This is a genomic window from Dyadobacter sp. LHD-138 (genome assembly GCF_030929615.1).
Classification (GTDB): domain Bacteria; phylum Bacteroidota; class Bacteroidia; order Cytophagales; family Spirosomataceae; genus Dyadobacter.
In genome coordinates this window covers 173,015-226,125 of the sequence record NZ_JAVFVU010000012.1, presented here as the reverse complement: position 1 = coordinate 226,125, position 53,111 = coordinate 173,015, and the positions used below count along the sequence as shown (strand labels likewise).

Genomic DNA, 53,111 nt, shown 5'->3' with positions numbered 1-53,111 from the left:
AACAGCTTGCACAACTTTTTCTGATTCTCTTTTGCTTCCAATATGACATTGATTATACACTCACAAAGAGCTTGTTGATTAATACCAACAGACAATCTTGTTGGTGACTATTGGCCTGGACGGTGCGACGATTCGCTTCACCTGTTTCCATCCCGAAGTCACAAATTAACCAACAGAAAATCTTGTTGGTGACTATTGGCCTGGTGTTCACCTCTTCCCATCCCGAACAGAGAAGTTAAGCCCAGAACCGCCGATGATACTTGGGTCAAACCTGGTAAAGTAGGTAGTCGCCACAATACCATTGCAATGCAAAAGCCACTCTGAATAAGGGTGGCTTTTTGCGTTTAGGAGGGGCATATTTTTATACAGCAAGGATAGCAATACTCGTTCCGCCAATGTGTTTGATGTTTTTAAATCTTGAGTCGGATTTGTACAGTTCGTTTAATGCCGTCCACACACCTTCCCAGTTGGTATAGTCATGCCAGATTATCAATCCGCCGGGACGCATTATCGAAAGTATTTTTTGACTGTCGTTTAACACGTATTCATATGCATGTGACCCATCAATGAAAGCGAGATCGATTGAGTTTTTATACGCATCGAAAGAATAAGTCGCTGAGTCACCAAAAACCTGCTGAATTTTATTGGCCATCGGGTGCCCGATAAATCGCTCTCCGGAAATATCTTTTTTTACATATCTCACTTCTCCTTCCTCTATTTCCATTGCCGTAGCGCCCAATCCGTCGCTAGGCAGGTCCAGCGTTGTAATTTGTGCACTAGAATGCGTATTCAATGCCATATTCAGGGTTGTTCTGCCCTGAAAGGTGCCGATCTCAAATATTTTATCGGGATTAAGCTTCCTAACCAGGTTACTAATTACTTTGAGTTCAAATTCGGTGGTATGGCCAAATCCACATTCATAAACACCTTCGTATTGGGCTTTGTCATCGCCGAAAAGTTCAAAGACATCTGTTTTGGGAATAATGAAGGGGTCTATGGGGGTAATTTCCTGCGGGTTATTTTGAGCTTGATAATGATTGTAAAGCGACAAAAGATTGTCCCTACGCTTTTCGTTTAACATTCCCAACGTTAAGGTGTGACCGACTCTTTTGAAGACGCCGAAATATAACCGAAGGTTATTCGCAAAATTTCCCATGCTAATAAAAAGGTTGATGTTATTTTGGAGAAAAATACAATGTTTTTATCAATTACATAGCCTTTAGTACACTAATGTGCAAAATTTAATGAAATTCACTAAACGGTTATACCTGTTAGTCGGGTGGGGACCGTCATATTAAGAAGCTTAAACTACGATTCCTGGGAAATTAAACAGTGGAGAAGAGAGTTTGTGAAATGAATCCGGTTTTCGCTGAAATTTTATTTCACAGGCCCCTGAAGATAAACTTCGGCCCATTTTAAATCTTCCGGTGTAGTGATCTTTATATTTTCGTAAGATCCTTCAATCAGATGAATGGGATAACCTTCGAATTCCAGTACGCTGGCACAATCCGTAAAAACAGGCTGATAGGCATGATCAAAAGCCTTCCGCATCCAGTCTAACCTGAAAGTCTGCGGCGTTTGGATAAGACGGAATAGAGAGCGGTCCAGTGCTACGTTACCGTTTTTATCAGCGCGCCTGAGCGAATCTTTTAAAGGAACACTTACCACGGCTGCGCCAAATTCAGCCGCTTTGCGGAAACTGTTGCTGATAATTTCCTTAGCTATCACGGGGCGCACACCATCATGGACTGCCACAAGTCCTGCATCGGGCTGGATCGTGTCCAGGCCGTTTTTTACCGAGTTAAAACGTGTTTCTCCACCAGCAACGAGCTGATAGGATACACAGAAATGATGTTGTTTACATAATTCGTCCCAAAAGCTGAACTGATTCTGCGGAAGTACAAGGATAATATGCAGCGAAGAAGAATAGTTCCGGAATGCAAGGAGTGTATGCATTAACACGGGAAGACCGTTTACAGACAGGAATTGCTTGGGGATATCACTTTTCATACGGCTTCCGCTTCCGCCAGCTACAATGATCGCATATTCCTGCATAATAAAAGTGGTTAGTGTATTCAAAAAAATGTCATTTATCAACACCGGCGCATTGAGACGCCTACATGTTAATAAATGACACAAATATATTGATCAAATAATGATTAGATGATTAACATCGCATCACCATACGTGAAGAATTTATATTTTTCCTTGATTGCCATCTCGTAAGCTTTCATGACCAGGTCAAAACCTCCGAATGCACAGGCAGACATCAGCAGGATTGACTCAGGAAGCTGGAAATTGGATAACATCGCGTTTGCAATCTTGAAATCGTAGGGAGGAAACACAAATTTGTCTGTCCAGCCTTCCACTGATTTAAGGTGTCCACTTGCTGAAACGGATGACTCAATCGCTTTAAGAGACGTCGTTCCAACGGCACATACACGTTTTTTGCCGTCCAGAGCAGCATTCACGATATCTGCGCTGGATTGTGTGATACGGTAGTTTTCAGAATCCGTTTTGTGTTTTGTCAAATCTTCAACATCAACGGTACGGAATGTTCCTAAACCGACATGCAGGGTAACAGGTGCAAAGTTAATACCTTTAATTTCAAGGCGTTTCATCATTGCTTTTGTAAAATGCAAACCAGCCGTCGGTGCAGCTACTGCGCCGATATGTTCAGCGAAAATAGTTTGAAAACGCTCACGGTCAGCACTTTCCACTTTACGGCGAGAAATGATTTCAGGAGGAAGCGGAGTTTCGCCCAATTGATCGACGAGTTTCATAAACTCATCATTGTCGCCGTCATAAAGAAAACGGATCGTACGGCCGCGTGACGTGGTATTGTCAATAACTTCTGCAACAAGATCGCTGTCGCCGAAATAAAGCTTGTTACCTACCCGGATTTTACGCGCAGGGTCTACAAGAACGTCCCAAAGACGCATTTCGCGGTTAAGTTCGCGCAACAAAAAAACTTCAATTTTGGCTCCTGTTTTTTCTTTTTGACCGTATAAACGGGCTGGAAAAACTTTGGTGTCATTGATTGCCATGACATCTCCGTCTCCGAAATAATTAATCAGATCAGGAAACATTTTATGTTCTATTTCTCCGGTTGCACGGTGAACTACCATCAGGCGTGATTCGCCACGGTCGGAAGGATGAAGTGCAATCAGGCTTTGAGGGAGATCAAATTTAAATTCGGATAGCTTCATAGCTTGTTAAATCGGTGAAAGTCGATAAGTCGTGAGACAAAAATGGGGCGGTCGAAATTTTTATTTTAATATAATTAAATACTGAACTTTACGAATAAACCTTTATCTGAGCTGATCAACAACTATTTATCATACAAAAAATAAATTTTTCTGTTGATACTTAATTTATTGGTCAAGTATTCGCGTAAATTCTTAATTTTTTTATATAGCAAAAAATTAAGACCGCAAAAGTATGAATTTTTTGCTATAAATCCCAATAAAATTCTACTTTTTAATATCAACCCAGCCGGCGGCTTTTCCATTTGGAAGCAGGAACCGTTTCTCCGTCATTTTGAGCGTGTTTCACTACTTTTTTAGCCTGTAATAATCGGGCACTTATTAAAGCTGCCAATGCTTTTTCAACTGGGTTTTGTACTGTATTTAAAAGTTCAGGAAGAAAATACGCATTGACAAAATTGGTATCAAAGTGGCCTGAGGTAAAACTTTCGTGTTTCATGACGAATCTGCAAAATGACAGGGTTGTTTGCACGCCCGAAATATGAAACTCGTCAATGGCCCGGATCATTTTTCGAATGGTTTCGTCACGGTCCTGTCCGTAAGTGATCAGTTTTGCCAGCATTGGGTCATAATAGATAGGAATCGCCATTCCCTCTTCGAAGCCGTCGTCAACCCGAACCCCGTTGCCTTGCGGTCTGACGTATCTTTTTAAAGTCCCGACATCCGGTAAAAAGTTATTGGCCGGATCTTCGGCATATACCCGTACCTCAATGGCATGGCCATTGATCTGTAATTGCTCCTGGCGGATCGACAGTTGTTTTCCCTCAGCGATGTAGATCATCTGTCTGACCAGGTCCACGCCGGTGATCAGTTCGGTCACGGGATGTTCTACCTGAAGACGGGTATTCATTTCAAGAAAATAAAAGTTTTTATCTTCATCCATGATGAATTCCACAGTGCCTGCTCCATAGTAACCGCAGGAGCGCGCCACATCAACGGCACAGCGGCCCATTTCTTCGCGTATGGCGGGGGTTATGGAAATCGATGGGGCTTCTTCGATAACCTTCTGGTGGCGTCGCTGTATGGAGCATTCCCGTTCAAATAGGTGGATAATGTTTCCATGCTGATCACCCAGTACCTGAATTTCGATATGTTTGGGTGAAGTAATGTATTTTTCAATAAAAACGGCACCGTCACCAAAGGACGAAACCGCCTCACTGACTGCGCGGTCCATTTGCTCATCAAACTCAGTTTCGCTTTCCACGATCCGCATGCCTTTGCCGCCGCCGCCGGCACTGGCCTTGATCAGAATGGGATAACCGATGGCCGTTGCGATGCGTTTTGCTTCAACACGGTCGTCAATGGCGGTGGCGGTTCCGGGTACCATCGGTATGTTGTAACTGCCCGCAGCCTGTTTTGCGGCCAGTTTGCTGCCCATTACTTCGATGGATTCGGGTGATGGCCCGATAAAAATGAATCCTGCTTCTCTCACTTTTCGGGCGAAAGCGGCATTCTCAGACAAAAAACCATAACCCGGGTGTATGGCATCCACAGAAAGTTGGTGGCAAACTGCAAGAATTTTATCGGTGTTTAAATAAGATTCGGAAGAGGCCGCCGGACCGATACAAACGGCTTCGTCGGCGTAACGTACATGGGGGGCATTGCGGTCGGCTTCGCTAAATACGGCTACCGTAGCAATATTCATTTCACGTGCTGTACGCAGGATTCGGAGCGCAATTTCGCCACGGTTGGCGACCAGTATTTTTTTGATTTCGGGCATGTAATCGGATCACAATGAGGCTACAAGATATGGTAAATAAATTCAAAATATAAAAGTACTATTTTAAATATTTGGGTAACTTACAATGCCTTGAATATTAGGTTTGTATTTAATGTATTATTATTTTTTTTATTTTTGCATTTATCTAACATAATTTTCAAGTTGTTACCCAACATAAATTAGAATAAGAGAGTGGATATTTTTGAGAAACTGCACAATAACTCAGGCCCGATCGGAACACCGGCTAAAATGCTGAATAGCCATCATTATTTTTCATTTCCCATGCTGGAAGGTGATCTGGGACCCAAGATGCGGTTTATGGGGCGTGAAGTGTTGAACTGGAGCCTTAATAACTATTTAGGCCTGGCGAATCACCCGGAAGTGCGCAAAGTAGATGCAGAAGCAGCAGCGAAATGGGGATTGGCCTATCCGATGGGCGCGCGTATGATGTCTGGTAATTCAACATTACACGAGGTTTTTGAAAAAGAACTGGCTGAATTTGTTGGGAAAAAGGACGCATTTTTGCTGAATTATGGTTATCAGGGCGTTATGTCAGCGATCGAATGTATCTGCGACCACCGTGACGTGATCGTATATGACGCTGAGTCGCATGCCTGCCTTATTGACGGAATCCGGTTGCACAAAGCGAAAATGGGACAATATTACAAGTTTAACCATAACGATATGGCTAGTCTTGAGAAGAACCTGATTCGTGCTACAAAGGCTGCCAATGAAAAAGGAGGGGGTGTTTTGGTTATTACAGAAGGTGTTTTTGGAATGTCCGGTAAAGTGGGCGACCTTAAGGCCATCGTTGAATTGAAGAAAAAATACGAGTTCCGTTTATTGGTTGATGATGCGCATGGATTTGGTACCATGGGGCCAACAGGAGCGGGCGTAGGTGAAATGCTTGGCGTTCAGGGTGAGGTTGATCTTTACTTCTCTACGTTTGCAAAGTCTATGGCGGCGATTGGCGCATTTATTGCATCCGATGATCCGGACATTATCATGTACCTGAAATATAACATGCGTTCCCAAACTTACGCGAAGGCGCTTCCAATGCCTTATGTGGAAGGATGCAGGAAACGTCTGGAAATGATTAAGACCATGCCTGAGCTTCGTACCAAATTGTGGGAAAATGTTGAGGCGATGCAAAATGGTTTGAGAAGCCGCGGATTTAACATCGGTGAGACGGAATCTCCCGTGACGCCTGTTTTCCTTCACAGCGAAGGTGGTGTGCCGGAAGTAACCCGCATGGTGCGTGATTTGCGTGAGAATATGGGCGTGTTCTGCTCGATCGTTGTCTATCCGGTAGTTCCGAAAGGGCAGATCATGCTGCGCATTATTCCTACGGCTGCACATACGTTGGAGGATGTAGAATATACGCTTGAAGCATTTACAGCTTTGGCTGATAAATTGAAGAACAGAGTTTATCAGATTGAAGACGTACAGGAGGTAGCTGAGTAGCAAAATCCTTGTTCATTGTATTAAGAGGACGTTTTTTAGCGAAAATGTCCTCTTTTTTTATCGGCGGGATAAAAATATTTATTTAACGTAAATATTTGTTTATCAGGTAGTTAAATCAATGATTTGGATTAAATTGCATTATAGTATTGTTTTTTTTTGTTTTTTGGGTTGCGATAATGCTTTTAATTGCTAAATTTCGGGCAAAACATGCGTTTTTAGCGTGTTAGAGGCATTTTAACTAAAAACAAATAAAAACATGGCAAGATTTGATGAAGTGAAAGATTTGATCCTATCGCTTGAAGGCGATTTTGATAAGTTTTACAATAAAGCGAACCAGGCTGCTGGAACGCGTGTACGTAAGGGAATGCAGGAGCTGAAAACTTTGGCTCAGGATATTCGTTCTGAAGTGCAGAACAAAAAGAATGAAGCTGAATAAGTCGCGACTTAACAGTATACAAAAAAAGCCCGGCTTACACCGGGCTTTTTTGTTTTAGAATATCTCCTGATTAATCATGGTGGCAATGCCTCTGGTCACGACTTTTTTCGTGGTGGCATCCACGATCTCCGTAGAAATTTCAGCAATGTGTTTAGCGGGGTCAATGGTTTTTATGGTAAATACCGCTTTGTATTCATTATCCACAAACATAGGTCTCAGAAATTCCAGCGTCTGTTTAAGATAAATGGAGCCAAATCCTGGAAACTGGGTTCCCAGTACTTTTGTAAATACCGTAGCACCCAGCATTCCGTGAATAATCGGCCGCTTAAAACTGGTGGTTGCAGCATAATCGGCATCCAGGTGAAGCGGGTTGTTATCGCCGGTCAGCTCGGCAAACTGAATAACCTGCTCTTGCGAAAAGCGAAAAATATGATCAAACGAAGCGTTAACAACGGGTTCTATATCCATGGTAAAAAGTTAGCGTTAATTTTTTTGCAAAAATCGGTTAATTTCGTCGTTAAACAAAGCAGGCTGCCCGGAACGGGCAGCCTGCTTTGTTTACACCTATATGATTTTACTCTTCTATGTCCTCCGTTATAATAGCGATTTCTTCCGCTTGTACAACTCCTTCAGCTAATTTAGGAGCCCTTGCCTTGTTCCGCTTATCTTTGAACTTTTTAACCTGCATTTTTAATGTGTCAATCGCTAAATCCGTCGCCTCTTCAAATGTTGTACCTTGCTCTCTCACGAACATCGTTCCACCCGGGACATAAAGTTTAACCTCGAGAAGTTTTGTATGTAATTTGGCGTTATCACTCTTATCCAATCTAAGAAACACTTCACCACTTGTTATCCGATCGTAAAACGTATCGAGTTTATCCATTTTCTGTTGAATAAATGTCAACAATTTAGGGTCAGCGTCGAAGTGAATTGCTTGCATCTGCAGTCTCATAAGCACTTAAGTTTTATGGTAAAACATTACTTCCAACCGGTTTCAAAATACTTCTGGTCACAAAAAACGGTTCGCGTCTTACATCGCAATATTTAAAACCGTTTTTTCTTTCCTGATCATTTTGAAGTCTAACGGTATATTAAATAAAGGGAAAGATTATCATAATGTCAAGCGAATGTTAAGGTTTTATATAAAAACTTTTTCGGGCAATACAATTACCTGTTGAGGGTCAGGCTTCCTCCAAAAGTGTCCTGAAAGAGACATATTGCCCATTGAATTTCTGGTGGTGTCTTTCCTGCAATTCAGCCTGAAATTCGGTCTGATAGGCCATGAAATCTTCCATCGTACGGAAAATAAACTGGTTTGTATAAGTCGCACCTTCGTTCTCAATTTCGGTCAGCAAGCGCAATAATTTGCTTTCGACAGGTAATCCACTGGCCATGATGGCTGGTATATGGGTTTCCTTCATGTATTTAAGCCATTCTTTTTCCGCAGCATGGCTGATATTTACCGTGATATTAAAAAGGATCATTTTATATTTATTTCAAGTTTTAAACTTCCGCAAATATTGCGCTTTATATATTAACTGTTAAACAATTATAATTTCAGTTACAGCAAGTCTTGTGATATGCTCAATTGGAAACTACCTTTGCAGACTTACGATTCACCATAACCCGTTTTAAACATATGAACGCTCTGATACGTGCCCACTCGGGCTTACGTTATGTTGTACTTGGATTATTGATTGCCGCCGTTGCGATTGCTTATTCAAACTGGCAGAATAACAAACAAGGCGACAGCAAAGTTTATTTGTTCGCGCTTATTGCAACACATACACAATTACTGATCGGATTGGTGCTTTATACGATGAGCCCGCTGGTAAATTTCGGCGAGATCAGCAATAAAGTAATCCGGTTCTATTCTATTGAGCACGTTTTCATGATGGTGATCGCGATTGTCCTGATCACAGTAGGACGCGTTCGTTCGAAGAAGTTAAGCGGCGCGGCCAAGCACCGCACGGTATTGTACTTTTACGCAATGGCGTTAATTATTATCCTTGCAGCTATTCCGTGGCCTTTCAGAAACCTGGGAGCTGCTTGGTTCTGATTTGGCTGTTAGCCATTAGCGGTTAGCTATTGGCCTTCGGGCTTGTAGCTAACCGCTAAGAAAAAACGTATTAACTTCTCAGTGCCCGGTAAGCTAACCGCTAAAACCTAATCGCTAACAGCCAAGAATTATCCAAACAATTCGCTTGAAAGATACCGGTCTCCCCGGTCGCAGATAATAAATACGATTATCCCCGATTCCAGTTCTTTTGCCAGTTCTACCGCTGCCCAGGCAGCACCGCCACTGCTCATGCCGGCAAATACCGCCTCTTCTTTTGCAAGCCTGCGCGTCATCAGGGTAGCGTCTTCTTGCGTTACTTCGATAACTCTGTCAACACGGCTGCTGTCAAATATTTTTGGCAGATATTCCTCCGGCCATTTACGAATTCCGGGAATACTGGATCCGTCAGTCGGCTGGCAACCTACAATCTGAATATTCTGGTTTTGTTCTTTCAAATAATGAGAGACACCCATAATGGTCCCCGTCGTACCCATGGATGAAATGAAATGTGTGATTTCCTGATGGGTATCGCGGAATATTTCCGGGCCTGTGGTCCTGTAATGCGCTTTCCAGTTATCGGGATTGGCAAACTGGTTCAGCATCAGATAATCTCCGTTTTTCGCTTTATCTTCGGCATAATCACGAGAACCTTCCATCGTTTCGATCAACGTCACCTTGGCGCCAAATGCTTCCATGGTCAGTACTCTTTCGCGGGTAGAATTCTGGGGCATAACCAGCTCGATTTCTATATCGAAAAGTCTGGCGATCATCGCTAACGCAATGCCGGTATTACCGCTGGTTGCTTCGATCAGCTTGGTTCCCGGCTTAATTTCGCCGCGGTCCAGAGCGCCTTTGATCATACTGTAAGCGGCACGGTCTTTTACACTGCCGCCCGGATTATTCCCTTCGAGTTTTCCGTAGAGTTTAACGTTGGGATTGGGATTGATGCGGTTTAATTCAACTAATGGGGTATTGCCTACTAAATCAAGAAGTGCGGACATGGGCGAATTATAAAATGTGATGTGAAATTAGAATGTCATTTTACAGACAAACAACATCGTACATCATCCATACGGTTCATTACGAACCGGTGATTTAACTGAGAGAAAAAAGATGTTCTGCTAACAACCATATTTGTCTGATAGACTAAATTGATTGCAAAGATAGTGTTTTATTGATATTGAGGCGTTGTAAAGAACCCCAAAGTTGTAAGCAAATAGGTTGTGATAGACGATGAGTGCGTCCCGTCCGGCACTGTTACCAGCTCCACATCCGCGGCTCCCAGCTTTTTCATAGCGGTCACTGCATTGACGGAATTGAAATAAAAAACCAATGGATCCTTGTCTCCATGCACCAACCGGGTTGGTGTTTTAGGCTTCCAGTTATAGACATCGTTGTCTCCGATGGCTGTAATAAACCCGGCATCCGTCCCAGAATTGACAGCCGTTTTAAAGGAGTCGTTCAGAATGGTGCTGAAGCTGACATTGATGGGGTTTTCTATACCAAGTTTGTCAATTTGCGTGGCAAACGGCTCCTTGAAATAGTAGGTTTTAGGTTTGTTCAATTTGTAAATTCTGTCATAAGTAAGCATTACCCATAAGTACAGCGAGTTATAAGCAGCTACATTGCTGACGGAGCTGTTGATGACATATTTCATGAAAGCAGTTTTATCATAAGCGCCTGCACCACAGCTTGATGCTTTCAGGTTAAACTCCGAAGCCGCTTCTTCCTCGATTTTCTTTTGCAGGCACATGGTCGCATAACCGCCTTCCGAATAACCGGCAAGGTATAATTTCTCGTTCCATTTAACGGCTGTTTGCGCTTTTACCAATTCCTTGGCCGCGCGAAGCATGTCCAGCGTAGAAGACGCAAGACTGGCCCTATGTTCATAAGGGTGAGGTAAATCCTTGGAAGCTCCATAACCTATGTAATCCGGATAAACAATGATGTACCCTATGGATGCAAACAATGTTCCAAATGAGGCTGACTCAGATCCTGGCTGGAAATTGGATGGCGCCGCTGCATCGGTTGTAATGGTTCCGTGCTGCACGCTGATCATGGAAACAGGAGCATCAGAAACGGGCATAATCACCGCTCCTGATGCGGTTATTTCAGCTCCGTCCGTATTGGTGGTTTTGTATGTTATTTTATAAACTTTGACAGCATTTTTTGCATAAGCCGTCAACAATGGGCTGATAGCGGTAGCTTCTTTGGCAATCTGGTCTTTCGTAATATCTTGCAGAAAAGTGCTTTCTTTCAGATATTTATTTTCAACGGAGGGTTCCGGATCGACCAGTTCTGTGTTGTGTGTACAGGCGGTTAGGAGCAGGAAACTCCATATAAACAATGCCCAGGTATTACGGAAGAGGAGTGTAGAGATTTTTTTTTGCATATCGTTCAAGGAAACAAGCCGGAATTCTGTTTGAGATAACGAAGGCCGGCTTGTTTTTTTTATAAATATAATCTGATTTTGTGAAAATTATATTCTCCCCATGTACCAGCTTATCATCCGGGCTGAGGCATCGGGGCGTTCTACCATGCCCATATGGCCGGCTTCGGCGAGGATAAACGGATAACTTTGTTTGGGATATTCGGACAGGCTGATACAGCTTTCAAACGGAATGAGCTTATCCTGCATGCCAATGATAAAGAGGACTGGAAATGGCATGGCAGCCAGAACGGCTGTGCGGTCGGGACGGTTGCGCATGGCGTTGATCCCGGTAATTAATGCCTCGGCTGGCAATTTTCCATAGCGATCAATATGTTCCTTGATCTTGTTGGGAAAAAGTTCTTTAAAACGGTCACCGTACAAATTTGCCGCAGTGTTTTTTACGAACATTTCTGTTCCGTAATTCCGAAGCAGGTCTATGGTCTGGTCGCGTTGGTGTTTTTTTGATTCATCGTCCGCATAAGCCGTTGAATGAAATAAACCGAAGCCTTCCAGCATTTCAGGATATTTTTCAGCAAAAGCCAGTGCAATATAACCACCCATGGAATGGCCTATTAAAGTGCATTTTTCAATGACCGCATTCGAAAGGAAACGGTGCAATTCGTCCGCGTAATCTTCCACGCTCTGACAAAAGGTAAAGAGAGAAATATTAGGTCTGACGACCGTGTAATCAGCATTTAATGAGGCATCAACACTATCCCAGATCGCATCGTCAATTCCATGGCCGTGTAGCAATACCAATGTTTTCCTGTGTAGATTCATAGTAATTCACTTTCAATGGTTGAGTTTTTCTTTGGTTAAAGATACATAAACCAAAAATGAAATCTATTTTTCGGGTGAGATTGGTTGGAAATATGTTGAGAAGTAATGCGAGAAAAAGTAGGTATTTTTGAAAGTAACGATGAGAATATTACAGAAGTTGGTTGTCTTCCAGGAGTTGAATTAAAAATGCATCAGCGATATCATTTTGTGCAGATTTATCATAAATAGAAAGTAGTGTAACAGATTTGTTTACAATTTTCACATAGGTAATAATTCTTGATCCGCCTGATTTTCCTTTGTTTTTGGAAGTGATAGCCATCCTTACTTTGTAGCAGTCCTTACCCAATGGATCGCCCTGGAAAGGATTTTCTGCGAGTTCACGAATAAGAATTTGAAGATCTACAATAATCGAAGGGTATTTTTTTGCCAGCTTTTTAAACTCTCGATCGAAGTTACTAATGGTATAAATCTCGAACATTACTCCCCCAGTTCATTGAGAAGAAATTGCACTGGTCTGACGTTTATAGAACCTTCTTCGACCATTTTCATTTCTTCAAAACCTGTTTTGATGTTTTTCCAGGTTTCTTTTTGCATCTCAGTCAATCCATCCTCGCTTTTGACGGGTTCCTGGACCTGAACGAAATTCAATGAATGAACCAGTTTCATGAAAAATGCAAATTGATTTTCCGGAACATTAAGGATTACTTGTTTCATGATCTTTTGACATAAGTTTGACAGTAATGCTTACGACAAAGTAAATCTGCCTTAGACACTTATAACCGGAAAATCATTTTATTTGTTCAACTTCGCAATTTCTTCCTCTCGCAAAGCTCGTCTCAGAATTTTACCAACATTGGTTTTGGGAAGCTCGGTTCTGAACTCGATTTTTTTCGGACATTTATAGGCGGTCAGGTTTTCCTTGCAGAATGCGCGGACCGTTTCTTCGGTTAGTTCAGGATCTTTTTTTACGATAAACAATTTCACCAACTCGCCCGACTTATCATCAGGAATACCAACACAGGCAACTTCCAGCACACCGGGACATTGCGCAACCACATCTTCCAATTCATTCGGATACACATTGAATCCGGAAACCAGGATCATATCTTTTTTGCGGTCAACAATTTTGAAATAACCATCAGCATCTTCAAAACCGAGGTCGCCGGTCTTGAACCAGCGCATACCATCCTGCTCGAAAATTACCTGAGCCGTTTCGTCGGGACGGTTGAAATAACCTAACATGACCTGAGGCCCCGAAGCGCAGATTTCTCCCACCTCACTGGTGTCGGCCCAGGTACCGTTCTCGCGTAAAATGCGAAGTGCCGTACTTGGCCAGGGAATACCAATGGTCCCGATCCGGTTTTCGCCAACCAGTAAATTGGATGATAAAACGGGAGAAGTTTCCGAAAGCCCATAACCTTCCGTCGCCGGACAACCGGTTGCAGCCAGCCATCTTTCAGCCACTATTTTTTGTAAAGCCATACCGCCGGCGGAGGTAGCTTTAAGCTGGCTGAAATCCACTTCACTGAATTTAGGGTTGTTCATGAGACCATTAAACATGGTATTGACCCCTGTGAAAACGTTAATTTTATATTTTTTCAGATCCGCAATAAATGCATTCATGTCACGCGGATTGGTGATCAAAACATTCATGGCCCCGATTTTAATACCTGACAGTGCATTAACCGTTAAGGCATACACATGATATAGGGGAAGTGCCGCGACAAAAACAGGCGCTTCCATATCGGACATGATCGGTTTTAGCCAGGCACTGTTGGCCTCAACATTGGCAATGAGGTTGCGGTGGGTCAGCAAGGCACCTTTTGAAACGCCTGTGGTACCACCGGTATATTGAATAAAGGCAATGTCGGCGTTTGACACGGCCGGTTTTTCATAGGTGAGCCCGGTACCTATCGAAAGTGCCTTTTGAAAGGAAACTGCGCCAGCAATATGATAGGCAGGTACCATCTTTTTGATATACTTTACGACCGCGTTGACGATCAACTTTTTTGGGAAGCCCAGCATATCACCGATTTCCGTAATCACAACGTGTTTGATTTCGGTATTGGCCACAATTTTTTCGAGATGCGAGGCGAAATTGGCCAGTATAACAATAGCCTTCACACCCGAATCTTTAAACTGATGCTGCATTTCCCGGGGCGTATACAACGGATTTGTATTGACGATAATCAGCCCTGCACGCAAAGCACCAAACATGACAACGGGGTATTGCAGCAAATTGGGCATCTGGATGGCAATCCTGTCGCCTTTCTGCAAGCCCAGACTTTGCAGGTACGAAGCAAAATTCCTGGAAAGCTCATCCAGTGTTCCATACGTAAGCTCTTTACCCATGTTGGCATACGCAGACCGATCCTTGTATAGCCTGAAGCCGGTTTCTATCAATTCAACCAGTGATGAATAGGCTTCCGGATCAATTTCGTAAGGAACGCCCGGCGTATAATGTTTTAGCCAGGGATATGTTTCTTTGGATATGGCAATCATGGGTTCGGTCTCAAATGTGGATAAAGGTGCTTTCAGGATTTTAAGTTAAGAAATAGAGACAAATTATTATTGAATCCATCCAATTTAATTTCGGATATAAAAAATCCCTGGCAATTTTGATCGCTTGCTTTGGGTAACGGGTTTTATTTTTTTGAGATTTCCCAGCGCCAAAGCGGCCCTTCTTCGGAATCGTGGATATCGTCGGTTCGGTCGAAACCGATTTTTTCAAGAATATGACCGGAAGCGTTTTCTTCTGCCAGTGTATGTGCAACCACTTTTAACACACCACTTTGTGTAAATGCGTGTTCCACCAACGCCCGCGCAGTTTCAGTCGCCAAACCCATCGAACGATGGCTTGGTGTTATTTCATACCCGATTTCAACAGTTCCATTGGAGTCCGGTTCGCCCTTATAACCGCAGGAGCCAATCAAAATATTGCCCGGTTTATAAACAATCAGGTATACCCACCAAAGACGGAGGGGAGGATGCGCCTTCCAACGGTGGTAGGAAGGCGTAAAAGTATCACGAAATTCTGTCCATTTCTTAGGCACATTAACACCCATCACACGACCAAGCACATTGTTGCCCATACGGATCGCATCAAAAAGGGTGTCGTCACACGGAACAATATCCAAACGAGGGCTTTGAAGCATCTTAAAGTTAAATAGTCAAATCAAAAGCCCAATTTACGAAAATCACAACGAATTGTTGTCATCGAAACGATCTGTGATTGCTTTTCGTATGGCCTGATGAGGACGCATACCGGAATTTTTGGAACGTGTAACGGCCCTGTCGGAGGCGTTTGACTTTGCCCGTAAAGCCAGATTTGAAATCGTCATGTGCCCGTTTCTCCAATGTTCATATTCCTCTTCGCTCATGATGTCGCGGGTAACCTGTCCGTGGGCATAACCGTCGCCAAAGGACTGGATTCGGCTGTCGGTGAGCGTGAGTTTACGTTCTTCTTCCAGGTTTTCTATTTCTGTGCGGATGTCGGCTTCTTCCTGTTTTAATTCTTCCCAGGTTGGCAGCACGGCAAGATCATTTTCAAAAATACTTTTCTGTACAAGTTGTTGGGTAATGGTACCCTGCAAGTCTTCCAGCTGCTTCTCGATTTTTTTCTTGCGCCTTTTCAGTCTCCACAACTTTGGATCAATCTGTAACCAACGGAGCCAGAATCCCTGTAAAACCGGCAGCGCCATACCCAGCGAAATAGCACCGGCGATCGCAAACAAAACACCGCTTAATACAAAAGACAACAAGGCCCATGGACTGTTCACAAGATCCAGATTCATCTGATCTGAATTTTGTAACGCCTTTTCAATTTTGTTGGTTAGTTCCGGACTGTTGATCGGAGCTCCCGTTAAAGGATCCACCGCATTAAGCTGCAAGCTCTTCACCGACTTATTGATTGCTTCCTTTAATTTATCCGTACGGTAAGCCTCATAACGGAACCATCCCAGGACGACCAGCGTGACAATCGTGAAAATGGACAGGATCAGCTTAAAGTTTGCGTAGCGTGATTTCGCTTTCGGAGAATCACCTTTTTGATAAGGCTCCTCGATCAAACGATCATATGCCGGTTTAAGCAAAACAGATAACATCGCCAAACCGATCGCAAAAGCCCAGGCTTCGTTCGGGTTACGGATGTTTAATGCGTAGGCTACAATTTCGTGGGAAATGATCAGGTCACCCGCAATGAAAGAAATACCGGCCGCCAGGAAAATCAATCCGGCGATCAGCGAATAATAAGGTGCGGAATCTTTGCGCTTTTGTTTCAGTTCTTCGGTTTGCTCGTTAATATCCGAAACAGCGGTATCAAGTTCTTTTATTCTTTTGGCGCTATGATTCACGCCCATCACCTGATCCTGAAGCTTATCGTAAGATTGCTTGTGAAGCTGAATCGTTTCCTGCCTTTTATTTTTCAGGGTGTCCAGTTCGAATCTTTTTTGGTTGAGACGATCCATGACCCAGTCGTGACTTACATTGCTTGACAAATATGCTTCGTAAACCTGACGGTCCAATCCTTCAAGGCCACTGGTGTAGCCATGTTGATAATCACTGTTTTGGTTTGGCTGTTGCTCGTCCATAACTTATTAATGTTTTGTAAGAATGAGAATAAAATGCAAAAAAATTATTCCGCACTTTTTCTGATATCTTGTAATTGTTTGTTTGTCAATTGATTTTTCATGCGTCTCGCCAGGAAAAACTCGCTTTCGAAGAGCTTAGCCAACATATCGCGTCTTGCATAAATACGGTCGCGCTCGGTTTCCGATTGACCTTGTTCGCGGAGAATCTGCCACTTTTTGACCCGTAATGCGTCAACTTCTCCCTGAAGAACCTGTATTTCGTCTTCCCAGTTTTCGGTATTCGAAACCGATTCTGCCCGATCCCGGCGTATGCTGAACCAGGCATGTAAATCATTCCGCAGGATGGTCACGTTACTCAATAGCAGTTTTCCTGCAAAAAGGAAGAGGAAAAAGACAAACACGAAAAGCGCAATGGCCTGCCAGGCGCCCTGATGCGGTAATGCATTGGCAAAAACAAATAGAGCCGCGGCAAAAGGCAAGCCGATTTCTTCGAGCAGCGCGCGCCAGCTTACGCGTGAATCCGTATCATGAAACATGGAAATACGGCCAAATAAGCTAAACATACCCGCCAAAAATACGCCCAGGGCAATCCATGAACTTTCAGCAAATGCAGGTTTCAGGGATTCTTTGATCAGAAAGAAATTTCCTACGCACATGGCAACGGAAAGTGTCAGCCCGATCAAAGTTCGGGGCAGGTGGTGTTCGCCGTTGGATTTGGTTATAACCAGGCCTTTTAATTTATTTTCGAGTTCTTCGATCCGGTTGCTCTTTTGTCCAATAAATAGGTTCAGTTCCTGGATTCGCTCATTGTGCTGCTCAATGCTGCTCAAATGTTCAGCCGCCAGATGTGAAAAATACTTATGGATGATATCCGTTTTTTCCGTCGGATCAGATTCTGACAAGCCAAATAAAACGCCTTCATCGCGTAAGGTATCTTCGTCTTCAAGCCAGTAGGGGATGACCACTTCGGTTTTGAGCGGCAAAGCCTGATTTTGTTCAGGTTGAGGGGTATTGTTGTTAACTACCGCCAGGGCATTAACAGGTGTAAAAGAGGTGTTTTGGGGCATGGTGTCTTTGAAGCTTGCAGCAGCTTCTATCGGTGTTTCGGTTTCGTCGTCATAAAAATTATCTTCGTCATCTTTGGAAGAACGGAACCAATTGGAAATACGCTCAGTGAATTCGGCCATAGCTAGTCATGGTTTAGCCCGCAAGTATCCATCAAAACTGAGAAATTACCAATATTATTGTGATGACCGGTAATTTTGTTGAGTAAATCGCTCTTTGTTAAGACTTTGGGAACATTTGTTTTAGCGCAGTCCAGAGTTTCTTTTTCAAATCCCTGTCGGCTTCAATAACGGGTAGCGGATCCGTGAGCAGGAACCAGATGCCTTCGACTTGTTTTGGCGCATACGGCGGAAGCAGCAAATCCAGGTGAAGCTTGATCAGCGGTACACCGAAAGTGATAAAATAGTTGATCCTTTTTTCTGAAAGCACATTTCGTGCATCCGGGCCGGCCAGATAGCTAAAATTAAGAATATCGGAATTTTCAGAGGCATGTCCCACCGCTTTCAGGACATTATCCAGAAACAAGGCTTCCGAAACAAGCATTTCGCGTTGCTTAGGTTCATCAACCAAAATCAGGACTTTGTGATTTAACTTTGGGAAATCAGGAGCAGATGGTGCCGCGGTCACGGGCTGAGGAGCCGCAGGCATAACCGGTAGCTTCGCAATTTCAGGTACGGCTTGGACTACCGGTTCTTCCTTTTTTACAACAACTGTTTCAGGTATTACCGGTTTTTCCAGAACAAGTGAAAGCACTTCTCCAGGTACGTGGAAAAGGACATCGTTTTGATATAATACCTGAAAAAGTGCTGCTGAACTCATTTTTTATTTTTTGACGGGAACTACTGAATACTCCAGATACCAAGCTTCTTCTTTTGCGCGTTGATTTCAAGGTCGGCATATTCCCGGCTTGTCGAATATTTTTTGAAATGGACCGCCAGTCCTTTTTTTACCAGTTCTTTGTTAAGTACGGAGTTATTAGGCAAAATCACTTCTCCCAAAAGCCTGCCATAACGGTCAAACTCACCGGTATGTTTGATCTGAACAATTTTACGAAAACATTTTTCAGAAGTATATTGCTTAGCGACTTTGTAAAACGGCATCCCTTTTTCCGGTGTATTGATATGCAGGAAACGTATCCGTACCGCTTTTCCTTGGCGTAAACCAGCCTTTTTTCCGTCAAAAATAAATTTCATTTCGATGGTATCCCCGTCCTGGATACCGATCACTTCTGCTTTAAGCGGATTGGGTAAACTGCTGGATTTTTCTATTCCCTTATACTTGTCGGCGGAGCCTTCTTTCTGTTTCAGGGATAGCAGTCCGGGTAATAAGGCAAGGGCAATCAGATAATGAACTAGTAATCTGTATTTTGTAATTCTAAACAATGGTACGCGCATTTATTCTAATAAGTTGAGAGGATAAAGGTACGGAATACTTCATTGCCTCCCGGTGACTCTGCTTAATTTACTTCAACTTCAAATCGTACCATTGAATATCTTTCAACGGTGCACGACGGGAAACGACCTGTACCGGAGCGTAATTTTTTTCAAGATAATCCAGCACTTGTTTTTCAGTTTCTCCTAATTCCCACAAATTATGGTTTGCCTGCATCCAGCGGATTTTCTGTTTCCAGCCATCTCTGCTGAAATGATTGGCGCTAATCAGTTTTGTGGAATGGCAGCCCGTACACTGCGCTTTTACCATGAATAAATTTTCATCTACGATAAGTCCGGTTTCCGGATCAAGTTTTATAGTATCGGCAAAAGATACGGTATTGACAGGATAAGCGAGTGGCTTAACCTTGCTGTTAACGGATGATTCCTGGCGAAACGAGCTCAATAGCAGGCCAAGTCCCAGAATCATGATGAGTGCTATTCTCATTTTGTTTGCATTTAGTTTCTGAAATTGACTACGATATTTTCACGGCAATACGCTCACAGGCATTGTTCAGATAACCGCCGGGATTCCATGCAGGAATAACCATGGGCTGGGAAACGCCTTTTTCGTCTGTGGCACGTACCCAAACTTCGTAATAACCTTTTACGGGAAATTTGATCTGGGTATTCCAGTGCTGCCAAGCCAGACGGTTCACCGGGTTTTCGAGCTTGCAGTCCTGCCATGTCGATCCGAAATCGATCGAAACCTCCACTTTTTTTACGGCATGATCTCCTGCCCAGGCGTGTCCGCGCAAAGGTAAAACTTCGCCTGACGGAATAACGGCACCTGTTTTTGGAAAGGTGATCATGGATTTAACCGGCATGGATTCGATGATCCGGTAGTATTCGTCGGTTGTGGGTATTTCTGTGCCGGGCGCAACGGGGTTACGGGGCATCTTATAGCTGTGCCCTTCCATTTTGGCGCCGTCGTGTACCTTGTTACGTACGGAAATGCCGCTAAGCCATTTTCCCGATACGGAGGCCGGCCAGCCACCAATCACGAGTCTTAAAGGAAAACCGTGGAATTCGGGGATATCCTGTCCGTTCAACTGCCATGCGATCAACGTTTCATCTTCCATCGCCTTGGTAATCGGTACGCCTCTTGATATGGCTTCTTTCTTGGGGTCTCTGCTCAGGTGGATGTCTTTTCCATGATAACCGATATAGACCGCATCACTTTTTAGCCCGACATCAGCCAGGATATCCTTCAAACGAACACCTGTCCACTGTCCGCAATGAACCGCACCCTGTCCCCACTGGTTTCCCGAGGTCGGAGGGTAATAACCGGAACGCCCGTTTCCGCCGCATTCCAGCGTCAGTTGATACGTATAAGGTTTGAATTTCTTTTTTAATTCTGCCAGCGTATAGGTTTTCGGCGCTTTTACAGATTCTCCGTCGATGGTTAATGTCCAGTTTTTGGCATCAATGGTTTCGGGAATTAGGCCGTTGTTACGGATAAACATTTTGTCAACCGGGGTAATGCGGTCGTCGAGCAAATCCAGCGGTGATTCTACATTCCAGGGACGGTCGCCCTGGACAATCATATTGGTATTTTTACCTTTTAGGGCATCTTTTTCACCAAAGGCCAGTGGCATATATTTTCTAGGCAATTTGTCGGCAAAAACAATCTCAGTTCCCAACGTTGCAGCCAGAGCCGCGAGGCTGGTTTTTTTTAGAAAACCACGTCTGTCAAAATGCGATTTCATACAATCAGGTTAAGCTTAGTAGGTAATGATAACGTTCAGGTTTAAAGAAACCTTGCTTGTCAAAGCAATTAATGACCCAAACTTACTGAATTTACTCCGCATCATTGATTCCATTTAAACAAGAAAAAGGTTATCCTGTTAATGGATAACCTTTTACGCTTTTCATGAATTATAGCGAGTAACACTGACTTTGAACTTTACCTCACTTAACCGTGCATGTACATGTCCAACAGGAAGGCGTTAATCTATATTCATTCAATGCATTAATTCTTAAAGAAACAGACCTGCAATGGCTAAAACCTGCTCTTTTGTCAATGGTTCGTCAAATGCTTCTGTAATGGCTGCATCTGATTTTCCAGCTAGTCCGGTAAGATCCACACCGCCCTGTATTTTGTTATCGTCGCCTGCATACACAGCTTCGGGTGCACCTGCTTTGCCTGTAATCCATGATTTGATCTCAGGTTTGCCGGTAGCAGCACCCAATAATTTACGAACGATCGAGGCGTGTCTTGCTTCAACAGAGTGCACTTGTAATGCATATTGAAGTAGATCCGGATCTCCCATCAGGCCACCAGCTTGTCCTTTGTAGGCTCTGACGCCTGTGTCTTCCAATGCATGTGAAACGGTAAGGAAAGTATTGTAGTTGGTGAAAACGGTTGCGAAAGCACCTTTTCCGGTAAAGTCAAAAGTTGGCTTGGCAACGGCTTTGGTGCCCAAAGCGCCTTTTAAAAACGCCACGTGCTGTGTTTCGTGTTTACCTATTTGCGTAAAGATCGTTTTATCGCTGGCAGGAATAAGGCCTGCTGCGGCATTTCCTTTCTGATAGAATTCGTCTTCAAGATATTCGAGTGTCAATGCAAAGTTCAGGATGTCAATGGCACCGGCTGACTGCGCATAAGCTTTGTTAACAACGGAAGCGAAAACGGTTGGCACTGCCACGGCAGCAAGTTTACTTCCAATTCTGTTCATAAAATGACGGCGGGTAGCATGTTCCAAACGGTCCACCGCATCACCATCTATTTTTTGAAACTCATCTATTATTTTGAAAATATTCATATCGGTCAAAAGTTGAAATCTGGTGAAAAATTATTTAGGTAAATTGGCTCCGCTGATCTTTGTTTTAAGATAGGGCTGCACTGCTGCCAAAATGGTTGCCGAAGGAATTGCCTGATCCAGACCATTTGAATTGATCTGTGTATCGCTGGCAAAATCAGCAGTTTTAGGTGTGATCAGGTCACTGATCGCAGCAGCGTGACGTGCTTCTACCGAAACAATCTTTCCAGCTAATGTCAGATATGTTGCGTTTTTGATGAATTTACCTGCGCCATTGTAAGCGGCTACGCCGGTGTCTTCAAATAATTTCGCTGCACCCAGTACTTTGGCGCGGTTTGTGAAATCAATGGAAGAAAAATCAACTTCAAGTGCGGGGATAATCTGGGTTGGTGCAGCTGCGGTTAATGCTGCTTTGAAGAAATCCCTGTGGATCACCTCGTGGTCACGGATATCGGTAAGGATTGCTGTCTCGGCTGGGGTGATGCCCATGTATGGTGTTTTTACAACTTGCTCGTAAAACGCCGCTTCCAGTTGTTCCAGTGCATAAGCATAGTTCAGGATACCCACGTCGTCTTTGCCCAGGTCGACCGTCGTTGTTGGCGGTGTTACCATATCGTCGTCGTCATCCTTACATGCGCCCAGCGCGAGCGTACCAACTGCCGTTGCAACACCTGCCGAGCGTAAGAATAGCCGTCTGTTCAGAACCGATTCCTGACCTTCCTTGGTATCGGAGTCTTTTTGTGAATTTTTATTATTGATCATAGCAATTAAAGGTTACGATTTTCCTTTCGCCCGTCGAAAAGATTATTTAAAAAACCTACGACTATACCTTTGCTTTAGATCAATGTTTGAAAAAAAACTTCTGATTTATTTGCTATTAAGCATGTTCCTGTGAGGGTTTATTTGGTAACATTTATATACAAAGAAGCCCCGGGGATATCCCCGGGGCTTCTTTGTATATAAAAAACAATGTTTTTAGTAAACTATTGTTTGATGATTTTTTGCGTAACCACTGTTCCGTTTTTGCGTACCATCTGCACGACGTACAGACCAGCGGAAAGGCTTTGAACATTGATTTCAGCACTTGGCGTTGCAGAAGATTTGTAAACGGTTTTACCGCTCGCATCATAGATCTGAACGTTCTTCACCTTGCTGAAGTCAGCGGCACTGATCACCAGTTTGTCTGCAACAGGGTTTGGATAGAACGACGTTGTCAGGCCTTCAAATGTCAGCGACTCGATGCGGCTGTAGGCAAAAGTACCATCACGATCGATCATTTTCAGACGATACAGGTTTTCGCCATCCAACGGTTCTGAATCCGTGAAGTTGTAGCTTTTCAGAGACGAGCTCTCGCCGTTTGATTTTTTTGTACCAATCATACCCCACTGCTTACCATTCTGGCTGCGCTGGATCTCGAAACGGTCACTGTTGGTTTCCATCGTCGTTGCCCACTTCAAAAGAGCCGTCTGGCCTTCTTTCGCTGCGGTGAAGGAGGTTAGGGTGACGGGGAGTGGGGTCTCTATTGATGACTGGTCGTCACTAGTTGGTTGGTTTTGGGTTACTGCAGCTGGATTTGGTTGAACATTTGCAATAGCGGAAATTGGAGTTGCTATCGCGTTTGCTGTAATAGTGATTAGAGCCAGCGTTGTAGCAGGTATGGCTACATTTAATTTTTGGATACCAGTATATGTTCTGGATGGAGCGTCATATGTGATATCAAAGTAAGTTAAAATAGCTCCGGATACAGAGGATATTCCATCGGGATTACTTGGAGTTACACCAGTACTTAACAGCACGTTGAATCCCATTCTTTGGGTTATGCTTGTCCCTGGAATCGCTAAACCGGCGGTTCCGATATTAAAGGAAAAAGTAACAGGACTGCCAACAATTGCTGGGCTCGGATTAACCATTGGATTTGTTACCGCTGGATTTTGCTGGGAAAAAACCGACGTGTTAATCAAAATCAACAAGATTGATAGTATTTTAAATTTCGTTCTCATATGGATATAGATTTTGATTATTGATTTTTATAAAAAAGAATGGATTCTGAATCACTATTGTCCAAATCATTTACTTCTCCACCACTGCCTGAATCAATAAAGGCGGTAAGATTTAGTTTTCCAGATGAGGAACCTGGTGTTATTGTTCCTTCAAGTCCAAAGGATCTTAGATCAGAATCTCCAATAACAGCATTTGTTTTAAGTATATAGAATGAAGGATTGCTGTTGCCATCAAAAGTCCAAATACTATTTTGAACCGTCTTTCCACCAACTAATGTAGCCGCTGAATTCAATGTCAAATTGATAAGACTATTTTTGGCTACATAAACCGTTATAATACTTCCATTGGTACTGGTGCTGCTTACTGGAACATTGTAAACATCACCTACGAGCGTTATGTTAGTGGTTCCTGTTACGTTACCTGGGCGTACTGTTAATATTACAACCAAATCAGGAACTGGACTCACAAACAAATGCAGGGTTGCAGATGCACAAGCGGATGGCGTGCCATTATCACAAGTTGTGTAAGCGAAGTCTATCGGTCCACTAAATCCTGTCGCAGGTTCAAAGGTGAAACTTCCATCTGAAAGAAGAGTAAATGTGCCTTTTGAGTCCGTAATACTTTGAGGGGCCACAGATTGAGTGTTTCCTTCCGGATCAGTATCGTTAGTGGAAACGTTTCCGCTAGTTGCAATACCCACTGGTGTACTCAAATAATCGTCAGCAGCAGAAGTAGAGTTTGCGGCGTCTGGTTGTTTAACCGTTATATAAACCGTGGTAGTAGCACACAGTGTTGAAGGAGTCTCACAAATACTATATGTGAATGAATCTTCTCCATAGTAACCCGCAGCAGGTGTATAAACAATGTTTCCGTTTACAACCGAAACAGCACCGTGAGCCGGGGAAGTTGGAGTTGGATCACCTAATGTTCCTCCTTTATTTCCCGGGCCATCGTTAGCTTTTACATTGATTGTTACAGAGCCAGGATTCGCGGCAGCACCCTTAATTGAGGCTATATCGGTATTTGCAACAGGCGGATTATTAAGTTTAGTAGGATCTGTAACTGTGATAACCAATGGAACCGAAACACATGGCGTTTCAGGAATACAAACCGGTATTTCATAAGTGTAAACACCAACCGAAGTTCCTGTGAAAGTATAAGTTCCGTCAGGGTTTAGCACCAGCGTTCCGCCAGCAGGATTGCTTCCGCCAGCTGTTGCTGTTGGGCCATACGTTGTTCCGGCAGGTACTACGTCGTTTGTACTAACATTGCCAGGTACCGGTACATTGATTTGCGTTGCGTTGAAATCAGGATTTTTTACGGCATTGCAACTTAATGCACCTCCGCCAACAACGCTGCGTGTATCCACAAATGCTCCGAAAACATCAATCGTGTTAATCACACTCGCAAGCGATGTTGCTACGATTCTGATCTCATCAAAAGGCTTGGTGGTAATAAAACTTGGATTGATCGGCGTACCGGTTCCAATGGTAATGATGTTCAGTAATTCAAGATTGAGTAATGTTGCACCCGCTCTTGATTCCTGTAAAACACCATTGTTATAGGTTTCAATCGTGATCGAATTCAAAAGATCAACCTGAGCGATGCTGTTTACATTTCTGATCACAAAACCAGCAGCCGTTCCAGCCGGATAGGTAGAAATCGGGTCAACCACAGCAATAGCGGCAGAGGCGCCTACGTTTGCAGTCAGCGTTATTCTTGAAAAATCAGCATTGCTGGATGATATGACGTTCCATGGATCCTGAACCGCGCAACCTACGCAGGCAACACCGGATATGCCAGTACGGGGAGCGTTAATTACAACCGGGAATGAAGGTTGTGTCAGGAAGTAGCTATTGTTGCAAGCGATTGTTCCCTGGCACAATTTGTCGAAAATAGCTCCGTAAATTTTAATGTTGCCTAAATTGGCACCTGCAACCTGATCGAAGGTTATTTTTACCTCATCATAAGCAGCCGTTGCAACGAGTCCAACAATTTGACGGCTTGTTCCTGTTAGCAAAGAAGTGGAAGCACCAATGATTAATGCATTACCGGTACCGATCTGAACTAGGCTACCGTTGTTATACAGTGATATCGTGGCAGTACTTAAAACGCCCGCAGAAAGCAGCGTTGCAGTTTCAACATCAAAACCTGCAAAAGAAGTTGCCGCATAAGTATCAACCGCGTTGGCTACTGCAAAGCTTCCAGAGCTTGCTGCACCTACAGCCATAACAATTGTGGCAGCAGTGGCAGGATCGTTGTCTATCGCATAGTCGGAGTTGTTAATGGTACAAGCTACACAAGCTACGGATGTAATACCGGTGTTTTTACCGTTTACATATACCGGGAAAGCAGGATTGGTAACAGGTGTAAGCGTGTTGCAAGCAAGGTCAGTGCCAGCACAGAATCTTGTAAATACTACACCGTAAACCTCGGTCGTACCAAGCGTTATACCGACGGTTTGTTGTACGGTTAATTTAATTTCATCAAATTCCTGGGTGGCCAAAAATCCTATCACTTGTCTGCCGGAACCGCTTAGAAGGGGTGCGCTGGCATTGAGTAAACTTCCGTTACCAAATACGTCACCAGTAGCGACACCGTTAAGGTAAGTTTCAATACGCAAACCACTTAAAACGCCGACGCCGATGATGCTTGGGCTATTAATGTCAAATCCGGCAAATGTTCCGGCAGGGTAGGACTGTTCAACACTTTTCACGGCTATTGATCCACTAACGCCAAGTCCGGCTGTTAAAACAATATCTGTGTGATTTAAAGGGTCTGCATCGATAAGATTCCCTGTATTGGTTACCTGGCAGTTGACACATGCAGCACCTGTAATGCCCGTATTGGGGGTACTGATAATGACAGGGTAGCTAGGGCTTGTTAAGGCAGTAGGCGTATTACAGGTTAGTTCTGTTCCATCGCAGAAGGTTTGGAATACTGCGTTGTAAACGAGCGTAGAGCCAAGGTCTACACTCAAAGCTGTGCTAACTGTTATTTGTATCTCGTCAAATGGCAAGGTACTGACAAAACCAACTCTTTGCTTACCGGAGCCGCTCAGTAGTCCAACCGAAAGCAATCCGTTTGAGGCAGTTTTTGTTTCCTGTACGGCTCCATCAAGATATGTTGTAAGCGTTAGGTTATTAAAAACGCCTAAATTTAGCACGGTCGTATTTTCGATATCAAACCCGGCAAATGTTTTGGCTGGATAGTTGGTAACCTGATCTTTTACCGATAAAAAAGAGCTACCGATGCCTATAACAGATAAACCGGCTGAATTGGTGGTAGTCGCGTCTACCGCATTTTCGGGAGTTGTCAAAGTTCCTAAACCGGTAGTACCCGTATTCGTATTATTGACGACAGCTGGGAAAGCAGGATAGTTGAGAGCTGTTGGTGCGTTACAAACCAATGCTGGTCCGGCAGTATAAGCTCTTTGGACAGCATAAAATACCTCATAGGTTGTAACTAACGTAAGAGGGTTGGTTAGCGTAATCTCAACTTCATTGTAAGGCTTCGTTGTGTAAATACCGACTTCAGAAGCGCCTGTTATCAAACTTGAAGTTATACCAAGAATACTTGAAGCGGTGCTGGTTTCTTGAAGTGTCCCATTCAAATATGTTTTTATCGTTGTTGAATTGAGTAGTGTAACACCAACAACGGATGTGTTTTTGATCAGAAAGCCTGCAAAATTACCGGCAGAGTAAGTCTGGTCTGCATCGGCAACATTTAACGTCAACGAACCGGTTACAGCAATTGTTCCTTGAGCAGCGTTTGTCAAGTCGCTGTCAATAACTCTTGGAGCAGTGCTTGGACCAATCAAAGGCGCCCAGGAACTCAGGCCTGTTGAAGAATTCGTTTGCGTTACAGTAAAACTAGGACTTGATCCATTAACCCAAGGAGTTGAAGTTGTTGGATTTAATGGAAGGTTGGCCTGTTGGGCCAAGGTCTGCAAGCTCATAAATGAGCAAAATATGACGGCAAGGAAACAGGCGATCCACCTGTTTTTTGCTAAAAAGGATGAATTTCTAATTGAAGTCATGATTTCTATCTTAAAGTGTTGGAGGGATCTGTACCAAAAAATATTTTTGAACCGGGCCGAATTTTGCAGGTACAAGCCATTGCAAATTAGCGTGTTTCAGGTATCGGGATAGCGCCGATTTTAAGGCAGAAAGCTGCGGCGAAGAAGCAAGTAAGTGGGTCCAATACCCTATTTGCCTCCTCACGGAGAGAATAGAAATTTTCATGGATAATAAAAATTATAGTGAGAAATATTTAGTAAAATGCGTAAAACAGTAAAACCCATCCCTGGTCCCGGTGCTCAGAAGCGTCGGATTAGGGATGAAAACCTATATCGCTGGTGTATTAATTTAGTACAATCGTGCGATTATTGTGGCGGTGGAGAACAGTAGAGGTATAAGGTAGCCGGAATACTATGGACCGGTTCAAATTCAGGTCCTGTGGTACCTCTGGAAACAGAGGGAATTAGTGGTGTGTTTTTCATAAAAGCGTACTATATATGGTGAGAAATATATGTTTTGCCCTTTATTTCAATAGGTTAGGGCGAAACTGCAAAAAAAGCAAATGACCATTAAAACGAATTTAATAGCAATTACCGTTGTTTTTAGAGTGCTACGAAGTGGGAAATGACTCATATTCAGTTTCTTCGAATCGTGAAAAAATGCAAAAATGAATTAAATCAGAACTACGCAACAACTATTACTAGTATAAACATAGTAAATTTTCTATGATAAATAAAACCCAGTTGCCTTATTTGTATAGAATTATTTCAATCTATTAGAAAAACTTATTTAACGGTAGCGGTAGTAATTATACAGGATGAATGTAAATGGGTAAAATTTTTATTTTGTGAAGATTTCTATGCGGAATTTGAAGGGCAAAGCTGTGATTGCAACGACAAATAAAAAAAGGAAAGCCGTCTCGATATGCTTTCCTTTTTTACTACTAAAAAACTTTTATAACGTTGAGTAAAGGTGTTTTATAATATTTTTGTAAAAAATGATACTATTACAGCGTTTGGTGTTTTTGTTAAACGATTAATCAGTAAGTAATATTTATTCTACAATTGATATCCTAAAAACTTCGGTGTAAATATATAGATTTTTTGGAATTATATAACCAGTGTATAGAAAAAAATATAAATTAATTTCAATATACTTTTATCCTATTATCTTGAAATTCAGAATGATTGCTGACGATATATGCTTTCAATAGGCGATATTTTTTTGGTCAAAGTGTGGATAAATTCCGCAGATTAACTCCATTTATTGTTCGATCTGTATTCATAATGGGTTGATATATAGTGTTTTAATTTTTATTAAATTCATGGTGCCTTTTTTGTGACACATTTTAATTTTTATAAAAAAATAGAGTGATTATCAATAACTTAATAGTAACGAGATTATGAAAAAACTAATCATATCGGCCATAGCGTGCACGGCATTGTCGTTCGGTTCTGTCCAGGCCAGTACTATGAATCTTTTATCGATTGTAGAATTTATAGTACAAGAAAAGGTGTCTGTGAGGCCGGAGGATTTACCGCAGCCAATAAAAACAGCACTTGCGAGTGGCGTGTACGCAGGCTGGGATATTACGGAGGCGTTTTTAATTACGAAGGAGGATAAGACACAGTATTTTGAAATTTCGCTGAAAAATGGCAGCGAAACGACAAAAATTAACCTTAACAAGGACGGCAGAAAAGTAGAATAGGAGCGCATAAATGAATTAACGCCAAAAAGCCGGAGATTTCTCCGGCTTTTTGGCGTTAATTTTTGCAATTTTACATTCTGGTAAATCGTTAAGTAAAGAATATTTTTAATCACTAATTTATATTGCCCATATGGCTCATTTGCTGCTTGTTGAAGACGATACTACATTCTCCAAATTACTGAGTAACTTCCTTGGTAAACATGGACATGAAGTACAGGTTTGTTCAACAATTGCCGGTGCAAAAGAAGCTATTCGTACGAAAGCTGGCGCACCAGATGATTACGCAGTACTTATGCTGGATTATCGTCTTCCGGATGGAAATTCTCTCGATCTTTTAAAATTGTTGCGCGAAGAAGGAAATCGTACGCCTGCACTGATCATGACCAGTTTTAATGATATCAGAACGGCTGTGAACGCCATGCAAAGCGGCGCTTTTGACTATATTACAAAACCGGTCAACCCCGAGGAACTGCTGATGGTTTTGAAAGAGGCATTGAACAGAAAGACTGCTGTTTCAGTGAAAACGACAAAAAAACCGGAAAAACAATCGCTGGAATTTATAGAAGGCAATAGTAAAATATCCAAACAACTTTATGAATACGTCCGGTTGGTGGCGCCGACGGATATGTCTGTGATCATTCAGGGGGAAAGCGGAACGGGGAAAGAACACGTTGCCAAGTCCATTCACAGATTAAGCAAGCGTGGTGACGGTCCTTTTGTCGCGATTGACTGCGGTTCCTTGTCCAAAGATCTGGCTGCAAGCGAGCTTTTCGGACATAAAAAAGGTGCGTTTACAGGCGCTTTGGCAGATAAGATCGGGCAGTTTGAAGCGGCTGATGGCGGGACTTTGTTTCTGGATGAAATCGGTAACCTTGGTTATGACGTTCAGATCAAGTTGCTGCGTGCCCTGCAGGAAAGAATTGTGGTTCCCATTGGTAGTACGCAGCCTGTAAAAGTGGACGTGAGACTGATCGCGGCAACGAACGAGGATCTTTTAACGATCTCGTCAAGCGGTGATTTCAGGGAGGATTTATACCATCGTCTGAACGAATTCAAGATTCAGGTTCCGGCGCTTCGGGAAAGGGGAGAGGACCTGGGCGTTTTTATTCAGCATTTTATCGATAAGGCTAATCAGGAACTGGAGAAAAATGTTCGGGAGCTTTCGAATGAGGTGATGGATATTTTCCTGAAATACGACTGGCCGGGGAATCTTCGTGAATTGAATAACGTGATCAAACGACTGGTTTTGCTTTCAAAAGAAGAAACAGCGGATTTGAAAGCTTTACCGCAGGAAATGATCACGACCATGGAAACGGTTTCTGCCAAACCGGTCGCGGGTGGATCTGACCTGAAACTATTGCAGGAAACGCACGAAAAAGAGATGATCGAAAAGGTGTTGCAGGATGTGCGTTACAACAAAAGTAAAGCGGCGAAACTCCTCAATATCGATCGCAAAACGCTTTATTACAAAATAGAAAAGTATCAGATCGAGTAAGAAAGGATTTTTCCTTCGATGTGGTCTATCAGGGAATCTGCCTGCCATATGGCAGATTCCAATTCTTCTGCGGAAATACTGTCCGCATCTTCACGAAGTGAAATTTCAAATTTCCTGAATCTTGCCGAGAGGGCCGAGGCGCCTATTTGTCCGATTCTGCCGGATAACTTATGTACAACCTCCGGTTTATTTTCCTCATTGCGCTCAACAATATCCTGCCTTAACCGATCGAGATCATGGCGGGTATCTTTCACAAACTGTTCCAGTATTTCTTTCAAAAGCGCCTCATCGCCAAAAGTCATTTCCTGAAGAGAACTGAGATCCGGCTCGTCTGACAGAACAGGGGCTTGCAATGGTTTTTCAGCCAGCGGCAGGTTGTCGGAAGTGGATTGCAGCAGATCCATTAACTCATAGGAGTGAAAAGGTTTCATCAATATGCCGTCAAAGCCCATTCCCATTAGTTTAACCTGCTCTTCCGGCAATGCCTGTGCGGTTAAAACATAAATCTTAACGAAGGCCGGGACTGTTTTGCGCAGACGCTTGCAGAGTTCGCCTCCATTCATGCCAGGCATCCGCATATCGGTCAGCACGACGGTAACCTGGCCGTCCCATTCCGTGTTCAACACCTCTTCGGCTGAGGAGAAACTATGGTGCGGGATATTGTGTGATGCCAGGATGGACGCACACCATTTCAGGATAAAGGCATCGTCATCCACCAGCCATATCTTGCCTTTGATGTGGTATTGCTTATCCTTTAATTCGTCGGTCTGGTTTAGCGGAGCTTCTGATTTTTCAAAGTTCAGGTCCACTTTAAAAGTCGTTCCCTTGTCCAGCTCACTGGATACGGCAATGTTGCCGCCCATACCATCGATCAAGGCTTTTACGATGCTCAAACCCAGGCCGGTTCCGCCAAACCGGCGCGCAATCGATGGATCTGCCTGTTCAAACTGATTGAAAACCCGGTGCATTTGTTCGCTGGAGAGGCCAATTCCGGTATCTTTTATTTCAAATTGTACCCGCATAGCATTGCCGGTCATAACACCGTCGGTACGGAGGATAACCTCGCCGCTATCGGTAAATTTGATGGCGTTGGTTAACAGGTTGTATAAAATCTGTCTCAGGCGGAAGGGATCTCCTTTGAGATACAGATCAGAATTTAAACTGTTTTCAAGTGTTAAGGTCAATGACTTGGATGAGGCCGTTGGGCGTAGCATTTTCACAACTTCCACGAGTAACGGTGTAATCGCAAAAGTCCGTTCTTCGAAAGTGAACTGATCGGAAATAATCCGGCTGTAATCCAGCACCTCGTTGACAAGATAAAGCAAATGTTCAGAAGCCGAATGGAGCGTTTCCAGATCTTCTTTTTTGGGCATCTCATCTTTTTTCAGGGCTTCTGTATATCCGATAATGGATTGCAGCGGCGTCCGGATCTCATGGCTCATGTTTGATAAAAAACGCTGTTTGGCCATGCTGTGGTATTCGGCTTCTTCTTTTGCCTCTTCTAGTTCGTAGCGGTATTTATTGCTTTTTGTGATGTCGGTAAAAATAAAATAAGCAAGCAAAGCGGTTAGGAAGAAGAAACCGATCATGACATATTCGATCCGGTTTATACTTTTTCCAACCATATTTTGCGCCTGCAAACCATCCGTACTGACCTGGCGAACGACTTCTTCCTGAACCTCCTGCATGACACCTCTGAGCTGTCCCACGAGGGCATTACCCGCGTTTGTCAGCTCCTGCTCGCGGTTTACGAACTTATCGGTCCGCATCCGCTGGGACTTTTCAATCGCCTGTACAGCCACGCCCACTTTTTCTATGACACTGTCTTCCCGTGCGACCGAAAGCGTGTCGATGTGTGAGGTGATCTCTTCTTTCCGGACAATCTTTGGCGCTGGTACAGCTATGGGCGCTTTATTCTTTTTAGACCCAAAAACACGATTGAAAAATCCTTTCTTCTCGCCCGTCGGTACGGCTGAATCGGGTGTCTCGGTATACACGGTGGTAGTAGTGGTCCTTCTTTCCGTGGTAATGATGGTACTGTCCGGTTTTGCTCTCTTTTTGGTTGTGATCAAACCGGATATCGAATGGACTTCATCTGAAAACGCTTTGTTGTTGACCAGTTTGGAGCGGACCTGTACATAATCGCTGTAAATACTATCGCGTGCCATAAGCAGGATTTTCATCGAGTCGATCCTGCTGACCTGTAATTTGCTGTCCCGGCAGAAAAAACTCAGCGTGTCCAAAGTCGTTTGCAGCTGTGCCGACTGGTAGAAAAACTGCTGTTTAATGGAATCCTGTTTTTCGGGAGATGGCCGGGCATTCTGCAATTGATCCAACTGAAGAATATCTTTGAAAACCTTATTTACGATCCTGAGTTTTTCACTCGGTGTGGAAAGTTCTTCCAGTTTGTCCAGCATATTCTCAAACGCAACTTTACTGATCACCCACGAAGACGCCAAAGCAACAAAGGCAACCAGAAATCCCAGCAGCACTTTGCCTTTGACAGACTTTAAAATGGAACGGTTCCGTAAAGAGGACATATTGAAAAACAGTGATTATTAGATAATAACGCAATTTTGCAAAAAAAACGTTTACTTTTTGTAAAACCCGTGGCCGGTAGGCGCGAAGATTGCTGCGATAACCCCCATGTTTTACTTTTGGTAAATGTCAATTGGTGCACAAAAAAGCAGGCCACTTCCGGTATGGAAGCGGCCTGCTTTTTACTTTTCTTAATTTCTGAGCAAATTACTTTGCCAATGAATTAATCCAGGCAGCAATTTTCACTGCTTCTGCCTTAGGTACCTGTGGCATTGGAGGCATCGGTGTTGCATAATCAGGCCAGTTTTCTGGCTTTGGCGCGTAGATCAGCTCAACGATTTTTTCGTTGCTGTATTTACGTTTTGCAACATCAACATAACTTGGTCCTACTACTTTTTTATCCGTGGTATGGCAAGCCAAACATGTATTTTTAGCAAGCAATGGCTTTACTTCTTCCCATGTTGGAGCTTTTGAAGCCGCCGCCGTTTTGGAAGATGCAGGTGTTTTACCTTTTCCATCCGGAGAAACGTGCTCTTTTATCGGCGCAGTTTCAACCGCTTTAACGTTTCCTGATCTTGTCGTTTTCAGGTCTGAAACTTTCATTTTCTCGCCGTCAGGAATATTGTTCAACGTGTAATAAGCATCCGGGTGAACCAGTGACCAGTAGTTTCCAGCCGCGCGCACACCGTCCAATTGGATTTTGTGTACATAATACTGACGCATGCCTTCCAATACCACTCTTACTTTTTTACCATCTTCTGATACTTTCACACCTTTTACAGTCACGTCTTGCGTATCGATCGGAGGACTTCCGTATACAGGAAAGTGCTTGTACAGGTAGCTGCTCACTTTGTAAGAATCAAGATCTTCCGCTGATTTGCGGTCAACTGGCAAAGTAAATTCGATTTCAAAACCATCAGGCTGCGCCTTAACGGTATACATTTCAAATGGCATTTTACCATTCCAAACCAAACGCTGCAAGCCCTGGTTCGCATCACCAGCCGAACCCCATCCGCGGTTTGTTTCACCTACGAAAAGAGAACCATCTTTGTCAAAAGCCATACGCAAAACACCCGACTGGAACCCGCTGCGGAACCCAATAGAAGCACCCTGATACTCACCTTTTACTTTTTCAAGAACCACACGCATGATGTTACTCTGTCCCTGGTCACCCACGAACACCTGGCCTGTGAAAGGTCCGAAAGCGCCGTTTGTTTCGTCTTTGATCAATTCAGAAGTCGAAACACCGTGCACACCGTATGGAAGCCATACAGCCGGAAGCTGTACCATGTTATACTTTTCTTTCAACTGGTAAAGGAACTGAGGTGTTTCGTTACGCGTGTTTTCAGGTTTGATCGCACGGTCGTTAGCATTTCTTTCCTGGCGGTTATCACGCTCAGCGAAGAATTGTTTTTCTGTAAGTTTAACAGGAGAATTAGGCAATTCAGCCCATTTCAAACCCGCCGGGTGACCCATGAAACCACCTTTTTTCACAGGGAAAATTCCACCTGTACCCATCCAGTCACCCTGGTTGTCGGTATACCAAAGTTCTCCCGAGATCATGCTGATACCGGCAGGGGAGCGAACACCCGTTGCATAAGGTTCAAACTTTCCATCTGGCGTGATACGGAAAATCCATCCACGACCTGGTACGCGGCTTTCGCCTCTCCACCATTCTTCGTCACCAAAAGCAACGTTTCCACTCACGAAAAAGCTTCCGTCCGGCGCCACTTTTGGGCCGAAAGAATATTCGTGATAATGACCCGACAATGGCCAGGCATATACCGTTTCATACACATCTGCTTTGCCGTCACCGTTTTTGTCGATCAGCTTGGTAAGCTCACCACGCTGCGCGCAATACAAAACACCGTCTTTGTAGGCAAGCCCAAGGATCTCGTGAAGACCCGTTGCAAATTTTCTGAAATAAGGCGTACGGCTGGTTGGGTTATCAACGATCCACACATCTCCGCGGCGTGTTGAAATTCCCAAAGATCCGTTAGGCAAAGCCGTCAGACCACCCACTTCCAATACAATCCCTTCTGGGATCGGCGGGGTGATGATCTTGTAAAAATCTTCTTCTTTCGGCGATTCCTGAGCTTTTACCATCGGTAGAGCCGCCAAAATGATTAATGCTATCTGAGCAATTTTTTTCATTGTTATATATCAGCTTATAGCTTTAAGCGGTTGGCTTTTAGCTTTGAGTTACTTTGGATTAGAAAAGGATGGCATATTTAACTTCACCATTTTTCACCGGAACGATCAGCTCCTGTGTACCATTAACCGTTCTGATCTCTGGTTTCACTGATTTGTCTGTCAGCTGGATGAAGTATGATTTGTTGTTCACTGCGTAAAGTCCTTCCGAAACTTTTTCGATGGAAGTACCTTCTGCCAGTCTTGCCACTAGATCTTTAACAGGGTTTGTTACTTTCACTTCACGTACGAAATACTTGTTGTCAACAACCGAAACACGGTCAGCAACAGGTGATCCGAATGCGATGTAGTTGAAAGTTGGCGCGTCAGTTTCGTCTAAAGCATATCCTTTTGGACGGTAACCGCTGCCCGTTGTATCGGCTGTCCAGGCAGATTGTCCGCTTGTTTTTCCTAAGAACATTTCATTGTTTAAAAGCGTTACGCTGCCGCGTGGACGAGAAGATCCGTCACCGCGCTCGTGCCACATCGGTGTAGCATCAAGGAATTCGCCGCGCCATACCTGCAATATCGCACCTTTTTCAAGGTCATACGTGTAATGAAGGTTTGAAGGGCTTCCCACTGAAACTGCATGTACGATACGCACATTTTTTGCATCAGGTGTTTTTTTGAAATCCATGAAACTACGCATCACCGTGTTGGTAGGAGCCGTAACCAGAATCGGGTCAACACCGCCGCCTGCTGTTACTGAACTCGCTGTGTTCAAAGAAATTTCTCTGAAACCAGGGCCTGAAACCCAAAGTGCAAGACTCGGTCTCATATAACCTTCAGTTTTGCTGTTCAGTACTTCGATCGCATGTGCGCCTGCTTTTAGGGTTACTTTTCCAGTGCGGGACATGTTATTGTTTTTTGATTCTGCCGGTAAAACATCCTGGCCATCAATTTTTACATAAGCATTACCAGCTGCCTGCAACTTGAAGATATATTCACCTTCGGTTGGGGCATTGAATTTTCCGTTGTAAACGTAAGCGTAGTTATTGTTTTCTTTCAGGATCTCCCAGCTGATCGCGTTGGCCTTTCCGGTTTCAGCGACAGTCTGTTTTGAGAAATCTTCGTTTTTAGCAAAACTACCGTAAAAAGTCTTGTAAGTAAGGTCTGATAACGTTCCCGGCTTTTTGTCAAAATTATTGATCACAATGTTTTTGATAGCCAAAGAGCCATGGTCACCCTGAATACGAAGTGGTCCTGAGGCAACATCTGCGGCTGTCAGTGCGCCACGGGTTGGGCCGCTTACTTCCACGTTTTCGTGAATCAGCACACCGTTCAGGATAATTTTAAGGAATACTGCGTTTGCGATTTTCTTTCCGGCAGCGTCAAAACGGGGAGCCTGGTAAGAAATCTTGATGTTCTGCCACAAACCTGGTGCCTTGGCAACATTGAAACGCGGTGCATAACCTTCGTAGCCTTTTTCGCCTTGTGGTTTTGAATCGTCCCAACGTTCGTAAATACCACCGTTGTCGTTGTATTTGGCCGATTTTTTACCCCAGCTATCAAAAAGTTGTACTTCATAATTACCCTGAAGGTAAATGCCGGAGTTTGATTCTTTTGTCAGCATGAAATCCAGTTCAAGGTCCAGATCTCCATGTTTGAAATTCGATACTAGCTCATATTCCTGGCCGTATTTACCTTTTTCGTGAATACAGGCCAATACACCTTTTCCCGATTTGGTATTTAAAACATTTACTTTTGAAATGTCGACAGAGGCATCACCCACAATTTTCCAATTGCCGGCTTTGTTGGTGAATGCGCTGAGATCGTCCAAAGGAATAGCCTGTGCAAAAGCAGATTGCATCGCTATCACTCCCAGACCCCAGGCGATAAATGGTAAAAAGAAACGGTTTGATTTAAACATACAGTAAGTAAGCTTAATTGGTTTATAATAAAAAGAGGAACAAATTACGATATAAGAATCGGGAAAATCACATTTCTTTTGATGGGAAATCATTTTCCGATTCATTTTTTAAAGGGCTAGTATTGAAGTCTTATGAAATAATAAGGAGGTTTACTTTTTGGGTAATCTCCATTTGAAAAAAACAATATGCGCACTTTAAGAAATTAACAAATCCAACGGCCGGTACTTAACATGAACCGTCGTTGGATTTGTAAGAAAAGCTAAGTGTAAGGAATAGTTATTTCTTAGTTATAACCCTCGTTTTGTTTCAAATTCACGTTAAGGGTGATTTGTCTGCGTGGGATCGGGAAAAGTTTTTTGTATGACTCGGTTGGTTTGTGGTCCCACCAGGCTGCCGAGGTGAACTTGTCAAAACGGATCAGATCATCACGACGGAAACCTTCGAAGATAAACTCACGTCCGCGTTCAGCCAGCAATTCGTCGATGGTCAAAGTCGAAGTGGTGTACTTTTCAGTAGCCCATGCATCCGATGTGTACGCACGTTTTTTCACCTGGTTTACAAGATCAACAGCTTCCTGTGTTGCCACCTTGCCATTTTTGCGCATAAGGGCTTCCGCTTTTGCAAACATTACCCACGACAAACGGTAAACTGACCAGTCGGATCCATTGTAGTTTGGATCTTCAAGCGCACCCAGTTTGTATTTGTTAAAACGAACACCACTGTTTTCTTCACCCTGCGTCATGTCAGAAGCCAAAGTGGAAGGATCCTGTCCGGCCTGAAGCGTTTTGTTTTTACGAATGTTGTCAACAAAAACAAGCGGCTGGTTATCGTACTCATTTCCTCCTGTTGCCAGAACCGGTTTTGTCGGGTCAGCATACTGATATTGCGTTCCTTCCAGAATCCACTCTTTCTTTCTCTTATCAGCAGTTTTGAAAGTTGGATAAACACCAGGGATTACCACCACACCGTCGTTTCCGTTACGCGCACCACCGTAGATGTAACGCTGCTGGAAGTGATAGAAATCTCCCGTCCATTGCGGCTGGGCCGTCGCTTTTTTGAATTCGTAAGCAATTTGGAAAAGAATTTCCTTCGACTGGAAGTTCGCTGGTTTGTAAGTATCCGTCAGGTTGTCATCCAAAGCCGGCGCGCCATTAAGTCCGCCAGCTTCACCGTTGATCAGCTTATTAGCAGCCGCAACACAGTCATCCCAACGCGCTGTTCCCGTCCAGGTTTCTGCATTCAGATACAATTCTACCAACATGGCATAACCACCTGCCTGCGTCATACGACCGATCATTGCCTGTGAAAGCTTTGGAGCAGCGGCGATGTTGTCAAGGATTTCTTTTTCAATAAACTTGAAAACCTCTGCACGCGGCTGGGTAGGAGGGCTTACAGGATCTCCCACTTTGGTAACGGTTGGAATGTTACCAAATAAGCTCATCAGTTTCAGATAATGGAAGGCACGTAAAAGTTTCAGCTCGGAAATATAGGCTACTTTTTCCGCGTCCGTAATACCCATGGCAGCAGGTGTACGGCTTTCCAAAGCTTCGATTGGGTCGGTACAAAGACCAAGGCCCCACCACATCAGTCTCCATGCACCCCATACTGCTTCTTCATCGGGAGTCCAGCTGTGGTAGTGCAAACGTAACCACTTTCCACCATCCTGTCCGTGACGACCTTTTACCGGCCACGCCAGTTGATCCGCTGAAAGTTCGTTTAAGCGCCACCAGCCATCTTGTCCCGGTGTTGCCCATGCGTTGGCGTGGGTGTAAGGACGAAGTACAGCGGAAATAACTTCATTTTTATTGTTATAGAAATTGTCTGTTACCAGCTGATCGTATATGTTTTCGTCCAGATCGGTACAGGCAGTTGTTGCGAACAAAGGCAATGCCATTGCCGCAATTTTGAATGCTTTTTTAAAATTTATCATTTTTGTTAACATTAAAAACCAAAACTAAGACCTACTAAGAATGAACGGGTATTTGGATAAGCGCTACGGCCATCGATACCTAGGCGGCGTTGCCCGTCTTCTTCTCTTCCAAGACCTGTGTCATTTACAAAGTCAGGATCGTTACCCGTGTATTTGGTGAATGTGGCCAGGTTTGAACCTGTTGCATACACACGAAGACTACGGATGATATCACTTTTAAGATTGAAATTGTAGCTTAATGTGATCTCGTCAAGTTTTAGGAAACTTCCCGACTCCAGGTAGTAGTCAGAGTATTGGTAGGTATCATTAAGTTTTGCATTTTTTCCAAAAGCGCTGTTCAGCAAGTTGTTCGGAAGAGAAACTTTGTTACCGTAAGAAAGGTCCATGGTGTTTAAGATATCGTAATCAAAACGACCTCTCAGGAACACGCGAAGGCTCAAATTCTTATAAGTAAAGTTGTTGGTCAACGATGCGTTGAACTTAGGAATCGCGTTACCGATCACAGCAAGGTCTGATACGTTAGGATCGTTTGAATTATTGATCTGATCGAATCTTACTTTATCGCCTTTACGGTTGTAGAATAACCATTTCCCATCTTCAGTAAATCCTGCAAAACGTTTTCCGTAGAAGTTCCCCATTTTTCCACCCTGTTCGATGCGAATTGCCTGTCCTAAGTCGCCATAACCACCGATGCTTGAGGTAGATATTGCTTCAACTTTAAACACGTCGTTGGAAAGATCATCTGCTTTGTTGGTAACATAACTTCCGGTTGCATCGATGTTCCAGGTAAAGTCCTGCGTTTTTACGGCAACGCCGCTCAAAGTAAGTTCCACACCTTTGTTTGAGATAGAACCTACGTTCGTGTAAATTGTCTCACGTACAAATGGGGGCAACTGCGAAGTGTATTCGTATAACAAGTCGCTGGTAACACGTTTGAAGACATCAAGAGACCCGCTCAATCTTTTGTTCAATACTGCGAAATCGACACCAAAGTTGAATTCTTTTTTGCGTTCCCATTTAAGGTTCGGGTTCGGGTTTCTGTTCGGACCATAGGTCTGTCTCCATTCTCCGTCCGGGTTTCGGTACACTCCACCAGTTCCCAAAGTAACCAGGGAAGAATAGTTGGCAATATCCTGGTTACCCGTTACCCCAAATCCGGCTCTCAGTTTAAGACTGTTTACGAAATGGATGTTTTCCATGAACTTCTCCTTGCTCAGGTTCCAGCCAACAGAAGCCGCCGGGAAATTTCCCCACTTGTTGTTAACCCCAAAGCGTGAAGAACCTTCATGACGTAGAATCAAAGAAACCATATACTTGTCAGCGAAAGAGTAGTTAGCCCTTCCGAAGAAAGCGATCAAGGTGTTATCGCCTTTTCCGCTACCCATAGTGGCTTTTCCGGTAATAAGCTGGCTACCGGCTCCAAGGTTGTTTTCTCCGAAGATATCATTTACAAAACCATAGTTGGCTGCCTCGAAGTTTTCCTGTACGGCATATTGATAACTATAACCTCCAACCGCATTGATTGTGTGATCCGTACCAAATGTTTTGTCAAAAGAAATCGTTGGTTCAACGGTATAGTTGGTGCTCAGAAAAGTGTTTCTTCTTGCATAACCGCCATTTGGATACACATCATTTTCTTTCGAAAACTCAGAGGCAAGCGAACGGTATTGGCCATCAATATAGCTGTTGCGCTGCACGGCTCCGAAAATAGATGCCTGCAAACCAGGGAGGATTTCCAGATTTAACTTCGCGTCCGCGGAGGAAGTTTGCTGCTGGCGACGGTTGGTTTCCTGTTTCAAACGGGCGACTTCGTTGGTACTCGTTTGCTCGAAATAATAACTTCCGTCCGGATTTAAGAAGGACAGGGTCGGGTTTCTGATGAGTGAACCTTCCCAGCCTCCGCCACCCAAAAGGTTGGCTTTGTTAAAATTGGTTGCCAAATTAACCTGTGCTGTCAAACGGTCTTTCAAACCGGTTTGCATAATGCTCAAACGGCCACCATATTGCTTGCGACCATTTTCTTTGGCAATACCCTGCAAATCCTGATAGTAAAGACTGGCGCGGTAGGTAGTGCTTTTTCCACCACCCGACATGGCCAGGTTATGGTTTTGGCTAAGATTACCGTGGTTGATCAGGGCATCGTACGCATCGGTCGTGGAACCGTAATCGCTGCTTTTTGGAATGATTCCCTCAGCAATTTTGGCACGGTACTGGTCAGCGTTCATGAAGTCAGGGCGGTTACGCACATATTCCTTTCTGAAATAGGTATTGTAATCGAACTTCGCGTTGCCGGCTATACCTTTCTTGGTTGTTACCAGAATTACACCACCATTGGCACGTGTACCATAAATAGCTGCGGCTGAACCGTCTTTCAAAACACTGATCGATTCAACGTCATCCTGCTGCAAAAGGTCAAGGTTACCACCCGGGATACCGTCAATAACCACAAGCGGAGCCAAACCACCGGTAAGCGAGGTTACACCGCGCAACTGCATGGATACGCCTGAATTAGGGTTGGATCCGCTTCTGTTGATGTTCAAACCCGCAACTTTTCCCTGGATAAGGTCCATCGCGTTACGTGCGCCGGACTTGTTGAAGTTTTCTTGAGTGATATTGGAAATCGCAGAAGTAGTTCTTTCTCTTGTTTGTGTACCATACCCTACAACCACTACTTCATTCAGTAATTTTGCATTTTCAGCAAGGTCAACATCGATTACTGATTTGTTCCCTACGGTAATTTCCTGCGTGATGCTTCCTACAAAGGAGAACACCAACACATCCTGGGGGCTGCCCACCGTGATGGTGTAGTTACCCTCAATATCGGTTGTCACACCTTTTTCTGTCCCTTTGAGAACGATCGTCACACCAGGCAGGCCGGATTTGTCTTTGGCGCTTACCACTTTACCTTTTACCTCAATGTCTTCTGCCGAAGCATTGTTCGTAATCAGCGGAGTGACCAATCCTTTTCCACTTTCCGCGCGTGATGCCGGAGAGGAAAAGCACAGGGCCAGAGAAAGAGAGCTCAGACATAACATCCGGAATTTCCCGCTTCTAGGCCAGAAATGATTTGCGAATACTTTTCTTTTCATGTACTTAGATCTGTTTTTAAGAATAATTGTTAGGAGCTAAATCGATTTAGTTTTTAGTCAAGCGCATAGTGAAATCCTTTAATCTTCATGGGGTTACAAAATTTTATTGGGGAATGACTGAAAGAAGGGATTGCGTATAAGCTTAACTAATTCTTGTTTTTGTAATATTTTAAAAGTTATATTTTTTTAAATATCGCTAAATCGATTTAGCATTTTTTGGTTTTTAAATATTTAAATTTCAATAAATTGTAATAAAGTTAGAAATAGTAGGGATTTTAAGTAGAATCACTGTCTGATTCCGGGAGAGGCGTAACAAGAACTCCTGGCTCCAATTTGGGTGCCAAGTTAGACGTTATCTTAGTATGATGCAAATGTTATCTTATAAATACATATTTATAGATAGGACTTTTCAGGCATTTTTTAGTGCAGAAGACTCTCTTACAATTAGTTTTGCAGGCAAAACAATTTCGTGCACAGTGGTATCTTTTTCTTCCAGTGCATTAAGCATCAATTTGATAATGTGATTGGAAATATGGGGTACGGGCTGGGCAACAACTGTAATGGAAGGGCTGTAAAATTTGAAAAGGTCCTGATCGTCGAAAGAAATGACGGCAATATCTTTTGGGATAAGCAAATTCAGGATTTTGATAGCCTGGAGACCCCAGACGCCGATGTAGTTTGTAGAGAAGAAAACCGCGTCAATATCCCTGTTTTCGTCAAGGAAAGAGACAATTTCATTGATATTCAGGTCAGGACTTTCGTGAAAACCAAGTTTTTTAACATAGGATTTTAAACCGTGCTCCGAGACTGCTTTTTCATAACCAGCCAAACGGTCTGCCATTTGCGTCTGGTCTGAATCCAGTGTTACAAAAGCGATATTTTTGAAGCCGTTGCTAATCAGGTGATTGATGGCTTCATGGGTACTGTTCAGGTTTTCAATCACCACATGGCTGCATTTCAGCTTGGGCAGGTTTCGGTCTATCAAAACAACCGGAATACCTTCGTTGATCAGCGATTGTACCTCATTTTCGATTCCCTCCGGAGGTGTGATGATGTAGCCATCAATGGAGCGGTCGCGGAACAAACGGATCAGCTCCAGTGCCTTTTCCTTCTTGTTGCCCGTGCTGCAATAAATAATCCGGTAACCCTTGTTATGTGCTTCTTCCTCAATGAGCCTTGCGACCTGGGCAAAAAGAAGGTTGTTGGAGATATCTTCAACCATGAGACAAATGATCTTGGACTTTCCCGTCCTCAATCCCTGCGCCATCATGTTGGGTTTGAAATTTACTTCCTCGACGAATTTTAAGACCTTTTCAGTTAGCGCCGCACTGATTCTTTTTTCCTTTGCTTTCCCGTTTAAAATAAAGGATACTGTGGTTATGGAGATTCCCAATTCCCTTCCAATATCCCGAATGGAAAGCTTTTTCGTCATTTTACTGGCCGTTATTTCTGTCATGTTGTGCAGTAAAAATAAAAATTCACCAGAATACGAGATTCCAATGAACTTTTACTTCCAATATCTTTTACATAAAAAATTCAGATAGCAATATACACAATCATTTCTTAATCGCGTTATTTACCACTCTTTTCTTGTTTGGTTTGGCTCCCATGTAAAATTTAATTTGGCCTCCGTCCATTATTTCGGTATGTGTGATGTAATTGCGCGTCAAAACTTTACCGTTCAGTTCTATTTTCTGAATGTATACATTTTTGTCGGCCTGATCTTTTACATCAATTTCAAAAGTTTTGCCATTTTCAAGGTTCAGCCTGGCATTTTGTACCGCCGGACTACCGATAATATACTGGTCCGAACCGGGAGCGACCGGGTAAAAGCCAAGCGAACTGAAAATAAACCAGGCACTCATTTGTCCGAAATCATCGTTACCACCCAGGCCATCGACGGTGGGTTTGTACATGGCTTTCAAAATCATCCGGACTTTGTCTTCCGTTTTCCAGGGCTGGTCAAGCCAGTTGTAAAGATAAGCCACGTGATGTGAGGGCTCATTTCCGTGCACATAATTTCCGATAATCCCTTCACGCGAAATGTCTTCCGTATTTTCGAAATATTTATCCGGCAAATTCATGCTGAAAAGTGAATCGAGATGTGCCGTGAAACGTTTCTTACCACCCATCAGTGCGATCATTTCGGCCGGTGCCTGGGGCACATACAAACTGTAATTCCAGGAATTGCCTTCTATAAAACCTTGTCCGTGTGTATCCAGCGGGTCAAATTCTTTCCGCCAGCTGCCGTCGTTCAGTTTCGGGCGCATAAATCCGATGGACGCATCGTAAACATTTTTATAGTTACTGGCACGCTTGCTAAACTCTTCGTAAATATCATTACGGCCAAGTTTTTTCGCCATTTGCGCAATACACCAGTCGTCATAGGCATATTCCAGCGTCTTGGAAACCGACGATGTGTTTTTGTCGTCCGGCACAAAACCCTTTTCCATATAGTAGCTCAGGCCGTCATAATATTTGTTTCTTGCTGTGGTCACACAGGCTTCCAACGCCTTGTTTACATCAAAATTAGCATTCCCCTTGATCACGGCATCGGCAATAACCGGTACGGAATGGTAGCCGATCATACACCAGTTTTCATTGGCATAATGCGACCAGACGGGAAGCATTTTATGCACGCTCTGGTTATAATGCGCCATCATGGATTTGATCATATCGGCATTGCGTGCAGGCTGCAAGACGTTGAAAAGCGGGTGCAGTGTTCTGTAAGTGTCCCAAAGAGAGAAACTGGTATAATTGGTTGAACCGTCTGTTTTATAAATATTCATATCCAGCCCTTTGTAAGATCCATCAACATCCATATAGGTTGTCGGGCCTAAAAACGAGTGATACATCGCGGTATAAAAATTCACCTTATCATCCTCATGGATCGTTTTTACCGCTACTTTATTGAATTCCTTATTCCAAAGTGCCTGCCCCTCTGTTTTTACACGGTCAAAATCCCAGTGCGGGATTTCAACTTTCATGTTGGCCAGAGCACCCTGCGTACTCACAGGCGATATGGCAAATTTGATCTTGATCTGTTCGTTTTCCGCAGTCTGGAAATCGAAATACATTTTCAGATTTCTTCCGGCAACTTCCGGGAAGTTATGCTCCTGATCAAATTTTTTCCAGAAACCTTTGTAGACATTGTTGTCATCAATTTTGGTGCCATAGGTACGGAACGGTTTACTGAAAGTCATGGCGAAATAAACGGTGCGTGTTCTCGCCCAGCCGTTCGTTTGACGGAAACCGGTGATCAGGGTATCATTTTCAACCCGTACAAAAGTCCAGACATTCTTATTGTCGTACTGGTAAATCCCGGCCATCAGATCCAGAATAATGTGCGCTTCATCCGACTTCGGGAAAGTATACTGGTGCATGCCCACACGGTTGCTCGCTGTCAGTTCGGCGGTGATATTATGATCGTCGAGTTTTACCTTATAATAGGAAGGCTCTGCCACTTCATTTTTATGTGAAAAAGCAGAACGATAGCCGTTTTCGGGTTTATCTTCCGTGCCGCTGTTCAATTGCAGTTTCCCGGTTGTTGGCATGATCAGAAAATCGCCCAGATCCGAATGCCCTGTTCCGCTGAAATGCGTATGGCTGAAACCTACGATGGTTTTGCTGTCGTACTGATAACCCGCACAGAATTTGTACACATCAGGATTGTATTTGCCCTTTACACCATATGGGAGCGTATCGGTATCGGGGCTCAGCTGAACCATACCAAATGGAACGGTTGCCCCCGGATAGGTGTGTCCCATTTTAGCGGTTCCGATCAGCGGATGTGCATACCGGACATAATTTTCTGTGGATTTTTGGGCGGAAACATTCAGTGTAGCAAAAATAGCCGCCGCCGAAAGTAACTTTCGCAAGGTAATTTTGCTATGGGTGTTTAGGAAAAATGAGCGCATAAAGGGTGTCGGTCAGGATTAATTTTGGGTTAAAAGTATAAATAAAACGTTTTAGCAAACGGGTAAGCAATTTATATTTTCAAAATTTGTGCTAATTATACAATTCAAGACGCCTAAATTTGAAATCTCTAAGGGAAGTTAACGTTTATTAATTTCTTTCAACAGAAATGAATTTGCCGGCTTTCCCGGAAAATGAGTAAATCAGTATTTTTTAAACCTTATAATTTTCAAATAAAATCGATTGATCATCTATGAAAAAAATTACAATGATTGTGGCTGGTATTTTGACAGCAGCTGCATCCTATGCGCAGTTACAGCCCTCAAAACAAACACCTGAATCAAGCGAATTATGGACTCCGGTTCCCCGTATCGTAACACCGGGCAAAGGCTCAGCTGCTGTTTCCGGATTTACGGCACCTTCGGATGCTATTGTTTTATTTGACGGTAAAAATCTGGATCAGTGGGTTTCAGGGAATGAAGGAAATGGCCCGGCACCATGGACTGTGGCTGATGGCACGTTGACATGTGCGCCTAAAAAAGGGGATATCCAGACTAAAAAAACTTTCACAGATTATCAGCTCCATATCGAGTGGCGTACGCCTGCAAAAGTTGAAGGAAGCGGCCAGGGACGTGGTAACAGCGGGATTTTTATGCAGGGGATTTATGAGCTTCAGGTACTTGACAGCTACAATAACCCGACGTATTCAAACGGACAGGCTGGTTCTATTTACAAACAAACGATGCCGATGGTCAATGCGACGGTTGGACCAGGTGAGTGGCAGACTTATGACGTTGTTTACACGGCGCCGCATTTCAACAAGGATGGACAAATGACCATTCCACCTTACATCACGGTAATTCATAACGGTGTCGTGGTGCAGAACCACACCGCTATTCAGGGAACAACGCCTTATGTTGGTCAGCCAATGGCTACGCCACATGGTGCAGGTCCGATCAAATTGCAGGATCATAACAATACAACGAGTTTCCGTAATATCTGGATCCGCGAGATATAGTTTTGAGAAGTAATTTAAACGCAGAGGTAAGGGGAGCGGCCGCCGCCCGGTTATACGCAGAGTTCGGTGAGTTGTTTTTTGATTTCGAGAAATGAGTTTAACAGATAGCGTTAAGCACTCTTTCTTGATAAATAAATTACCGCCTTCCCCCCTTAACTCTGCATTTAAACTCTTTTTGTTCATGATTTAATTTGGGGAAATGAATTTAATATAAGAATTACGCATCCTCTCTTGATAAATATAAACTCCCCAACCTCCGCGCTCAACTCTCTTTACGCTGCGTTTAACTCCCTTTTTGAGGGACCGCATTCCTGAATTTACCTTATTCAACGATTGGAATCATGCAGGAAATTGAACCATATTATAACTGGGAAAAACATTACGTTGCCAGCAGAGACAAGAGATCGCCATTTTATGGCCGGACTTACAACCTCGATTACTACGAAAATGCGATCTATGGTTATTACATTCATCCGCTTTGGGATCCCATCGGCTCGGAGACACTTTATGTTAAAATTTTGTATGCGGATTATAAAAAACATTTTGTGATCATCGAGCTATTCGGGGAGTGGAATGACACGCTGCATAACGATATTATGTATTTCAAGCGGCAGGTTGTTGACCCGCTTGTGGATGAGGGCATTAATCAGTTTATTCTTTTAGGGGAAAATATCATGAATTTTCATGGCGGCGAAGACGACTATTATGCCGAATGGTTTGACGACATTGAGGATGGCTGGATTGCAGCCGTTAATTTCAGGGCACACGTCGAGGAAGAATGGAAACGTTTCAGACTGGATTACTATCTGAATTTTGGCGGGACATTGCAGCTCGACAACTGGCGTACACTTCAGCCGGATATCTTTTACGAGATCGTTAAAAAATTGATCATAAGAAGGTTATCATAATAAAAAGGTCTGTAAAATGCTTGCAACCTTGATAAGTCCTTTGTAGCTTACGCATTCAACCTTTTTTAATCTATTCCATTCAAACATCATCCACTGATATGGCAGACAATGAAAAACCTCAACCAAGCGATGCAGACGAGTCGTTGGATAAAAAAATCGAAGATATTAAGGATCAATCGGTCGAAGTAAAAGATGAAGCTGCCGAAAGTATTTCGGAGATCAAGGAAGATGTGGAAGTGGCAGCAGCAGCGAAGGCAGAGGAGGTGAAAACGGCTGTGGCTGATAAAGTTGAAGAAGTAAAAACCGAAGTTTCTGAAAAAGCAGAAGAAGTAAAAGCTGCCGGAGAAGAAAAGCTGGCGGCAGTAGAAGACACCGTTGCAGAAGTGAAAGATGAAGTCGCTGCAAAAGTGGAAGACGTAAAGGATGCAGCAGAAACGAAGGTCGAAGAAGTAAAAGAAGCGGCAGCCGAAAAAGCGGAGGTCGTGGAAGAGAAAATAGCCGATATTAAAGAAGTAGCGGCGGAAAAAGTGGAAGAACTGAAATCAGGTTTTTCCGGTAAAGTAGAGCAGCTTCAGAATGAAGTCGAATTAAATATCGCGGCAGGAAAGGTAAGGGCGGAAGAAATTATTTCTGACTTGTCGGACAGGGCGGGAGATTTGAAAGAAGAGGCTGCGGATAAATTCGCAGAACTGAAAGAGGAGGCGTCGGAAAAATTTGCTGATGCAAAGGATCTGGCAGCGGAAAAGCTTGAAGATGCCAAGGAAATCGCTGCGGAAAAACTGGCAGAAGCGCAGGTAAAGGCTGCCGAACTGAAAGCCAAAGCCGCCGAAGAACTGGAAGAATTGAAAGCGGCCGCATCGGAAACGTTCGAAGAAACCAAAACCAAAGCAAAAGGATTCTGGGCACGTTTGTTCGGTAAGTAAAATATTTTCCTTTAAATAATAAGTGCCTGCCGGATCAAGTATAATCCGGCAGGCATTTTCTTATTAGCCCAATCCCTTTTGGGAATTTGGCCTTCGTTGGTCCGTATTGTAACCTTTATGCAAAAATCATTGGATCGGTACAGAAGCACGACTCATGTTTTATCCGAAAAACCGACGTTAAATTGGAAAGCAATAACAGGAATGTAAGAATTAAAGATATCGCGTTAAAAGCAGAAGTTTCAACGGGGACAGTAGACCGGGTGTTACATAACAGAGGGAAAGTTTCGGAGAAAGTTAAGGCGCGGATTCTTAAAATCATTGAAGAAAGTAATTATGAGCCCAACCTAATGGCCAGGGCGTTGGGCTCTCACAAAACATACCGCATTGCGGCATTGATCCCGGACCACCAGGTGGATTCTTACTGGAACGCCCCGAAGTCGGGTATTGAAAAGGCTGAAAGAGACCTGAAACAATATGGCATCGTTGTTCAGCAGTTTATTTTTAATCCTTATCAGGCTGATTCTTACATTGAAAAAGCAAATGAACTGACCAAATCCCGGCCGGATGGCATTTTGTTATCGCCTATTTTCTATCGCGAAACATTGCCTTTTTTTGAAAAGTGGAGAAAGGATGCTATTCCTTTTGTGCTGTTCAATACTGAAATTGCCGAATTCGGGCCGTTGAGTTATATTGGCCAGGATTCCTATCAAAGCGGCATGCTGGGCGGTAAACTTTTGCATTATGGCCAGCCAGGGCCATGTTCCATATTGATTGCCCATATTGATGAGGAAATAAGTAACGCAGCGCATTTGATAAAAAAGGAAAATGGCGTGCGCAGCTATTTTACGCAGCATGATCCTGAAAATCACTATAAGATTATACGGATTGAATTAAACCGTGCCGATCAGAAAGCTTTTGTTGAAAATCTGGATGAAATTGTAGATAACACACCCGATTTGAAACACATTTTCGTAACGACTTCAAAGGCACATGATATTGCGGCGCATCTTGAAAAAAGGAGCATCAGTCACATTAAAATTGTGGGATATGACCTGTTACCAAAAAATCTTGCTTACCTGAATACGGGAGTAATTTCTTTTCTGATCAACCAGAATCCGAAAGGGCAGGGGTATTGGGGGATCCGTCAGCTGGTGGATTTTTTGGTCTTCAAAAAGGAAGTTCAGCCCCTCAAATTTCTGCCGCTCGATATCGTCACAAAGGAAAATTTACATTATTACGTTGACGAAGAAGATCTTGTGCAACAATCTGTTTAACACATGGTCTTTAAAGTAAACCGCTCAGAGCTCCCAATTTTTTTCTATCTTAAATAAAAATTTAGAACCAAAGACCTTCAAAAGAAAAAGTTGAAGGAATATTTGCTCAGATCTGAGCAAAAAGGAATGTTCGCGTTTATAGGTTAACAGAGAAAAACGGTCAATTATCAATCAATATTGGCCAAGAATATTTAAATTTTAACGATATTATTTGCAGATTAGTCTTGTTATTACACCAACCCAGTCCCTGATATGCAACTCGAAATTGAAGAATTACTATCAATCGCAAAGGATGCCGGAAAGGTCGTTCTGGCTGTTTATAATGATTCGGAGCAGGCGGAAGAGGTAAAATATAAAACGGATGCATCGCCCTTGACGCTGGCCGATGAAGCGTCCAATGATTTAATTGTTAGTCGGTTAAAAACTTTTACGCCGGAAATTCCCATCCTGTCCGAGGAAGGACAGAACATACCCTATGAAGAGCGAAAAGACTGGGAATATTTCTGGTGTGTTGATCCGTTGGACGGGACGAAGGAGTTTATTAACCGCAATGGAGAATTTACGATAAACATTGCCCTGATTCACAACCGCATACCTGTTTTGGGCGTGATTTACGTGCCGGTAACCGACACGATGTATTACGCAAACGAGGAAACCGGGGGATGGAAAATAACGTCTGATGGTGTGAAATCTGCAATGGCAGTGGATAAAAACAGCCTGGACTGGGTTTCGGTGGGCAGCCGTTCGCATGCAGCCCCGGCAGAAACCGAAGTGCTCGCACGCTACCCGGTTGTGAAAAATATTGCCATCGGGAGTTCCCTGAAATTTTGCCTCGTTGCAGAGGGACTGGCACATATTTATTTCCGCCACGGCCCGACGATGGAATGGGATACCGCAGCCGGACAGGCGATTCTGACGCTGAGCGGGGGCAAAATGACCAAACTTTCCGGGGAACCGTTTTTGTACAACAAATCGTCACTCTTAAATGGAAGTTTTATTTGCAGCGCCCAGCATTTGACGTTAAGAGATGAATAGTCAGCGTAAGAGATAAAGTTAAGTTTATAAAGTACTTAGGAAAAAAGAGCATGTCAGTCCGGTTAAGTATAATCGGGCGAGCATGCTCTTTTTCGTTTATAAATTCACCGACAGACAAAAATCATGAAATCTTCCCCGTTGGTCTGCAAACTGTTTTTTTTCTCCTGTTTTTTCTTCGTGCTCCATGCTGGTTTTATTAAGGCCCAGGATAGGCTGCTTATTGGAAAATTATCGGAGGCTGTTCTGAATTTCACCGGCAGTCTTGACGCTGTGCAGAAAAAAGAAGCCTGTGTTTCTTTCACCGATTCACTCCGTTTTGACTGGAATTATGTTCCCAGAGCCCGGAAGGGATTAAGTCTGAAAAACATGAATGCCGCTCAGCAGCAGAAGGCTTTTGAAATGGTCCGGGTTGTGTTGAGTGCCAGCGGTTATCAAAAAACAAAGGAAATTATGGATTTGGAAAATGTCCTGCGCGTTATTGAAAACAAATCGGCAAATGATACATACCGTGATCTGGGGAACTATGCATTTCTGATTTTCGGGAAACCCGGAGAAAAGGAACCCTGGGGTTGGCGATTGGAAGGGCACCATATTTCACTGCATTTTACGGTCGCCGGAGAGGAAATGACCTTCACACCTGGCTTCTTTGGATCAAATCCCGGAACGGTGCTCGCTGATGTCCCTCAAAAGGGGAAACGGATATTAAAGGATGAACAAGATGTGGCTTTTCAGCTTCTTCATTCGTTTTCGGCAGAACAGAAAAAAATAGTTATTTTATCTGAAAAAGCACCCTGGGAAATTTTATCTTCAAATAAACGGAGTAAATTGGTTAAGCTGAAACCGGAAGGGATAGCGATGAAAGATATGACGTCGGCTCAGAAGACTCTTTTTCAGAAACTCATAGCGGTGTATCTGGATCGTTATCATGTGACGTTGAAAAACCAGCAGATGAATCGGTTAAAGGAAATGGGTCTTGATGGCATACATTTTGCCTGGATGGGCAATATGTATCCGGAAATAAAAGAAGGTGCGGGTTATTATTACCGGATTCAGGGACCGACAATCCTGATCGAACTGGACAATACCCAAAATAACGCGAATCACATACACACGGTGGTCAGGGACCTTACCAATGATTTCGGAGAAGATTTGTTACGTGTGCATTATGAAAAAATGCACGTGAAGCATTAGTAAA

42 protein-coding genes and 1 rRNA gene are annotated in these 53,111 nt (G+C 43.5%); 12 read left to right on the top strand and 31 right to left on the bottom strand.

Features of this window, described 5'->3' with window-relative positions:
• Positions 1-184 precede the first annotated feature (184 nt).
• A 5S ribosomal RNA gene (gene rrf, locus RB622_RS11595) occupies positions 185-296 on the top strand.
• Positions 297-361: 65 nt separating this feature from the next.
• On the opposite strand, the gene RB622_RS11590 is transcribed toward rrf, so the two are convergent.
• The 4 genes from RB622_RS11590 to accC all read right to left on the bottom strand — a co-directional run bounded on the left by RB622_RS11590 (position 362) and on the right by accC (position 4,986).
• On the bottom strand, positions 362-1,081 hold the full coding sequence (locus RB622_RS11590; RefSeq protein ID WP_308046710.1) for a class I SAM-dependent methyltransferase: 720 nt from the start codon (positions 1,079-1,081) through the stop codon (positions 362-364).
• Positions 1,082-1,377: 296 nt separating this feature from the next.
• Entirely contained in the window at positions 1,378-2,055 is a 678-nt protein-coding gene (locus RB622_RS11585) for a 2-C-methyl-D-erythritol 4-phosphate cytidylyltransferase (protein ID WP_308046712.1), read from the bottom strand.
• A gap of 104 nt (positions 2,056-2,159) precedes the next feature.
• Positions 2,160-3,209, bottom strand: a complete 1,050-nt coding sequence (queA, locus tag RB622_RS11580; RefSeq protein ID WP_308046709.1) for a tRNA preQ1(34) S-adenosylmethionine ribosyltransferase-isomerase QueA — start codon at positions 3,207-3,209, stop codon at positions 2,160-2,162.
• Between the two features lie 277 nt (positions 3,210-3,486).
• Positions 3,487-4,986 (bottom strand): acetyl-CoA carboxylase biotin carboxylase subunit, encoded by a 1,500-nt coding sequence (gene accC, locus RB622_RS11575; RefSeq protein WP_308046708.1) that lies wholly within the window; start codon positions 4,984-4,986, stop codon positions 3,487-3,489.
• 192 nt (positions 4,987-5,178) lie between these two features.
• On the opposite strand from accC, the gene RB622_RS11570 reads away from it, so the two are divergent.
• Both RB622_RS11570 and RB622_RS11565 read left to right on the top strand, forming a co-directional pair.
• Positions 5,179-6,450 (top strand): aminotransferase class I/II-fold pyridoxal phosphate-dependent enzyme, encoded by a 1,272-nt coding sequence (locus RB622_RS11570; RefSeq protein ID WP_308046707.1) that lies wholly within the window; start codon positions 5,179-5,181, stop codon positions 6,448-6,450.
• Between the two features lie 256 nt (positions 6,451-6,706).
• Positions 6,707-6,886 carry a histone H1 gene (locus RB622_RS11565; RefSeq protein ID WP_308046706.1) on the top strand — a complete coding sequence of 60 codons (180 nt, stop codon included), beginning with the start codon at positions 6,707-6,709 and terminating at the stop codon, positions 6,884-6,886.
• A 54-nt stretch (positions 6,887-6,940) separates the two neighbouring features.
• On the opposite strand, the gene RB622_RS11560 is transcribed toward RB622_RS11565, so the two are convergent.
• The 3 genes from RB622_RS11560 to RB622_RS11550 all read right to left on the bottom strand — a co-directional run bounded on the left by RB622_RS11560 (position 6,941) and on the right by RB622_RS11550 (position 8,370).
• Positions 6,941-7,354, bottom strand: coding sequence for a MaoC family dehydratase (locus RB622_RS11560; protein WP_308046705.1), 414 nt, complete (start codon positions 7,352-7,354; stop codon positions 6,941-6,943).
• A gap of 106 nt (positions 7,355-7,460) precedes the next feature.
• Positions 7,461-7,838, bottom strand: coding sequence for an HPF/RaiA family ribosome-associated protein (locus tag RB622_RS11555; RefSeq protein WP_308046704.1), 378 nt, complete (start codon positions 7,836-7,838; stop codon positions 7,461-7,463).
• Between the two features lie 229 nt (positions 7,839-8,067).
• Positions 8,068-8,370: a DUF4286 family protein gene (locus RB622_RS11550; protein WP_308046703.1), complete on the bottom strand. Its 303-nt coding sequence runs from the start codon at positions 8,368-8,370 to the stop codon at positions 8,068-8,070.
• A gap of 155 nt (positions 8,371-8,525) precedes the next feature.
• Between RB622_RS11550 and RB622_RS11545 the strand changes: the two genes are divergently transcribed.
• Positions 8,526-8,945, top strand: coding sequence for a cytochrome B (locus RB622_RS11545; RefSeq protein WP_308046702.1), 420 nt, complete (start codon positions 8,526-8,528; stop codon positions 8,943-8,945).
• 128 nt (positions 8,946-9,073) lie between these two features.
• On the opposite strand, the gene cysM is transcribed toward RB622_RS11545, so the two are convergent.
• The 17 genes from cysM to RB622_RS11460 all read right to left on the bottom strand — a co-directional run bounded on the left by cysM (position 9,074) and on the right by RB622_RS11460 (position 27,961).
• Positions 9,074-9,946 (bottom strand): cysteine synthase CysM, encoded by an 873-nt coding sequence (cysM, locus tag RB622_RS11540; protein WP_308046701.1) that lies wholly within the window; start codon positions 9,944-9,946, stop codon positions 9,074-9,076.
• 170 nt (positions 9,947-10,116) lie between these two features.
• On the bottom strand, positions 10,117-11,337 hold the full coding sequence (locus RB622_RS11535) for a lipase family protein (protein ID WP_308046700.1): 1,221 nt from the start codon (positions 11,335-11,337) through the stop codon (positions 10,117-10,119).
• A gap of 87 nt (positions 11,338-11,424) precedes the next feature.
• Positions 11,425-12,156: an alpha/beta hydrolase gene (locus RB622_RS11530; protein ID WP_308046699.1), complete on the bottom strand. Its 732-nt coding sequence runs from the start codon at positions 12,154-12,156 to the stop codon at positions 11,425-11,427.
• Between the two features lie 148 nt (positions 12,157-12,304).
• Complete coding sequence (locus tag RB622_RS11525; protein WP_308046698.1) at positions 12,305-12,634, bottom strand: hypothetical protein; 330 nt, start codon at positions 12,632-12,634, stop codon at positions 12,305-12,307.
• The gene (locus RB622_RS11520) at positions 12,634-12,870 is read right to left on the bottom strand and encodes a hypothetical protein (RefSeq protein ID WP_308046697.1); all 237 of its coding nucleotides are present in this window, start codon (positions 12,868-12,870) and stop codon (positions 12,634-12,636) included. Before RB622_RS11520 ends, RB622_RS11525 begins: the two co-directional genes overlap by 1 nt.
• A 78-nt stretch (positions 12,871-12,948) precedes the next feature.
• The gene (locus RB622_RS11515) at positions 12,949-14,658 is read right to left on the bottom strand and encodes an AMP-binding protein (RefSeq protein WP_308046696.1); all 1,710 of its coding nucleotides are present in this window, start codon (positions 14,656-14,658) and stop codon (positions 12,949-12,951) included.
• A gap of 143 nt (positions 14,659-14,801) precedes the next feature.
• Complete coding sequence (locus tag RB622_RS11510; RefSeq protein WP_308046695.1) at positions 14,802-15,311, bottom strand: GNAT family N-acetyltransferase; 510 nt, start codon at positions 15,309-15,311, stop codon at positions 14,802-14,804.
• Positions 15,312-15,353: 42 nt separating this feature from the next.
• Positions 15,354-16,745, bottom strand: a complete 1,392-nt coding sequence (locus tag RB622_RS11505) for a hypothetical protein (RefSeq protein ID WP_308046694.1) — start codon at positions 16,743-16,745, stop codon at positions 15,354-15,356.
• A gap of 44 nt (positions 16,746-16,789) precedes the next feature.
• Positions 16,790-17,932, bottom strand: a complete 1,143-nt coding sequence (locus tag RB622_RS11500; RefSeq protein WP_308046693.1) for a hypothetical protein — start codon at positions 17,930-17,932, stop codon at positions 16,790-16,792.
• Positions 17,933-18,029: 97 nt separating this feature from the next.
• Positions 18,030-18,629 carry a hypothetical protein gene (locus tag RB622_RS11495; RefSeq protein ID WP_308046692.1) on the bottom strand — a complete coding sequence of 200 codons (600 nt, stop codon included), beginning with the start codon at positions 18,627-18,629 and terminating at the stop codon, positions 18,030-18,032.
• Positions 18,630-18,649: 20 nt separating this feature from the next.
• Positions 18,650-19,204, bottom strand: a complete 555-nt coding sequence (locus RB622_RS11490; protein ID WP_308046691.1) for a thermonuclease family protein — start codon at positions 19,202-19,204, stop codon at positions 18,650-18,652.
• A 67-nt stretch (positions 19,205-19,271) separates the two neighbouring features.
• Complete coding sequence (locus RB622_RS11485) at positions 19,272-19,688, bottom strand: hypothetical protein (protein ID WP_308046690.1); 417 nt, start codon at positions 19,686-19,688, stop codon at positions 19,272-19,274.
• Positions 19,689-19,716: 28 nt separating this feature from the next.
• Complete coding sequence (locus RB622_RS11480; RefSeq protein ID WP_308046689.1) at positions 19,717-20,949, bottom strand: sulfite oxidase; 1,233 nt, start codon at positions 20,947-20,949, stop codon at positions 19,717-19,719.
• A gap of 270 nt (positions 20,950-21,219) precedes the next feature.
• Positions 21,220-22,005, bottom strand: a complete 786-nt coding sequence (locus RB622_RS11475) for a ferritin-like domain-containing protein (RefSeq protein WP_308046688.1) — start codon at positions 22,003-22,005, stop codon at positions 21,220-21,222.
• A gap of 30 nt (positions 22,006-22,035) precedes the next feature.
• The gene (locus RB622_RS11470) at positions 22,036-22,764 is read right to left on the bottom strand and encodes a ferritin-like domain-containing protein (protein ID WP_308046687.1); all 729 of its coding nucleotides are present in this window, start codon (positions 22,762-22,764) and stop codon (positions 22,036-22,038) included.
• Positions 22,765-22,985: 221 nt separating this feature from the next.
• Positions 22,986-24,002, bottom strand: coding sequence for a T9SS type A sorting domain-containing protein (locus RB622_RS11465; protein ID WP_308046686.1), 1,017 nt, complete (start codon positions 24,000-24,002; stop codon positions 22,986-22,988).
• A gap of 17 nt (positions 24,003-24,019) precedes the next feature.
• On the bottom strand, positions 24,020-27,961 hold the full coding sequence (locus RB622_RS11460) for an Ig-like domain-containing protein (RefSeq protein WP_308046685.1): 3,942 nt from the start codon (positions 27,959-27,961) through the stop codon (positions 24,020-24,022).
• Positions 27,962-29,424: 1,463 nt separating this feature from the next.
• Here RB622_RS11460 and RB622_RS11455 point away from each other — a divergent pair.
• Positions 29,425-29,730 carry a hypothetical protein gene (locus tag RB622_RS11455; RefSeq protein ID WP_308046684.1) on the top strand — a complete coding sequence of 102 codons (306 nt, stop codon included), beginning with the start codon at positions 29,425-29,427 and terminating at the stop codon, positions 29,728-29,730.
• Positions 29,731-29,860: 130 nt separating this feature from the next.
• Positions 29,861-31,225 carry a sigma-54 dependent transcriptional regulator gene (locus tag RB622_RS11450; RefSeq protein ID WP_308046683.1) on the top strand — a complete coding sequence of 455 codons (1,365 nt, stop codon included), beginning with the start codon at positions 29,861-29,863 and terminating at the stop codon, positions 31,223-31,225.
• Here the strand turns inward: RB622_RS11450 and RB622_RS11445 are convergent.
• The 7 genes from RB622_RS11445 to RB622_RS11415 all read right to left on the bottom strand — a co-directional run bounded on the left by RB622_RS11445 (position 31,213) and on the right by RB622_RS11415 (position 46,760).
• Complete coding sequence (locus RB622_RS11445) at positions 31,213-33,765, bottom strand: ATP-binding protein (protein ID WP_308046682.1); 2,553 nt, start codon at positions 33,763-33,765, stop codon at positions 31,213-31,215. The two genes, RB622_RS11450 and RB622_RS11445, sit on opposite strands and share 13 nt — an antisense overlap.
• Before the next feature lie 205 nt (positions 33,766-33,970).
• Complete coding sequence (locus RB622_RS11440; protein WP_308046681.1) at positions 33,971-35,917, bottom strand: c-type cytochrome; 1,947 nt, start codon at positions 35,915-35,917, stop codon at positions 33,971-33,973.
• A 58-nt stretch (positions 35,918-35,975) separates the two neighbouring features.
• Complete coding sequence (locus RB622_RS11435) at positions 35,976-37,823, bottom strand: family 16 glycoside hydrolase (RefSeq protein ID WP_308046680.1); 1,848 nt, start codon at positions 37,821-37,823, stop codon at positions 35,976-35,978.
• A gap of 284 nt (positions 37,824-38,107) precedes the next feature.
• Entirely contained in the window at positions 38,108-39,754 is a 1,647-nt protein-coding gene (locus RB622_RS11430; RefSeq protein ID WP_308046679.1) for a RagB/SusD family nutrient uptake outer membrane protein, read from the bottom strand.
• Positions 39,755-39,765: 11 nt separating this feature from the next.
• On the bottom strand, positions 39,766-42,843 hold the full coding sequence (locus tag RB622_RS11425; RefSeq protein WP_308046678.1) for a SusC/RagA family TonB-linked outer membrane protein: 3,078 nt from the start codon (positions 42,841-42,843) through the stop codon (positions 39,766-39,768).
• A gap of 409 nt (positions 42,844-43,252) precedes the next feature.
• Positions 43,253-44,299, bottom strand: coding sequence for a LacI family DNA-binding transcriptional regulator (locus RB622_RS11420; RefSeq protein ID WP_308046677.1), 1,047 nt, complete (start codon positions 44,297-44,299; stop codon positions 43,253-43,255).
• A 100-nt stretch (positions 44,300-44,399) separates the two neighbouring features.
• Positions 44,400-46,760: a GH92 family glycosyl hydrolase gene (locus tag RB622_RS11415; protein WP_308046676.1), complete on the bottom strand. Its 2,361-nt coding sequence runs from the start codon at positions 46,758-46,760 to the stop codon at positions 44,400-44,402.
• A gap of 251 nt (positions 46,761-47,011) precedes the next feature.
• Between RB622_RS11415 and RB622_RS11410 the strand changes: the two genes are divergently transcribed.
• The 6 genes from RB622_RS11410 (at position 47,012) to RB622_RS11385 (ending at position 53,107) form a co-directional block, all read left to right on the top strand.
• The gene (locus RB622_RS11410) at positions 47,012-47,776 is read left to right on the top strand and encodes a DUF1080 domain-containing protein (RefSeq protein WP_308046675.1); all 765 of its coding nucleotides are present in this window, start codon (positions 47,012-47,014) and stop codon (positions 47,774-47,776) included.
• A 341-nt stretch (positions 47,777-48,117) separates the two neighbouring features.
• A complete protein-coding gene (locus RB622_RS11405) occupies positions 48,118-48,684 on the top strand; it encodes a hypothetical protein (protein WP_308046674.1) in 567 nt (188 codons plus the stop codon).
• Between the two features lie 98 nt (positions 48,685-48,782).
• The gene (locus RB622_RS11400; protein ID WP_308046673.1) at positions 48,783-49,607 is read left to right on the top strand and encodes a hypothetical protein; all 825 of its coding nucleotides are present in this window, start codon (positions 48,783-48,785) and stop codon (positions 49,605-49,607) included.
• A gap of 182 nt (positions 49,608-49,789) precedes the next feature.
• Complete coding sequence (locus RB622_RS11395; protein WP_308046672.1) at positions 49,790-50,881, top strand: substrate-binding domain-containing protein; 1,092 nt, start codon at positions 49,790-49,792, stop codon at positions 50,879-50,881.
• Between the two features lie 252 nt (positions 50,882-51,133).
• Complete coding sequence (gene cysQ / locus RB622_RS11390) at positions 51,134-51,916, top strand: 3'(2'),5'-bisphosphate nucleotidase CysQ (protein WP_308046671.1); 783 nt, start codon at positions 51,134-51,136, stop codon at positions 51,914-51,916.
• Positions 51,917-52,039: 123 nt separating this feature from the next.
• A complete protein-coding gene (locus RB622_RS11385; protein WP_308046670.1) occupies positions 52,040-53,107 on the top strand; it encodes a DUF3500 domain-containing protein in 1,068 nt (355 codons plus the stop codon).
• The last annotated feature ends 4 nt before the right edge of the window (positions 53,108-53,111 follow it).

What these genes read in the sequence shown, in the direction of transcription:
- RB622_RS11590 (WP_308046710.1), bottom strand. Translation starts at nt 1,081, where the DNA reads ATGTTAAACGAAAAGCGTAGGGACAATCTTTTGTCGCTTTACAATCAT.
- RB622_RS11585 (WP_308046712.1), bottom strand. Translation starts at nt 2,055, where the DNA reads ATGCAGGAATATGCGATCATTGTAGCTGGCGGAAGCGGAAGCCGTATG.
- queA (WP_308046709.1), bottom strand. Translation starts at nt 3,209, where the DNA reads ATGAAGCTATCCGAATTTAAATTTGATCTCCCTCAAAGCCTGATTGCA.
- accC (WP_308046708.1), bottom strand. Translation starts at nt 4,986, where the DNA reads ATGCCCGAAATCAAAAAAATACTGGTCGCCAACCGTGGCGAAATTGCG.
- RB622_RS11565 (WP_308046706.1), top strand. Translation starts at nt 6,707, where the DNA reads ATGGCAAGATTTGATGAAGTGAAAGATTTGATCCTATCGCTTGAAGGC.
- RB622_RS11560 (WP_308046705.1), bottom strand. Translation starts at nt 7,354, where the DNA reads ATGGATATAGAACCCGTTGTTAACGCTTCGTTTGATCATATTTTTCGC.
- RB622_RS11555 (WP_308046704.1), bottom strand. Translation starts at nt 7,838, where the DNA reads ATGAGACTGCAGATGCAAGCAATTCACTTCGACGCTGACCCTAAATTG.
- RB622_RS11550 (WP_308046703.1), bottom strand. Translation starts at nt 8,370, where the DNA reads ATGATCCTTTTTAATATCACGGTAAATATCAGCCATGCTGCGGAAAAA.
- RB622_RS11545 (WP_308046702.1), top strand. Translation starts at nt 8,526, where the DNA reads ATGAACGCTCTGATACGTGCCCACTCGGGCTTACGTTATGTTGTACTT.
- cysM (WP_308046701.1), bottom strand. Translation starts at nt 9,946, where the DNA reads ATGTCCGCACTTCTTGATTTAGTAGGCAATACCCCATTAGTTGAATTA.
- RB622_RS11535 (WP_308046700.1), bottom strand. Translation starts at nt 11,337, where the DNA reads ATGCAAAAAAAAATCTCTACACTCCTCTTCCGTAATACCTGGGCATTG.
- RB622_RS11530 (WP_308046699.1), bottom strand. Translation starts at nt 12,156, where the DNA reads ATGAATCTACACAGGAAAACATTGGTATTGCTACACGGCCATGGAATT.
- RB622_RS11525 (WP_308046698.1), bottom strand. Translation starts at nt 12,634, where the DNA reads ATGTTCGAGATTTATACCATTAGTAACTTCGATCGAGAGTTTAAAAAG.
- RB622_RS11520 (WP_308046697.1), bottom strand. Translation starts at nt 12,870, where the DNA reads ATGAAACAAGTAATCCTTAATGTTCCGGAAAATCAATTTGCATTTTTC.
- RB622_RS11515 (WP_308046696.1), bottom strand. Translation starts at nt 14,658, where the DNA reads ATGATTGCCATATCCAAAGAAACATATCCCTGGCTAAAACATTATACG.
- RB622_RS11510 (WP_308046695.1), bottom strand. Translation starts at nt 15,311, where the DNA reads ATGCTTCAAAGCCCTCGTTTGGATATTGTTCCGTGTGACGACACCCTT.
- RB622_RS11505 (WP_308046694.1), bottom strand. Translation starts at nt 16,745, where the DNA reads ATGGACGAGCAACAGCCAAACCAAAACAGTGATTATCAACATGGCTAC.
- RB622_RS11500 (WP_308046693.1), bottom strand. Translation starts at nt 17,932, where the DNA reads ATGGCCGAATTCACTGAGCGTATTTCCAATTGGTTCCGTTCTTCCAAA.
- RB622_RS11495 (WP_308046692.1), bottom strand. Translation starts at nt 18,629, where the DNA reads ATGAGTTCAGCAGCACTTTTTCAGGTATTATATCAAAACGATGTCCTT.
- RB622_RS11490 (WP_308046691.1), bottom strand. Translation starts at nt 19,204, where the DNA reads ATGCGCGTACCATTGTTTAGAATTACAAAATACAGATTACTAGTTCAT.
- RB622_RS11485 (WP_308046690.1), bottom strand. Translation starts at nt 19,688, where the DNA reads ATGAGAATAGCACTCATCATGATTCTGGGACTTGGCCTGCTATTGAGC.
- RB622_RS11480 (WP_308046689.1), bottom strand. Translation starts at nt 20,949, where the DNA reads ATGAAATCGCATTTTGACAGACGTGGTTTTCTAAAAAAAACCAGCCTC.
- RB622_RS11475 (WP_308046688.1), bottom strand. Translation starts at nt 22,005, where the DNA reads ATGAATATTTTCAAAATAATAGATGAGTTTCAAAAAATAGATGGTGAT.
- RB622_RS11470 (WP_308046687.1), bottom strand. Translation starts at nt 22,764, where the DNA reads ATGATCAATAATAAAAATTCACAAAAAGACTCCGATACCAAGGAAGGT.
- RB622_RS11465 (WP_308046686.1), bottom strand. Translation starts at nt 24,002, where the DNA reads ATGAGAACGAAATTTAAAATACTATCAATCTTGTTGATTTTGATTAAC.
- RB622_RS11460 (WP_308046685.1), bottom strand. Translation starts at nt 27,961, where the DNA reads ATGAGCTTGCAGACCTTGGCCCAACAGGCCAACCTTCCATTAAATCCA.
- RB622_RS11455 (WP_308046684.1), top strand. Translation starts at nt 29,425, where the DNA reads ATGAAAAAACTAATCATATCGGCCATAGCGTGCACGGCATTGTCGTTC.
- RB622_RS11450 (WP_308046683.1), top strand. Translation starts at nt 29,861, where the DNA reads ATGGCTCATTTGCTGCTTGTTGAAGACGATACTACATTCTCCAAATTA.
- RB622_RS11445 (WP_308046682.1), bottom strand. Translation starts at nt 33,765, where the DNA reads ATGTCCTCTTTACGGAACCGTTCCATTTTAAAGTCTGTCAAAGGCAAA.
- RB622_RS11440 (WP_308046681.1), bottom strand. Translation starts at nt 35,917, where the DNA reads ATGAAAAAAATTGCTCAGATAGCATTAATCATTTTGGCGGCTCTACCG.
- RB622_RS11435 (WP_308046680.1), bottom strand. Translation starts at nt 37,823, where the DNA reads ATGTTTAAATCAAACCGTTTCTTTTTACCATTTATCGCCTGGGGTCTG.
- RB622_RS11430 (WP_308046679.1), bottom strand. Translation starts at nt 39,754, where the DNA reads ATGATAAATTTTAAAAAAGCATTCAAAATTGCGGCAATGGCATTGCCT.
- RB622_RS11425 (WP_308046678.1), bottom strand. Translation starts at nt 42,843, where the DNA reads ATGAAAAGAAAAGTATTCGCAAATCATTTCTGGCCTAGAAGCGGGAAA.
- RB622_RS11420 (WP_308046677.1), bottom strand. Translation starts at nt 44,299, where the DNA reads ATGACAGAAATAACGGCCAGTAAAATGACGAAAAAGCTTTCCATTCGG.
- RB622_RS11415 (WP_308046676.1), bottom strand. Translation starts at nt 46,760, where the DNA reads ATGCGCTCATTTTTCCTAAACACCCATAGCAAAATTACCTTGCGAAAG.
- RB622_RS11410 (WP_308046675.1), top strand. Translation starts at nt 47,012, where the DNA reads ATGAAAAAAATTACAATGATTGTGGCTGGTATTTTGACAGCAGCTGCA.
- RB622_RS11405 (WP_308046674.1), top strand. Translation starts at nt 48,118, where the DNA reads ATGCAGGAAATTGAACCATATTATAACTGGGAAAAACATTACGTTGCC.
- RB622_RS11400 (WP_308046673.1), top strand. Translation starts at nt 48,783, where the DNA reads ATGGCAGACAATGAAAAACCTCAACCAAGCGATGCAGACGAGTCGTTG.
- cysQ (WP_308046671.1), top strand. Translation starts at nt 51,134, where the DNA reads ATGCAACTCGAAATTGAAGAATTACTATCAATCGCAAAGGATGCCGGA.
- RB622_RS11385 (WP_308046670.1), top strand. Translation starts at nt 52,040, where the DNA reads ATGAAATCTTCCCCGTTGGTCTGCAAACTGTTTTTTTTCTCCTGTTTT.